Source organism: Thalassotalea agariperforans (assembly GCF_053470345.1).
In genome coordinates this window covers 401,280-458,950 of the sequence record NZ_JBQMWH010000001.1, presented here as the reverse complement: position 1 = coordinate 458,950, position 57,671 = coordinate 401,280, and the positions used below count along the sequence as shown (strand labels likewise).

51 protein-coding genes and 1 riboswitch (2 of these 52 cut by a window edge) are annotated in these 57,671 nt (G+C 38.3%); of the genes, 32 read left to right on the top strand and 19 right to left on the bottom strand.

Annotated features, from left to right (window positions below; all coding sequences use genetic code 11):
* Positions 1–40, top strand: partial view of a type II toxin-antitoxin system Phd/YefM family antitoxin gene (locus ACSLUO_RS02060; protein WP_448245733.1) — the end only. It extends 212 nt beyond the left edge of the window; only the last 40 of its 252 coding nucleotides appear in the window; its start codon lies off the left edge, out of view; it ends in the stop codon at positions 38–40.
* Positions 30–317: a type II toxin-antitoxin system RelE family toxin gene (locus ACSLUO_RS02055; RefSeq protein WP_448245731.1), complete on the top strand. Its 288-nt coding sequence runs from the start codon at positions 30–32 to the stop codon at positions 315–317. The genes ACSLUO_RS02060 and ACSLUO_RS02055 overlap by 11 nt, the downstream gene beginning before the upstream one ends.
* 64 nt (positions 318–381) lie before the next feature.
* On the opposite strand, the gene ACSLUO_RS02050 is transcribed toward ACSLUO_RS02055, so the two are convergent.
* The 5 genes from ACSLUO_RS02050 to ACSLUO_RS02030 all read right to left on the bottom strand — a co-directional run bounded on the left by ACSLUO_RS02050 (position 382) and on the right by ACSLUO_RS02030 (position 7,335).
* Positions 382–1,731 (bottom strand): sensor histidine kinase, encoded by a 1,350-nt coding sequence (locus tag ACSLUO_RS02050; protein ID WP_448245729.1) that lies wholly within the window; start codon positions 1,729–1,731, stop codon positions 382–384.
* Positions 1,710–2,393: a response regulator transcription factor gene (locus ACSLUO_RS02045; RefSeq protein WP_448245727.1), complete on the bottom strand. Its 684-nt coding sequence runs from the start codon at positions 2,391–2,393 to the stop codon at positions 1,710–1,712. The genes ACSLUO_RS02050 and ACSLUO_RS02045 overlap by 22 nt, the downstream gene beginning before the upstream one ends.
* Positions 2,394–2,404: 11 nt before the next feature.
* Complete coding sequence (locus tag ACSLUO_RS02040) at positions 2,405–4,516, bottom strand: TonB-dependent receptor plug domain-containing protein (protein ID WP_448245725.1); 2,112 nt, start codon at positions 4,514–4,516, stop codon at positions 2,405–2,407.
* A gap of 93 nt (positions 4,517–4,609) precedes the next feature.
* The gene (locus ACSLUO_RS02035) at positions 4,610–6,862 is read right to left on the bottom strand and encodes a xanthine dehydrogenase family protein molybdopterin-binding subunit (RefSeq protein WP_448245724.1); all 2,253 of its coding nucleotides are present in this window, start codon (positions 6,860–6,862) and stop codon (positions 4,610–4,612) included.
* Positions 6,862–7,335: a (2Fe-2S)-binding protein gene (locus ACSLUO_RS02030; protein WP_448245722.1), complete on the bottom strand. Its 474-nt coding sequence runs from the start codon at positions 7,333–7,335 to the stop codon at positions 6,862–6,864. The genes ACSLUO_RS02035 and ACSLUO_RS02030 overlap by 1 nt, the downstream gene beginning before the upstream one ends.
* A 392-nt stretch (positions 7,336–7,727) precedes the next feature.
* Here ACSLUO_RS02030 and ACSLUO_RS02025 point away from each other — a divergent pair, with 392 nt between their 5' ends.
* The 3 genes from ACSLUO_RS02025 to ACSLUO_RS02015 are packed head-to-tail and all read left to right on the top strand — an operon-like array spanning position 7,728 to position 10,608.
* The gene (locus ACSLUO_RS02025; protein ID WP_448245720.1) at positions 7,728–8,747 is read left to right on the top strand and encodes a sialic acid TRAP transporter substrate-binding protein SiaP; all 1,020 of its coding nucleotides are present in this window, start codon (positions 7,728–7,730) and stop codon (positions 8,745–8,747) included.
* Positions 8,722–9,318 carry a TRAP transporter small permease gene (locus ACSLUO_RS02020; RefSeq protein ID WP_448245718.1) on the top strand — a complete coding sequence of 199 codons (597 nt, stop codon included), beginning with the start codon at positions 8,722–8,724 and terminating at the stop codon, positions 9,316–9,318. Before ACSLUO_RS02025 ends, ACSLUO_RS02020 begins: the two co-directional genes overlap by 26 nt.
* A 9-nt stretch (positions 9,319–9,327) precedes the next feature.
* Entirely contained in the window at positions 9,328–10,608 is a 1,281-nt protein-coding gene (locus ACSLUO_RS02015; protein ID WP_448245717.1) for a TRAP transporter large permease, read from the top strand.
* A 153-nt stretch (positions 10,609–10,761) separates the two neighbouring features.
* On the opposite strand, the gene ACSLUO_RS02010 is transcribed toward ACSLUO_RS02015, so the two are convergent.
* The 4 genes from ACSLUO_RS02010 to ACSLUO_RS01995 are packed head-to-tail and all read right to left on the bottom strand — an operon-like array spanning position 10,762 to position 13,983.
* On the bottom strand, positions 10,762–11,658 hold the full coding sequence (locus ACSLUO_RS02010) for a mechanosensitive ion channel family protein (protein ID WP_448245715.1): 897 nt from the start codon (positions 11,656–11,658) through the stop codon (positions 10,762–10,764).
* Between the two features lie 12 nt (positions 11,659–11,670).
* The gene (locus ACSLUO_RS02005; RefSeq protein WP_448245714.1) at positions 11,671–12,471 is read right to left on the bottom strand and encodes a DUF432 domain-containing protein; all 801 of its coding nucleotides are present in this window, start codon (positions 12,469–12,471) and stop codon (positions 11,671–11,673) included.
* Between the two features lie 42 nt (positions 12,472–12,513).
* Entirely contained in the window at positions 12,514–12,972 is a 459-nt protein-coding gene (locus ACSLUO_RS02000; protein ID WP_448245712.1) for a hypothetical protein, read from the bottom strand.
* 36 nt (positions 12,973–13,008) lie between these two features.
* Positions 13,009–13,983, bottom strand: a complete 975-nt coding sequence (locus ACSLUO_RS01995) for a magnesium transporter CorA family protein (RefSeq protein WP_448245711.1) — start codon at positions 13,981–13,983, stop codon at positions 13,009–13,011.
* A 181-nt stretch (positions 13,984–14,164) separates the two neighbouring features.
* Here ACSLUO_RS01995 and ACSLUO_RS01990 point away from each other — a divergent pair, with 181 nt between their 5' ends.
* The 7 genes from ACSLUO_RS01990 to ACSLUO_RS01960 all read left to right on the top strand — a co-directional run bounded on the left by ACSLUO_RS01990 (position 14,165) and on the right by ACSLUO_RS01960 (position 26,824).
* Complete coding sequence (locus ACSLUO_RS01990; RefSeq protein WP_448245709.1) at positions 14,165–15,217, top strand: DUF21 domain-containing protein; 1,053 nt, start codon at positions 14,165–14,167, stop codon at positions 15,215–15,217.
* 134 nt (positions 15,218–15,351) lie between these two features.
* A complete protein-coding gene (locus tag ACSLUO_RS01985) occupies positions 15,352–16,845 on the top strand; it encodes an FMN-binding glutamate synthase family protein (protein ID WP_448245707.1) in 1,494 nt (497 codons plus the stop codon).
* Between the two features lie 484 nt (positions 16,846–17,329).
* Positions 17,330–20,662, top strand: coding sequence for a TonB-dependent receptor (locus tag ACSLUO_RS01980; RefSeq protein ID WP_448245705.1), 3,333 nt, complete (start codon positions 17,330–17,332; stop codon positions 20,660–20,662).
* A gap of 186 nt (positions 20,663–20,848) precedes the next feature.
* Complete coding sequence (locus ACSLUO_RS01975) at positions 20,849–22,357, top strand: tryptophan halogenase family protein (RefSeq protein WP_448245703.1); 1,509 nt, start codon at positions 20,849–20,851, stop codon at positions 22,355–22,357.
* A 45-nt stretch (positions 22,358–22,402) separates the two neighbouring features.
* A complete protein-coding gene (locus ACSLUO_RS01970; protein ID WP_448245702.1) occupies positions 22,403–23,908 on the top strand; it encodes a tryptophan halogenase family protein in 1,506 nt (501 codons plus the stop codon).
* Between the two features lie 180 nt (positions 23,909–24,088).
* Positions 24,089–25,558, top strand: a complete 1,470-nt coding sequence (locus ACSLUO_RS01965; protein ID WP_448245701.1) for an endo-1,4-beta-xylanase — start codon at positions 24,089–24,091, stop codon at positions 25,556–25,558.
* 264 nt (positions 25,559–25,822) lie between these two features.
* On the top strand, positions 25,823–26,824 hold the full coding sequence (locus ACSLUO_RS01960; protein WP_448245699.1) for a Gfo/Idh/MocA family protein: 1,002 nt from the start codon (positions 25,823–25,825) through the stop codon (positions 26,822–26,824).
* Positions 26,825–26,962: 138 nt separating this feature from the next.
* Here ACSLUO_RS01960 and ACSLUO_RS01955 read toward each other — a convergent pair whose 3' ends face one another.
* Positions 26,963–28,189: a XylR family transcriptional regulator gene (locus ACSLUO_RS01955; protein ID WP_448245697.1), complete on the bottom strand. Its 1,227-nt coding sequence runs from the start codon at positions 28,187–28,189 to the stop codon at positions 26,963–26,965.
* Between the two features lie 359 nt (positions 28,190–28,548).
* Here ACSLUO_RS01955 and ACSLUO_RS01950 point away from each other — a divergent pair, with 359 nt between their 5' ends.
* The 3 genes from ACSLUO_RS01950 (at position 28,549) to ACSLUO_RS01940 (ending at position 32,446) form a co-directional block, all read left to right on the top strand.
* Positions 28,549–30,063, top strand: a complete 1,515-nt coding sequence (locus ACSLUO_RS01950) for an MFS transporter (RefSeq protein WP_448245695.1) — start codon at positions 28,549–28,551, stop codon at positions 30,061–30,063.
* Between the two features lie 74 nt (positions 30,064–30,137).
* Positions 30,138–31,160 (top strand): glycoside hydrolase family 43 protein, encoded by a 1,023-nt coding sequence (locus ACSLUO_RS01945; RefSeq protein WP_448245693.1) that lies wholly within the window; start codon positions 30,138–30,140, stop codon positions 31,158–31,160.
* A 530-nt stretch (positions 31,161–31,690) separates the two neighbouring features.
* Entirely contained in the window at positions 31,691–32,446 is a 756-nt protein-coding gene (locus tag ACSLUO_RS01940) for a polysaccharide deacetylase family protein (protein ID WP_448245691.1), read from the top strand.
* Positions 32,447–32,575: 129 nt separating this feature from the next.
* On the opposite strand, the gene ACSLUO_RS01935 is transcribed toward ACSLUO_RS01940, so the two are convergent.
* Both ACSLUO_RS01935 and recA read right to left on the bottom strand, forming a co-directional pair.
* Complete coding sequence (locus ACSLUO_RS01935; RefSeq protein ID WP_448245690.1) at positions 32,576–33,178, bottom strand: HAD family hydrolase; 603 nt, start codon at positions 33,176–33,178, stop codon at positions 32,576–32,578.
* 204 nt (positions 33,179–33,382) lie between these two features.
* On the bottom strand, positions 33,383–34,420 hold the full coding sequence (gene recA / locus ACSLUO_RS01930; RefSeq protein WP_448245689.1) for a recombinase RecA: 1,038 nt from the start codon (positions 34,418–34,420) through the stop codon (positions 33,383–33,385).
* A 374-nt stretch (positions 34,421–34,794) separates the two neighbouring features.
* Here recA and ACSLUO_RS01925 point away from each other — a divergent pair, with 374 nt between their 5' ends.
* The 7 genes from ACSLUO_RS01925 to ACSLUO_RS01895 all read left to right on the top strand — a co-directional run bounded on the left by ACSLUO_RS01925 (position 34,795) and on the right by ACSLUO_RS01895 (position 43,823).
* Positions 34,795–37,584, top strand: a complete 2,790-nt coding sequence (locus ACSLUO_RS01925; RefSeq protein WP_448245688.1) for a TonB-dependent receptor — start codon at positions 34,795–34,797, stop codon at positions 37,582–37,584.
* A 101-nt stretch (positions 37,585–37,685) separates the two neighbouring features.
* Positions 37,686–39,011 carry a metallophosphoesterase gene (locus ACSLUO_RS01920; protein WP_448245686.1) on the top strand — a complete coding sequence of 442 codons (1,326 nt, stop codon included), beginning with the start codon at positions 37,686–37,688 and terminating at the stop codon, positions 39,009–39,011.
* A 278-nt stretch (positions 39,012–39,289) separates the two neighbouring features.
* Entirely contained in the window at positions 39,290–39,535 is a 246-nt protein-coding gene (locus ACSLUO_RS01915) for a Rho-binding antiterminator (RefSeq protein WP_448245684.1), read from the top strand.
* 232 nt (positions 39,536–39,767) lie between these two features.
* Positions 39,768–40,196: a DUF2753 family protein gene (locus tag ACSLUO_RS01910; RefSeq protein ID WP_448245682.1), complete on the top strand. Its 429-nt coding sequence runs from the start codon at positions 39,768–39,770 to the stop codon at positions 40,194–40,196.
* Between the two features lie 119 nt (positions 40,197–40,315).
* On the top strand, positions 40,316–40,645 hold the full coding sequence (locus tag ACSLUO_RS01905) for a S24/S26 family peptidase (RefSeq protein WP_448245680.1): 330 nt from the start codon (positions 40,316–40,318) through the stop codon (positions 40,643–40,645).
* A gap of 123 nt (positions 40,646–40,768) precedes the next feature.
* Positions 40,769–43,351, top strand: coding sequence for a DNA mismatch repair protein MutS (gene mutS, locus ACSLUO_RS01900; protein ID WP_448246158.1), 2,583 nt, complete (start codon positions 40,769–40,771; stop codon positions 43,349–43,351).
* A gap of 118 nt (positions 43,352–43,469) precedes the next feature.
* On the top strand, positions 43,470–43,823 hold the full coding sequence (locus ACSLUO_RS01895; RefSeq protein ID WP_448245678.1) for a hypothetical protein: 354 nt from the start codon (positions 43,470–43,472) through the stop codon (positions 43,821–43,823).
* 166 nt (positions 43,824–43,989) lie between these two features.
* Here the strand turns inward: ACSLUO_RS01895 and ACSLUO_RS01890 are convergent, their stop codons facing one another.
* The 6 genes from ACSLUO_RS01890 to glyA form a co-directional block, all read right to left on the bottom strand.
* The gene (locus tag ACSLUO_RS01890; RefSeq protein WP_448245677.1) at positions 43,990–44,868 is read right to left on the bottom strand and encodes a prolyl hydroxylase family protein; all 879 of its coding nucleotides are present in this window, start codon (positions 44,866–44,868) and stop codon (positions 43,990–43,992) included.
* Positions 44,869–45,327: 459 nt separating this feature from the next.
* A complete protein-coding gene (gene ribBA, locus ACSLUO_RS01885) occupies positions 45,328–46,437 on the bottom strand; it encodes a bifunctional 3,4-dihydroxy-2-butanone-4-phosphate synthase/GTP cyclohydrolase II (RefSeq protein WP_448245675.1) in 1,110 nt (369 codons plus the stop codon).
* A 102-nt stretch (positions 46,438–46,539) separates the two neighbouring features.
* Positions 46,540–47,199, bottom strand: a complete 660-nt coding sequence (locus ACSLUO_RS01880) for a riboflavin synthase (protein WP_448245673.1) — start codon at positions 47,197–47,199, stop codon at positions 46,540–46,542.
* Between the two features lie 35 nt (positions 47,200–47,234).
* Positions 47,235–48,356: a bifunctional diaminohydroxyphosphoribosylaminopyrimidine deaminase/5-amino-6-(5-phosphoribosylamino)uracil reductase RibD gene (gene ribD, locus ACSLUO_RS01875; protein WP_448245671.1), complete on the bottom strand. Its 1,122-nt coding sequence runs from the start codon at positions 48,354–48,356 to the stop codon at positions 47,235–47,237.
* A gap of 47 nt (positions 48,357–48,403) precedes the next feature.
* A complete protein-coding gene (gene nrdR / locus ACSLUO_RS01870) occupies positions 48,404–48,859 on the bottom strand; it encodes a transcriptional regulator NrdR (RefSeq protein ID WP_448245670.1) in 456 nt (151 codons plus the stop codon).
* A 155-nt stretch (positions 48,860–49,014) separates the two neighbouring features.
* On the bottom strand, positions 49,015–50,271 hold the full coding sequence (glyA, locus tag ACSLUO_RS01865) for a serine hydroxymethyltransferase (RefSeq protein ID WP_448245668.1): 1,257 nt from the start codon (positions 50,269–50,271) through the stop codon (positions 49,015–49,017).
* Between the two features lie 314 nt (positions 50,272–50,585).
* On the opposite strand from glyA, the gene ACSLUO_RS01860 reads away from it, so the two are divergent.
* Positions 50,586–50,804: an EF-hand domain-containing protein gene (locus ACSLUO_RS01860; RefSeq protein WP_448245667.1), complete on the top strand. Its 219-nt coding sequence runs from the start codon at positions 50,586–50,588 to the stop codon at positions 50,802–50,804.
* A 64-nt stretch (positions 50,805–50,868) separates the two neighbouring features.
* Here ACSLUO_RS01860 and moeA read toward each other — a convergent pair whose 3' ends face one another.
* Entirely contained in the window at positions 50,869–52,104 is a 1,236-nt protein-coding gene (gene moeA, locus ACSLUO_RS01855) for a molybdopterin molybdotransferase MoeA (RefSeq protein WP_448245665.1), read from the bottom strand.
* 200 nt (positions 52,105–52,304) lie between these two features.
* Positions 52,305–52,462: riboswitch (molybdenum cofactor riboswitch) on the top strand.
* Here moeA and moaA point away from each other — a divergent pair.
* From moaA to modC, 9 genes are all read left to right on the top strand, one after another.
* Positions 52,451–53,422: a GTP 3',8-cyclase MoaA gene (gene moaA / locus ACSLUO_RS01850; RefSeq protein WP_448245663.1), complete on the top strand. Its 972-nt coding sequence runs from the start codon at positions 52,451–52,453 to the stop codon at positions 53,420–53,422. It overlaps the preceding riboswitch by 12 nt.
* Positions 53,423–53,425: 3 nt before the next feature.
* Positions 53,426–54,064: a molybdenum cofactor guanylyltransferase gene (gene mobA / locus ACSLUO_RS01845; protein WP_448245661.1), complete on the top strand. Its 639-nt coding sequence runs from the start codon at positions 53,426–53,428 to the stop codon at positions 54,062–54,064.
* A gap of 17 nt (positions 54,065–54,081) precedes the next feature.
* Positions 54,082–54,627, top strand: a complete 546-nt coding sequence (moaB, locus tag ACSLUO_RS01840) for a molybdenum cofactor biosynthesis protein B (RefSeq protein WP_448245659.1) — start codon at positions 54,082–54,084, stop codon at positions 54,625–54,627.
* Complete coding sequence (gene moaC, locus ACSLUO_RS01835; RefSeq protein ID WP_448245658.1) at positions 54,620–55,111, top strand: cyclic pyranopterin monophosphate synthase MoaC; 492 nt, start codon at positions 54,620–54,622, stop codon at positions 55,109–55,111. The genes moaB and moaC overlap by 8 nt, the downstream gene beginning before the upstream one ends.
* A 4-nt stretch (positions 55,112–55,115) precedes the next feature.
* Positions 55,116–55,367, top strand: coding sequence for a molybdopterin converting factor subunit 1 (gene moaD / locus ACSLUO_RS01830; protein ID WP_448245657.1), 252 nt, complete (start codon positions 55,116–55,118; stop codon positions 55,365–55,367).
* A 10-nt stretch (positions 55,368–55,377) separates the two neighbouring features.
* Positions 55,378–55,827 (top strand): molybdopterin synthase catalytic subunit MoaE, encoded by a 450-nt coding sequence (gene moaE, locus ACSLUO_RS01825; protein ID WP_448245655.1) that lies wholly within the window; start codon positions 55,378–55,380, stop codon positions 55,825–55,827.
* Positions 55,828–56,649 (top strand): molybdate ABC transporter substrate-binding protein, encoded by an 822-nt coding sequence (gene modA / locus ACSLUO_RS01820; RefSeq protein WP_448245653.1) that lies wholly within the window; start codon positions 55,828–55,830, stop codon positions 56,647–56,649.
* A gap of 1 nt (position 56,650) precedes the next feature.
* Positions 56,651–57,358: a molybdate ABC transporter permease subunit gene (gene modB / locus ACSLUO_RS01815; protein WP_448245651.1), complete on the top strand. Its 708-nt coding sequence runs from the start codon at positions 56,651–56,653 to the stop codon at positions 57,356–57,358.
* 1 nt (position 57,359) lies between these two features.
* Positions 57,360–57,671, top strand: the beginning of a protein-coding gene (gene modC / locus ACSLUO_RS01810) for a molybdenum ABC transporter ATP-binding protein (protein WP_448245649.1). 822 nt of this gene lie beyond the right edge of the window; only the first 312 of its 1,134 coding nucleotides appear in the window; it begins with the start codon at positions 57,360–57,362; the stop codon falls past the right edge of the window.

Genomic DNA, 57,671 nt, shown 5'->3' with positions numbered 1-57,671 from the left:
TTTATCAAAAGCTATCGAAGTTAATTTAGATGACTTATAAATTAAAGTTTCTCCCCGCAGCTAAAAAAGAATGGGATAAATTAGCCGAGCCACTTAAAAAGCAATTTAAGAATAAGCTAGCAGAAAGACTTGAAAATCCACATGTGTCATCAGCGAAATTAAAAGGCTATGATGCTGTTTATAAGATCAAGTTACGTACGGCAGGTTATAGATTAGTCTACGAGGTATTGGATAATGAAATTGTGATTTATGTATTAGCTGTAGGCAAGCGAGATAAAAATGCTATTTATAAAAAATTAGCGTCTCGCTTTGTATAATCGCGCATAAAATTAAAGCAATGGTAGAAAATAATTTCTAACCAGTAAGCCAAAGGTTATTAAATTAGGCAAAAACTATTGTCATTTTGGTTCCTTTGCCTTTTTCACTTTCAACCAATAATTGCCAACCTAACTTACTGATCACTCTTTGCACTATCGACATACCTAAACCGACGCCGTCAGGCTGTAAGCTGTAAAAAGCCTCCGTAATATTATTTAATTCGTTTGCCGGAATACCTAAGCCGGTATCAATAACCGTTACCGATGTTTCGTCATTAATTATTTTTACACTACCTTGATGGGTATATTGCAGTGCATTTCTTAATAAATTACTTAAAACAATATCCAATAAGCCAGTATTAACTTGAAAATACTGTTCAGGGTTAACCTGATTAATAATTTCTACCGGTTTGTTTTCACTTAAATATGACAGTTTACTGAGCACTTGTGCAACGCAGTAATGCAAATGCACATTTTCTAATTGCGCATGTTCAGGTTTGTTTTTTGCCAACCATAAAAACGTATTAATTAGCTGAGTCATTTCTTTATTTGCTCGTTGCATGCGGGCAAATAGCGTTTTCTGCTGGGCATTTAAGGGGGTTTGCTCGAGTAAATCAAGCGCCATAGTTAAACTTGTAGTTGGCGTACGAAGCTCATGACTCACTTCACGAGAAAAGCGTTTTTCGTGTTGAATATATTCATCAATTTTATTAATAAGTTGATTAAACGTGTCGGCTAACTCCCCCACTTCATCAGGATAAAAGCGCCCAGTTAATGGTTTAGAGAGCTGCTCAAGTTGTACCGAAGTTACTTGCTGTGCCAATCTTGTTAACGGTTTTAAAATGCCTTTGGTTAAAAACATACTCAATAAAAAAGCAAAAAAGGTCAGTAACAGCGCCAGCGGAATTAAAACATATAACACAAATTTATCAGTATAAAAGCTATCTGGGCTTTCTTCTTGCGCAAAGCCAGAAATATCATATACCACATATAATTTTTGGTTTTTCCATGGGCTAACAACAATTTGTAGCTCTAGTTGCGCCGCAGGCAGTTCAGCATCAAAAATAACATGGTCATGCTCATACTTGGCTGTATTAGATACTTCTAAATAGTCGGCAAGCCGCTCTGGTAAATTAGCGTTATCCTTCATACCAAATTGACGATGTAACCTTGCAATCACCTCTCTTTCGGTACCTAAAACCACAAAACGAGTTGGTGTTTCGGTTGGTAAAATTAACGACTGACTTGCCTCTTTATTAATCGACAACGCATACCAATTAAACAGTCTGTCGTCAGAAACATCATAAATAAACCAAGCAAAACAAGAATAAATACAGGCACTAATTAAGGCTAATGAGGTAATAGCTAAAACAATACGAACACGTAAGCTTTTTAAATATCGACGCGTGCGCATAAACGAAAACCTCTTTTAGAAACGGTATGAATAAGTGGTGTATTAAAGGGTTTGTCGAGCTTTTTGCGTAAACTGTATAAATGGCTTCGCAATACGTCGCTATCCGGAACAATATCTTGCCAAACTTCTGTTTCTATTTGTTGGCGGGTAACAAGCTTGGGTGACGACTTAGCCAACAATAATAATATTTGATAAGCAATGGGTGATAATTCGATTAGCTGGTTATTTCGCATAACTTGGCATTGCTCAGTATCAATAACTAAATCAGCAATATTAATCAGTGCGCCGTTATGATTAGTACAGCGTTTTAATAAGGCTTTAACCCGCGCTAATAATTCGGCAAGCTGAAAAGGTTTAACTAAATAGTCATCCCCTCCGGCATCAAAGCCTGCCAATTTATCTTCAATACTATCGCGTGCCGTTAAAAACAATATTGGTGTAGTTGATAACGGGTTTTGCCGTAACAATTTACATAAGCTAATGCCATCCATACCGGGAAGGCCAATATCAAAAATATATAAGTCGAAATGTTGCTGGCTGGCTAAATTTGAAGCGGTTAAACCATCACTGGCAAAATCAACCACATGGCCATGTAACGCTAAAAAGTCACCAATGCTTTCAGCAATATCTTTTTGATCTTCAACAACTAATATACTTGCCACGGCAAATCCCTTTAAAAACGAATTGAAACACCAAATCCTAAGAAGGTTTCATCTGGAAACTCATAATCATCAATTGACGCAGTGTAATCGGCATTCCACTCATCTTCTTGTACTTTTTGATGACCATATAAGTTAAGAATATCAACATATACATTCACAGGGTATTGCGCAATAGCGGTGAAGTAATCTAAGCGCACATCTAACCTATGTCCGGCATCACGACGTTGGCCATTAAAGCCGCCATAAATCGGCTGATAAAATAACGGTGCTTGGCTGCTATCTGGTTGGCCATTAACGAGTGGATAAATGGCATTAGCACCGAGTACTTCCGTGTAACGACGACCACTTTGATATATCCATTTAAAACCAAGGTGCCAACGCTCGTTAAATTGATATTTCGCCACTAAATTAGCGATCACTGGAATATCAAACTCATATTCGAATGACTCATTGGTTAATTTGTTTTTTCGCTCGGTATTGGCATAAGCAAGTGAAAACCAACCATACCAATTTTCAACTAACGACTTATTTATCATAAATTCAGCGCCCCATGCTGTGCCTTCACCGTCATTAGTAAATTGTGCTGTTGAATAGCTGGTAGTGTCTCCTTGAGCATCGCTAATATCAATACGTTGTGCTTGTGGGTTAGCAACAATTAGTTCTTTTAATTGTTTGTAATAAACATCAAATTTCCATTGCCAACTATTCGCTAGCTTTTGATCAAAGCTGATCCCTATCATGTTAGCTTTACTTTGTTCTAGCTCAGGGTTACCAAACACTGGGCTTAAATAATTATAATTTCGAAACCACTGGTGGTATTGCCCTAATGAAAAGTTAATATTGCTTGTGTTATTAAGCGCATAACGTGCAGATAAACGAGGTTCTACCAAGGTTTCGTCGGTAAAATTGTTGTTATTTAATAAGCCGCCAATTTCAATTTGCCAATGTTCATTTAACGTGTGTTGCCAATGGCTAAATAGCGACAAAAACTTTACATCGACTTTAGTTAAGTCTTCCACAATCGGAGCAAAAGAAGTCGGTAAGCAATTAGCAAATTCGCTATTACAGGCTTGTAAACGGCTTTTATTTTTTTGTTCAATGGATTGTTGCTTATATTCTCCACCCCAATGTAAAACACCATTTTCTAAGGGCGTAATGGTGGTTGATTTTAATAAAACTTCATCAAGATCTGACTTACTTTGCTCTGCTATCCCTTCATTGAGGGACAAGCTTGTTGAAAGCATATTAATGGCTGCGGTTGTTTCACCTAAAGCAGAATGATTCTGCCAAATTAGGCCAACATTGTTGTAATCACTTGCAAAACCTTCACCTATGGCTAAGTCAGGATTACGAGCAACTTCGCTTGCGCCGTCGTTATATGCTTGCCTTACTTTATCTTCAGCGCCTGACGCTACTAATTTTAAGGTATTATTGAGGTTGATATCCCAAACAAACTTAGCTTGATAGTCATGATTGCGTGGCGGTTGTGAAAAGGTAAATTCTTCATCTTCAACCATATCATCAACAAAATGATGAATTAATGATTCACGGTAAGATAAATAAAAAGCGCTATTGTCGGTTATCGGTGACTCAAGCAAAACCCCAGAACGGATCATACTTAAATCGAGGAACAGTTGTGCTTGGTCAAAAGCAGGATCGCGCAGCTGTGTGGTAATAACACCACCAATAGCATCATTATATTCACCTGACCAACCGGATGTTTTTAATTCAAAACTTTCAATTAATTCAGGATTAAAGGTACTTAAGCTATCGCGATGAAAAACATAACCAACCGGCAAAAAGTCACTTAAATACTGGTTATCGCGTGGTGAACTCCCCCGTATTGCTGGCTGTGCAATAGGTCCTCCGCTACTTGGTGTTGCCAAAACCACACCGGGTAAAGCATCTAACGCTTTCAGCGGATCACCAAAACCACCGGGCATAGTAACCATTTGCTTTGATGAAATAACAATACCATCGGGCTTGGTAGCGACTACTTCGATAGATTCTATTTCATCATTTTTAGCTGGTTGATTATTTTCTTCTGCATAAAGCGGGGTCCATATCGCAGCGTTTAATAAAGTTACGCACATTATGGGGCTTTTGGTTGACTTGGTGTTCATAGGAATTCCCTCTTAATAAATAACTCACTAAGAGGGATTTTCCATAGCTGTCATCAAGGCAATGACAAATTTATGTGAAAGAAATGTGAAGAGCTAAACAGTTAAGTACTGATTTAACGGTAATTCACGATAACGCTGCCCTGTGGCGGCAAATACCGCATTGGCAATACTTGGCGCAACCGGTGGTACACCAGGCTCACCCACGCCGCTAGGTACGTGGTCTTTTGGATTCACTAAATGAACTATAATTTCAGGCACTTGATTGATACGAGTTATCGGGTAATCATGAAAGTTTGACTGCACAATTGCGCCGTTTTTAATATCAACTTTACCCATTAACGCTATCGACATACCAAAGATCATTGCTCCTTCCATTTGTGATCTCACTCGATCAGGGTTAATCGCTAAACCGCAGTCAATGGCACAATGTATTTCTTTGATAGTTAAATGATTATTGACCACCGCCACTTTGGTAGCAACAGCAACATAACTCACAAAACTTCGGTGAACAGCTATGCCCCAGCCTTGCCCTTTAGGTAAGGTTTCATTTACCGGCACTTTGGCAATTAAAGTTTCTAAAACGTTACGATAGCGAGCCGTTGAATACGGGTGTCGAGTGAGTTCTTCACCATAGTTAGTAAAGTTAAAATCATAATGTGCTTTATGATTAATATCTCGATCTTCACCTAACGCACTCAGCATCACCTGCGCTGTCGGTTTATTGACCGCATGCGCTATTTCATCAAGAAAACTATTTAAGGCAAAAGCGTGCTGAATATTACACACTGAACGCATCCAACCTATGCGCACAGGCGCTTGTGCTTCAGCTTTTTCCATCAGTACATTGTCAAAGTCGTAAGCAAGATCGCCAAAACCTAAACTTAATTCAAAATCTTGTGGCGTATTGTTTTTATGATCAAACGTTGAGGCTATGGTTGGATAAGCGGCCTGCTGCTGCCATGAGGTAATTTTGCCATTTTCATCTAATCCAGCTTTAATGTTTTCCACCGCACCAGCATGGTAATAACCTAATTGAATATCATCTTCTCGACTCCAAACAACTTTAACCGGTTGCTTGGTTTTATCGGCAAGATAAATAGCTTCATTAGCAAAATCTGTTTTTGATTTACGGCCAAAAGCTCCACCCAATAACGTAGGTTGAACAACAAAGGTTTCTTCCGGTAATTTAGTCATTGCTGCCGCTTGAGCCATAACTGCCTGCGGATCTTGCACACAAGCCCATACTTCACAAATACCGTCATGAAACCATGCTGTCGCCATTGGCGGCTCCATGGGTGCATGTACTAAATACGGTGTTTGATATTGCGCTTCTATGATTTGACTTGCGTTAGCAAAACCTTGTTTTACATCACCACGTTTAGCAACTAATTGCGGGGCATTTTTTAAATTATCTTTAAAAGTAGCAAAACCTTTATCTGAATCATGGCTTTGGTTTTTCCCTAAATCCCATTCAATGCTTAACGCTTTCCGTCCTTGTTGCGCAGCCCAAGTATTAGTCGCTAATACCGCAACACCAGAAAGTGGAAAATAAACTACGGTTTCTGGTGTTTTTGGCATTTCAATTACATCAACAACGCCAGGAATTTTCAGTGCCGCCGAAGCATCAAACGACTTTACTTGGCCATGAATAACAGGGCAACGCTCAATAGAAGCAATTAATAAATTAGGTAGGTCAACATCAATACCAAACTCTGTTTGACCGGTAACAATATCTTCTAAATCAACAATAGGTACTGGCTTGCCAATAAAATTAAATTGTTTTGGTGATTTATACGTTAGCGAAGCGATATCTGGCACGGCCTGTTTACTGGCGAGCTCAGCTAAGTCACCATAAGAAAGTGAATTGCCGGTAAGTTTATTAATAATACGATTTTCTTTGGCGTAAACCTGTGCAACCGAAACTTGCCAATAATCGGCACCAGCTTGCTCTAACATAGTTCGAGCTACTGCACCCATTTCGCGTAATTTATCGTAAAATTTACGAATACTGGTTGAGCCATCGGTATTTTGATCACCGTAACGTTTATCACCTAAACCTTGAATTACTTTAACCTGCGACCAATCAGCCTCTAATTCATCAGCGACAACTTGTGGAATGCCGGTTCTAGAACCTTGTCCCATTTCAGAGCGGTGGCTAACAATTTCAACGGTATTATCAGGTTTAATGGCAACAAAAATATTTAACCTATGTGGTGTATTATCAGCCGTTTGCTGAAATTTTGCGACCGGTGATGGCGCTGTTGAGTTACAGCCTAACAACAACCCACTTCCGGTAACACCGCTATAGGTTAAAAAGTCACGACGAGAAAGTTTAAATGTTTTCATTATTTATCTCCCTCGTTTGTTGCTAATACCGCAGCCGCTTGTTTGATCGCTTGTTTAATACGAGGATAAGTACCACATCGACAAATATTACCTGACATGTGATTGTTAATATCTTCATCTGTTGGCGCTTTGTTGTTTTCTAATAACGTTAACGCGCTCATGATCTGGCCTGATTGGCAATAACCACATTGTGGTACATTGTTTTCTTTCCAAGCAATTTGAATAGGATGCTGGCCTTTATCGTCAACACCTTCAATGGTGGTTATTTTGGCATTTTTAGCTACACCAACAGGCGTAATACAGGCTCGCATTGCCTGACCATTCAGATGAATAGTACAAGCGCCACATTGACCAATACCACAACCAAATTTAGTGCCGGTTTTTTTTAATAAATCACGTAACACCCACAACAAAGGCATTTCATCTGGCGCTTCAACTTTATAGGTTTCGTTGTTTATATTAAGTTCTAGCATAAGTATTCTCTTCATCCATTTAAGTAGGTTTTGACTGTTAAGTGATACTAAAATCAACAATTCAAACTGATATATACCCGTTACCACTCAAGATGCGTATTTCAGAGCACTTGAGCGATATCAATTCAAGGCCGTGCTTTGTAATAATGGTCGTTCCCTTATAAAAAGCACTAACGAAGAAGTGATTTTGCTCAAGCGCTTCTCCGATGGGTCTAAAAACAATAACGCTAAGTATTTACCAATATGAATAAGATATTTTATATTCAAACAACAAACAACACTTAGTCAACAATTAACATTAAATAATTACCATTATAACTTGCATTAATAGCCATTTAGTAACAGGATATGACACTAAAATAATAACGACAATTGCAATATGGGGCATTTCAATGTCTGTTTTTAAACTCCACTTACGTAAACAAGACTACGTAAAATTAACCTTATTTAGCATAGTAGTACTCGCGTTAATTTTCTTTAATAAAGCGGCATTAGCGAAAGAAAAAGTAAAACAATTAACATGGGGACATGTTTATGAGCAATCTGAGCCATTACATAAATGGTCGGTATGGGCCGCTAAAGAAATTGAACGTAAAACTAATGGTCGTTATGCCATTGATGTTTTTCCCGTTTCAATTATGGGCAAAGAAGCTGAGCTTAATCAAAGTTTAAGTTTAGGTACTGTTGATATTATTTATACCGGTACTAGCTTTGCAGCCCAAAGTTATCCACCAATGGCATTATCTGAATTACCGTATATTTTTCGCGATTATGAACACTGGCTACATTTTAATGACAGTGATTTGTTTGCTGAATTAATTGAAGGCTATAAAAAAGCGTCAAACGGTAATCGGGTTGTCGGCAATAATTATTATGGTCAACGTCACTTAACCTCAAACAAAGCTATTTTAACACCTGCCGATATGGCAAATTTAAAGTTGCGTGTACCTAACGCCTCTATTTATAAAATGTTCCCATTAGCGGTAGGCGCTAACCCTAGCCCAATTGCTTTTTCTGAAGTGTATTTAGCCTTACAACAAGGTGTTGTTGATGCGCAAGAAAATCCACTACCAACGATAAAAGCAAAAAAATTCTACGAAGTACAAAAATACATTAGCTTAACCGGCCATTTACAAGGCTCGGTATTAACGGTAGCAAGTGATCGTTTATGGGCGTCATTATCTCCAGAAGATGAAAAAATATTCTCTGAAACACTCAAGCAAGCAGCCGCCAATGTTTCGGCTGATACTCGCCAATCGGAGCAAGATTTAATTGCTTGGTTTGAAGCACAAGGTACAGAAGTTTTAACCGTTGATCGCAGCCTGTTCCGCACAGAGGTATTGCCTTCACATCAAGCGGTTAAAGAAACATTAGGAGTCGAATTTTATGACCGATTACAAAACATCAAGTAGTCAGCAAGCCAATAGAGAAGCTGAAACAGCCGCTGAAAATCAGGTCAGTGCTTTTCATATTGAAGAAGACGATAGCTTTTCTTATGCTGATTATAAAATTGAAGATTGGTTAGCGTTTATTCTTTTTTGGTTGTTAGCAATAACGGTATTTTCCCAATTTTTAAGTCGTTATGTTTTTTCATCACCTTTAGGTTGGACAGAAGAACTTGCTCGTTATCAATTAGTTTGTTTGGGTTTTATTGGCAGTTGTATTGGTATTAGAAACAACAGCCATATTTTTGTGATGCTGTTTCATCGCTGGTTGCCACGTCAACTTTCGCACAATATCTACCGTGTTATTGCCTTTGTGAATCTACTATTCCTTGCAACACTAGCTTACTTTGCTTGGCAAATTATTCCATTAATTAGCATTCATCGCATGGCTTCATTACCTGTGCCAGTGAGTGTGTTATACGGCATAGTTTTAGGTTGTTTGTGCATAATGATTTTTCGAAGCAGCCAATATTTATTCAACATTTTATCATCACCAGCCAGTGAAAAAGCTGATGATAATTTAACGTCTTGCGATTAAGGGTTTCTCATGGTTATTGCAATATTATTAATTTCTCTGTTTGTTATGATTATTATTGGCTTCCCCGTCGCTTTTGCGTTAGCGGGTTCTGCCTTATTAGCCATTATTTACCATGGCCAAGTACCTGAATTAGTGGTTTTACACCGCATGGTTGGTGGCATGGACAGCTTCCCATTACTGTCGATACCCTTTTTTGTGTTAGCCGGTGCGTTGATGAATTCAGCGGGAATAACCACCCGTATTTTTGATTTTGCCAATTCATTAGTCGGTTGGATGCGGGGCGGCTTAGGCCATGTTAACGTTAGTGCCTCGATCCTGTTTGCTGGCATGTCAGGTGCTGCCGTTGCTGATGCTGGTGGTTTAGGCGCAATTGAAGTAAAAGCCATGCGCGCGAAAGGCTACGACGCTGGGTTTTCTGTCGGGGTAACCGCCGCTTCATCAACCATTGGCCCAATTATTCCACCTAGTTTACCGATGATCATTTATGGCGTTATGGCGGGGGCATCAATAGGACAATTGTTTGCCGCAGGTTTTATTCCTGGTTTATTAATGGCACTTGCCTTAATGGCGATGGTGGCCTATTACGCTAAAAAACGTAATTACCCAAAAGATGCCAGTTTTAGTATTCCGCGAGTAGCAACCACCTTTAAAGCGGCATTTCTTTCGTTAATGACCCCTGTCATTATTATTGGCGGTATTTTATTTGGCGTTTTTACCGCAACCGAAGCTGCAATCGCCGCAACCGTTTATTCGCTAATTTTAGGTACCTTAGTTTACCGAACATTAAGCATTAAAAAGCTGGTTAAAGTGAGTATGGAAACCATTGAAACTACCAGTATTATTTTATTAATTATTGCCGGTGCTGCGATTTTTTCATGGGTATTAACAACCCAACATGTGACCGAAGACTTTACTCGTTGGATGTTAACCATCACAGACAATAAAACCTATATTTTGTTAATGATGACCTTTATTTTATTTGCGGTTGGCTGTTTTATGGAAACCATTGCTGCCATTACCATTTTAACGCCGGTTTTACTGCCAATTGCCGTAAGTTTAGGTATTGATCCCGTGCATTTTGGTGTGGTTATGGTATTAAACTTAATGATTGGTTTATTAACCCCGCCGGTCGGTATGGTGTTGTATGTACTTTCACGCGTAACCAATGTGCCTTTTGAAGAATGTACTAAAGCGACAATTCCTTTTGTTATTCCGTTAGTGATTGTATTGTTGTTAGTGACGTTTATTCCTCAATTGTCGATGTGGTTACCAACGCTGATATATCGTTAACTACTACGCATTAGGCCTAACAACATATACGATAAAAAACGCCAATGATTTTCATCATTGGCGTTTTTTATCTGTTTGATCTGAAGGCTTTATAAATCATTTACCATGAAATTAGTTCCGCAAAATTTCAGAGGGAATGATTAAGCTTGGCTATTAACTTTTACCCTCTCTATCTTTATCTTCATCAACTTCGTTTCGTTGACTAACCGGTTTATCATCACTTGCTAAGCTTACTGTAAAAGGCTTACTAGCAGCCCCTGCATACAAGCTCATATGAGGGAACGGTATTTCAATATTCAATTGGTCGAAGGTCTTTTTAATTTCTTCATACATGGTATTTTTTAAGGTTAAAAAGTTTTCACGGCGCGACCATACTGAAAACTGAATATCAACTGATGAACTACCAAACCCTAGCAGAATAAATAACGGAGCTGGCTCTTCTAAACATAAATGATTATTTTGCGCGATATCTGCCAAAATGTTACGCACCGTTTCAATATCTTCTTTATAAGCAATGGCAATTTTTAGATCGGCTCGGCGAATAGGAAATTTAGTTAAGGTAGTAACAGGACTTTTGATCATGCTTTCGTTTGGAATACGGACAAATAAGTTATCAAAGGTACGCAGTTTTACCGATAACAAATCAATAGAAATAACTTCGCCGGTAATATCGTTAACCTTGATGACATCCGTAATGGAAAACGGTCGCTCAATCATTAAAAACAAGCCGCTGATCAAGTTTGATGCTGAGGTTTGAGAAGCAAAGCCAAGGGCAACGGTAAAAATACCCGCTGCTCCTAATAAAATACTTAGATCAATACCAATATGCTTTAATGCTGACGCCAATACTAAAATCAAAATTCCGTAAAAAATAGCGCGCTTTAATAATAATTTGCCATGCGCAGACATTTTGTCTTCGATGATATTAACCACGCCTCGGCTGATCAAGCGCGCGACAAAAAAGCCAATAATTAACCACAGAAAAGCTTGCAGTGGCGCATAAAAATACGAGCTTTTTATTAAATCAATAAACTGAATTATTTCTTCCATTACACTCTCATTTTAACCAAATAAACTACTAATATTACGGATTAAGGTATTGTGCTCAGCGGTATCTCTAGCCGCACCAATTAAGGTGGCTGTTAATGCTTCAGCTGGTGCGCCATGATCTAAATTCAGTTCAACATTATTACCTTCATTTTCTCGTTTGATGGTAATCGCCGTTGTCCATAATTGCTGGTGTTGATCAAAAAACAAATTCAACAAGGTAACTGGCACATTGATACGATCAATGGTTAACGCTTTAGTATGATGATTAACAACCGTGATCGGTGTTATCGCACGATGAGAACGTTTTTCAATGTTATCTAACTGTAAACGTGCAGTAGTATATTTGGCATAACATAATTGCCCAGCCATGGTTGACGAACCAAACCAAGAATCAGACGGTCGCCAAAAAGGAACATCCAATAAACGTGTTTTTTTCGGTAAGGTTTCTACACAAAACCAAATGGGCGTACTGACGTATAATCGCGCTTTTTCGCCGGCCAATAAAGTTAACGGTGACGATGGCCGTGCGACAATAGAACGATCCGCTAACAATGGAAACACCTGAATTTTTTCAGCACTGTTTTGTTGTAAATAACGGCCAAATATTTTTTTATCTTCGCTAAGTTCAAGTGCTGGCATAGCGCAATTTTTTTGATGAACAATACTGCCATCAGTTTCTTGCTTGGTTTCTATATTCCAGCTATTCCACTCATTTTTTAAGCGTTTAATGATGATTGCACGATCGCCAATCTGCCAACAATGATGTTGTTGTTCGGCGATGGAAAATTCACCCCACCATACTTTATTTGTCATTTATTACCCATTTCATAAAAAACTAACCATTCCTAAACAGCATTAATAGATAAGGAAAAATAAATCTCCAAAACCCCAAAGTAAGGTTCCGGTCATTAATAACGATACTTCTAAGATACCTAATTGCAAACGTACTGTTTGCATGAGCACAGCAATTTTATCTTCAAACTCGTCTTCAATGGTTTGCACTTCTTTTTCAATATGCTCAGCAGACGCTTTACTTTTTCGCAAACGCCTTTTTAAATGAGCAAGCGAAATTTTATGGCGAACATTTAATTTACCTAAAATTAACCGCTCTTGAATAATACCACCTAAACCTGACCAAACCCCAAGCAGTACAATTAAACAGCCACTACGACTTAGCCACTCTATGCCCAAGAAACCAACCTTTGTTAAATAAACACCGATAACAATTAATAAAAGTGCCATTAACCAAGTTATCCAAGGATAACCTTTAGAAAGTTTGCTGAGTTTTTTTTCTTCTATCTCATCAGTAGTCATTAGCTAATTGCACCCTTAAGTAAAGTTAAATAAGCTTTACAGCCAGCGTTTTTTCTTAAATAACACTAATAACACCACAGTTATAACAAACATCACGCCTAAGAGAATAAAGTAACCATGTTCTGCTTTTAATTCAGGAATGTACTCGAAATTCATTCCGTAAATACCGGCCAAAAAGGTAAGTGGTACAAACAACGCCGTGATCACTGTTAACACTCGCATTGTTGCATTTAGTTGATGCGAGGTAACCGACATATAACCGTTAATTAAATCACCACAAATATCGTAATACATTTGTGACAAACTTAATAACCGATCTAAGCGTTCACGTAAGTCCGTTACATTGTGTGACTCTTTACTATCAATCAAACTGGTGTCTTGATCTTCCACATAAGCTTTTAACGTTTCTCCAATACTAACGTGGTAGTTGAAGGTTCGTCTTATTTTAACCAGTTGTGAACGGTAACTGGTGATTTGACGCATCATTTTATCGTTACCACTGTATAAAAACTTATCTTCAATTTTTTCCAGCTCAGCTTCAAAAGTGAAAAGTTCTTTTAAGTAAAAACCACAACTGCAATGGAATAATCTTATCGCCATATGCGCAGGACCACGTTTTAAATATTTTTCACTGCCAACATTAAATAATGTATTAATAGCTAAAGAGCTTTGTGGATGGCGCGTAATTAAAATACGATGGCCGATAAATAAACTAATTTGTAAATGCTCAAACCGTAAACCGTCATCTTTTGCAACAATACCGCGATAAAGTAGGTAAATATAATCGTCGAATAATTCTATTTTAGGTGGATGGCGTTCACGTTGTGCATCTTCAATTGCTAGCGGATGACAATTAAGCTGTTTTAATAGCGCTTTTTCTTCCACTAAATCAACATTATCAAGATCAAGCCAAAGAGTTGTCTGTTCATCATTTTGCCATTGTTCAATTAATTCAGTGCCACCAACAATTGCTTTGCTGCTTGGACTTATTAACAGGCTTTTAATCATCATATTCTCCTAACAATCTCATTATTTGCGACTATAGCACCTCTCATTAATTTAGTTCATTATTTTGGTATAATTTTCAGCGACTAACTAACAAGTCCATGATAAAGTTCGAGCAAAGTAGCCCTGATAATCTTAACCATGTCATATTTGGTGCTACCACCGTTTATTTTATAGGAACAAACTAATGTCTAGCGATATTATTATTTGGTGTGCCATAGTTTTTTGTATCAGCCAATCCGCTATTTTTTCAGGTTTAAATTTAGCCTTCTTTTCAGTTAGCCGCTTACATTTAGAAGTGGAAGCTAAAAAAGGCAATAAAGCTGCAAAAACGGTTTTAGGCTTAAGAAACGATTCTAACTATTTATTAGCCACCATTTTATGGGGCAATGTCGGCATTAATGTTTTATTAACCATGTTGTCTGATTCAGTTTTAGCGGGTGTTAGCGCGTTTTTATTTTCCACCATTGCCATTACCATTATTGGTGAAATTACCCCACAAGCGTATTTTTCACGTAATGCATTAAAAATGGGCCATATGCTGGCACCTATTATTAAGTTTTATCAATTTATGTTTTTTCCAGTTGCCCGCCCTACAGCTTTTATTTTAGACGCTTGGTTAGGTAAAGAAGGCATCACATATTTTGAAGAAAGCGAATTACGTAGCATTATTCGCCAACACATCACCGCTGAAGAAACTGACTTAAACCACGTTGAAGGCATTGGCGCGCTTAATTTTTTCAGTTTAGATGAAATTAAAGTTACCGAAGAAGGCGAAATTATCGATCCAAAATCCATTATTGTATTACCTACCAAATTGGATTTACCGATCATTCCAACCATTACCAATTCGCCAGATGATCCGTTTTTAAAGCAGCTTAATGAAACCCATTACAGCTGGGTTATTTTAACCAACAAAGAAGGTATTCCTTTGTTAGTTATTGATGCTGATGGTTTTTCACGCGCAGCATTATTTCAGCCAGAAACCTTTGACCCATATAATTATTGTCATCGTCCGGTGGTGATCCTTGATGAAAAAACCTCGTTAAATGAAGCCATTTTGCAAATTAAAGTAAATACCTCTATCGATAAACACTTTGATGGTGTTATTGAGCATGACGTTTTATTAATTTGGGGCGAAGAAAAACGCATTATTACCGGTGCCGATATTTTTGGTCGTTTACTCAAAGGTATGCTGCCGCCCGTTTTACAAACCACTCATGAACACGATAAAAAATAATCGATACTCGCCCACCAACAGCAAGTACTTTAATGCTTGCTGTTGAAATAAATTAAAACAACAAACATTTTATTTATTCTTGAAAAAACAGGTAAACTGCCTGCGTTTTATTTTTGCTTTTTAAGGAACGCTTCATGTCTGAATCTTGGCTTAATCTCACCAAAGTTGTTTTTGAATGGCTAGCATTTATCTTCATCTGTTGTTTAGGCTTGTTAGTTATAACTATTGCCGTTATTTATATAGTTGACCGTTTTCAAACCAAACAAGCAATTCGACGTAACTATCCGGTAGTAGGCCGTTTTCGTTATTTTTTTGAACATTTAGGTGAGTTTTTTCGTCAATACTTTTTTGCCATGGACAGAGAAGAATTACCCTTTAATCGCGCCCAGCGTTCTTGGGTATATAAAGCAGCAAAAAATTTAGGTACCACTATAGCCTTTGGCTCCACTCGGGATATTAAATCTAATGGCTATATTTTCTTTTCAAACTGCCCTTACCCAACTTTAAGTAGTGATTCAGTAACCCCAAAAACCGTCACTGTAGGTGAAAATTGCCCTACCCCTTGGCGAACATCGGCCTTTTTTGGCATTTCAGCAATGAGCTACGGCGCTATTTCAAAACCTGCGGTGCAAGCACTTTCTTATGGCGCAGCAAAAGCTGGCACTTGGTTAAATACCGGTGAAGGTGGGTTATCACCTTATCACCTGCAAGGTGGTGCTGATATTATTTTTCAAATAGGTACCGCCAATTATGGGGTACGTGATAACAAAGGCCATTTAGATGATAAAAAACTGGCTAAAGTAGCTGCTTATCCACAAGTAAAAATGTTCGAAATAAAACTCTCTCAAGGAGCAAAACCTGGCAAAGGTGGCATTTTACCGGGCGATAAAGTGACGGCTGAAATAGCAGAAGTGCGTGGTATTGAAGTAGGTAAAGCGTCAATAAGCCCTAATCGCCATGTTGATATACATGATGATTTATCGCTGTTAACCAAAATTAATCATGTTCGAAAAATTACCGGTAAGCCAGTAGGATTTAAAGTGGTAATGGGCTCACCTGAATGGATTGATACCTTATGCCAAACCATTCAAGATCAAGGTTTAGAACAAGCGCCTGACTTTATCACTTTAGATAGTTGTGATGGTGGCACAGGTGCCGCTCCGATGACCTTGATGGATGATGTTGGCATGAGTATAAAAGAGTCCTTACCTTTATTGATCAACACCCTAAAACGATACGGTTTACGTGAGCGCATTAAAGTATTTGTCGCCGGTAAATTAGTTAATCCGGCTGATGTTGCATGGGCGTTATGTAGCGGGGCTGATTTTTGTAATACCGCCCGCGGCTTTATGTTTTCGTTAGGCTGTATTCAGTCATTACAATGCAATAAAAATACCTGTCCTACCGGTGTTGCTACCCACGATTTAAAATTACAACGCGGCCTAGTAGCGAAAGAAAAATCTGAACGAGTTGCGCATTACGCGCAAAATATGATGAAAGCGGTTGGTATGATCGCACATTCTTGTGGTGTCGAAGATCCACGAGATCTCAATGGCTCTCATGCTCGCATTGTCGTTGAAACAGGAAAATCGATTTCAATAAAAGATTATTATGCTGAGCTTAAGTAATACCAATCCGTATAAGCTTTAAATTACGATAAAAAGTCAAAAACGTAATTTTTTGTTAGCAAATTACGTTTTTTACCGCACTTTCTCTCAATTTTTTTATGGCGCTGAAACCCCACTTTCAAGCGCTATCCCCCTAGCTTATATCAGCACAACACCACCTCTAAAAATAACTAATATAAACAATTAATTAGCAATAAACCTTGTATTAAACAAGTAACCTAAAAACGCCTATGATTTCGTCTTTTCATGCCTTTGTTTCACCTTAGCACTCAAGTAACTTTAATTTTCTTTACCGTTATGTTTTTTGACATCCGCTTTGACTGTTAATCCATTCATCACGCAAGATAAAAGTGAAATAGATATTTGACTGATTGTTTCCTCCCTTAATTGAAATATTCGGGAGAAATATTCAGCGAGTCTTAAAAATTAATAAAAAAAACTACTTATCAACAAAGTAGATAACTATAAAACTTGGAGTAAAACTATGGGACATTTCGAACAAAGCTCGAAAAGTAACAATGCGCAAACACCGGTATTCAAAAAATCACTGCTTGCTATTGCGATGATGGCAGTTGCAGTTGGTGCTATTGCAGAAGAAGCGCCAGCCAATGCAGCAGAAGAAAATATTGAAGTGATTGAAGTGACCAGCGCACGTGGTAATTTATTAAGCGCACAAAACTTAAAACGAGAATCAGCCACCTTTGTTGACTCAATCACCGCTGAAGATATTGGCTCGTTACCTGATCGCAGCGTGTTAGAAGCGATCCAACGTTTACCGGGTGTTTCGATTGAATTATTTGATGGCCCTAATGACCCTGATCATTTTAGTGTTGAAGGCTCTGGCGCGATTATCCGTGGTATGACCCAAACCCGCTCTGAGTTTAATGGCCGTGACTCTTTCAGTGCCGATTCTAGCCGTGGTTTATCATTCCAAGATGTTTCCCCTGAATTAATGGGTGGCGTTGATGTTTATAAAAACCAAACGGCAGATATGATCGAAGGTGGTATTGGCGGTACCATCAGTTTACGTACCCGTAAACCATTTGACTCACAAGAGCGTGTTATGGCTTTTAATGCCGATTATTCTTACGGTAGCCTTGCTGAAAAAGGTAGCCCAACCTTTTCAGGTTTATTCAGTGACCAATGGGAATTAGACAGTGGTGGTCGTTTTGGCTTTTTAGCCAACTTTGCTCGCTCAAAATTATATGGTCAATCACACGGCATTCAATCGGATGCTGCCGTACAATTTAAAGCTTCAGAAATTGCCGGTGCTGAAGCCTTTGTTGGTGAAGATGGTGAAGGTTTAGTTTGGGCACCACAAGCAGGTAATATCCTGAAGAAAACCGATGATCGTACCCGAGAAGGCTTTTCAACAGCGTTACAGTACGCCAATGCTGATGAAACCTTTAGAACCACCTTGCAATACATGCGTTCAGATTCTAATTTAACGTGGCATGAACAAGCAATGAAATACCAAGGGGGTTATTTTGGTATTGATACCCGTAGAACTCGCCCGCTAAGTGGTACCGAATGGACATTTGATGAACGTGGCGTCTTTGAATCAGGAACATTTTCTGACGGTGGTGTTGACGGTTGGCGTGCGGTTGATGGTAACCAAGACCATATCCCAAGAACTTGGGGCGATAATGCCATCCAAGAATTCCCACACAAATTCCAATTTGATAGCCGTATTCAAGACAGCTCTTCCTTAGTGGAAGATACGTCGCTTAACTTTGAGTGGAGTCCAAGTGAGCGCTTAGATTTATCGGCGGATTTTCAATACATAAAAGCCAAAAGCTCAAATGACGATCTTGTTGTGCATAGTGCTACACATGCAACACAAACTTATGATGTCAGTGGCTCTAAACCAACTTTAACGCTAGCAGAGCCGTGGAATGGTTATCGTGATGCTAACCCAGAATTATTTGCGGCTGGCACAGCCCCTATTACCGATAATAACCCGACCGGTATTTACCCTGGTTTTACCGACGACCCTGCTGGTGATAGTAACTATTTCAGTGACTACAATAACTATTTATTACGTAGTGCCATGGATCATTATGAACGCTCAGAAGGTGACTCTATTGCCGTTCGTTTTGATGGTACCTACTATTTAGAAGATGATGGTTTATTTACCTCAGTACAAACCGGCGTTCGTTATGCTAAACGTGATCAAACCGTACGTAGAACTGGTTATAACTGGAATGGTTTAAAACCTGAGTTTTCAACCGATGATGGCTGGTTACCATTACAAGAAAATTACCAAGAAAATTTTGAATTAGTTGACTGGAGTGATTTCCAAGGTGGCGGTGTCTTTAATGTGCCGGGTGATCACACTATTTTACCAACCAAAGAATATGTCCGTTCGATTATTGGCGCTAACCCAGAAAGAGATTTAGGTTGGGATTCATATCCTGTTCAAAATGGTGCCGATGATCCAGAGTTTGGTTTATTTTCGCCTGGAGATGTTAACAACACCGTTGAAAAGAACAAAGCCGTTTATGTCCGATTAAACTTTGAAGGTGATGACGATTTAAGATTCAGTGGTAATATTGGTTTACGTTATGTCACGTTAAACCGCAGCTCAAGTGGTTATATTAACTTCCCTGACATTCACCCTGATTTTGCCGTGCCGGCAGGTGTTCCTGAGCAATTAACGACCGACTATGTTCGTGATTATATTACCCAGCAAGTCAACGATGGTCATTATGCCGACTCGAAAGCCTTTTTTGAGGACGACGCCAATAAATGGGTTGGCGATAGAGTTAACTATTTATCGTTAGCAGATAGAGAATGGGGTAATAATCATTCTGAGGTATTAGAGTCAGAAGCTGATTTTAACTTATTATTACCAAGCTTTAATATTAAAGTAGAGCTAACAGATTCATTAGTGGCGCGTTTTGCTTTATCAAAAGCGGCGGCATTTCCTGATTTGCAAGATGTTCGTAACCAAACCAGCCTAGGCGCGAATATTTTAGCGATCAGACCTGACATTGATGAAACGGCCGATCCAGATACGCTTGATCCACTCGATTATTTAATTCAAGAAGCTTTTATAACATCTCGTGACGGAGATGGCGGCTATACCGCCTTAAAACCAATGGAGTCGGTACAGTATGATGTTGCTTTAGAGTGGTATTTTGCTGATGTTGGTCAATTAAGTATGACTATTTTTCATAAAGACTTAGAAAACTACTTTATTAAAGGCGCAGCCCCTCAAACCCATACTAACCCATCGACTGGCCGTACTGAAACCTCATTAGTGTCATCAACAGTCAATGGCGCTGAAGGTAAAATGGACGGTGTCGAAATCTCGTACCAGCAGTTCTTTGATGACTTTATTCCAGGTTTTGGTATTCAATCAACGTTTACCTATATTGATGCCAGTGGTACCCCGAATAATGAAAAAGAGGTTGATCAAGAAACTTGGGCGAACGACGAATATGAAGATACCGGTATCCGCGTAAACTTTGATTCTGTGCCATTACAAGGTCAGTCAAAAGAAACCTTTAACTTTGTTGCCATGTATGAAAAAGACGCAATTAACGCGCGTATTGCTTATAACTGGCGTTCAAAGTACTTGTTAACCACCCGTGATGTAATCAGTAAAGCACCTTTGTGGAATGATGACCGTGGCCAAGTAGATGCCTCATTTTTCTACAACTTTGATAACTTCACCGTAGGTTTACAAGGTACTAACTTAACCAACTCGGTTTCTAAAACGTCGATGATTTTAAATGATGAATTATTAGCAACAGGCCGTTCATGGTTTGAGTCAGATCGCAGAATTGCTTTTGTGGTTCGTGCTAATTTTTAAGCTTAAATTGAACATTATTTAAGATTTAAAAGTATTAAAAATGTGTTTCGTTAAGCGAAACACATTTTTTCTTTTCTAGCATGTTAAGCTTTTCTTATTGTTTTATTTTGTTTTATTGTTGTAACTTCATAAAAACTACAAACAAGCTAAACAACCACTCCATTATCACGAGGCTTCATCACAATTATGACAAAAGTGAAAAAAATAAAAAAAATACTCATTCTTGGCGGTGGTTCGTCAGGCTGGATGACTGCCGCAGCGTTAAGTAAAACCTTTAAAAACACCGATTACCAAATTCAATTAATCGAGTCAGATCAAATAGGTATTGTTGGTGTCGGGGAAGCCACCATACCGCCAGTACAAATTTTCAATCAGTTGATTGGCTTAGATGAAAATGAGTTTATCAAAGAAACCCAAGCAACCTTTAAACTTGGTATTAAGTTTGTTAATTGGGATAAAATTGGCCATGAATATCACCATGCTTTTGGTGATACCGGTAAAGATTTTGGCGGGTTACGTTTTTATCAATACTGGTTAAAAATGCAAGCATTAAACAAAGCTAACAAATACGAAGATTACAGTTTAAATGCCCTTGCCAGTGAAGAAAAACGGTTTATGCGCTCAATTGATGCTGGCAACTCACCGTTATCCAATATTGCCTATGCTTTTCATTTTGATGCCACCTTGTATGCTAAATATTTACGCAAACTCTCTGAAGAAAATGGTGTTATCCGCACCGAAGGTAAAGTAACGCAAGTTAAGCAACATGAAAATGGTTTTATCAAATCATTAGTATTAGCTGACGGCAGCGAACACGACGCAGATTTTTTTATTGATTGCTCAGGCTTTCGCGCTTTATTAATTGGAGAAACGTTAAAGAGCGAATTTGAAGATTGGGGTCATTGGTTACCTTGTGATCGCGCGGTTACTGTTGCCAGTGAAACAACAGAAGCGCCTTGGCCTTATACCCAAGCTACCGCCCATAAAGCAGGTTGGCAATGGCGTATTCCCTTGCAGCATAGAGTGGGTAATGGTCATGTTTATAGCAGTAAATTTATGACTGATGACGAAGCGAAAGACATTCTGTTAGCTAATATTAGTGGTAAACCATTAGCTGAGCCTAAAATCATTCATTTTAAAACAGGCCACCGTAAACAGTGCTGGCAAAAAAACTGCTTAGCCATAGGCTTATCTTCAGGCTTTTTAGAGCCACTTGAATCCACCAGTTTGCATTTAATTCAACTCGCGATTGAGCAATTATTTAAATTCTTTCCAACCATGGATTTTAACCAAGGTGACATTGATGAATACAACCGTCAAGCCAACTTTGACTTTGAACGCATTCGTGACTTTTTAATTCTGCATTATCATGTCACTGAACGTGACGATAGTGACTTTTGGCGTTATTGTCGCACTATGGCGATTCCTGACAGCATTAGTGAAAAGATCGAACTGTTCAAAAAACACGGTCGTATTTTCAGAAAAGATAATGAGATGTTCGACGTACCAAGCTGGTTTCAAGTGATGAATGGCCAAGGTTTAAAACCTGAAGCGTATGAACCCTTTGTTGATGTTTTCAGCGAGCAAGCATTAACCGAGAAAATGACTAATATTTTATCGGTGATCCGTAAATCCGTCGATTATATGCCCAGCCATCACGACTATATAAAAGCTAATTGCCCTGCTAATCGATAAGTATGAACAAATAAGCGCTAACCAATAAACATCAATGGAGCAGTTATGTTGGATAATAAAATAAAAAAAATCATCATTCTCGGTGGCGGCTCTGCTGGCTGGATGACAGCCGCAGCATTAGGAAAAATTAGTAAAGCAACCAATCTTAACATTCAACTTATTGAATCGGCAGACATTGGTACCATTGGTGTTGGTGAAGCCACCTTAACCGCGCTTAGACAATTTAACAGTCTGTTAGGTATCGACGAAAATGAATTTATTAAAGCGACCAAAGGCACCTTTAAACTAGGAATTAAATTTGTAAACTGGGGTAAAGTTGGCAGCGAATATCATCATGCCTTTGGTCAATCGGGTACCCGTATTGGCGATGCTAAGTTTTATCAATATTGGTTAAAACTTAACGCCTTAGGCAAAGCCGAAAAATATGACAATTACACCTTAAACGCATTAGCGGCCGAACAAAAACGTTTTATGCGCGCCTTTGATGCCGGTAATTCCCCCCTTTCGGGATTAGATCATGGTTTTCATATTGACGCTAGTTTATACGCTCAATATTTAAGGACATTAGCAGAAAATTGGGGGGTAGTGCGCACCGAAGGTAAAGTTGAACAAGTTACCCAACACGATAATGGCTTTATCAAGTCGCTAATCTTAGCGGATGGTAGTGAACACCATGCTGATTTTTTTATTGATTGCTCAGGTTTTCGCGCCCTGTTAATTGGTGAAACTTTAAAGACCGAATTTGAAGACTGGAGCCATTGGTTACCTTGTGATCGCGCTATTACAGTAGCAACTAAAAAAGTTAAAGAACCATGGCCATATACTCAATCAACCGCTCACAGTGCCGGTTGGCAATGGCGTATTCCTTTACAACATAGAGTGGGTAATGGTCATGTTTATTCAAGTAAATATATGTCGGATGAACAAGCGAAAAAAATTCTGTTAGAAAACGTTGAGGGTGAGCTGTTATCTGAACCAACATTAATTAAATTTAAAGCCGGTTACCGGAAACAGTCATGGCATAAAAACTGTTTAGCTATTGGCTTATCGTCAGGTTTTATTGAGCCACTAGAATCAACCAGTTTGCATTTTGTGCAATCAGCCATTGAACAATTATTTAAATTTTTTCCAACCATGGCGTTTGAGCAAGAAGATATTAACGAGTACAACCAACAAACTAATTACAAAATTGAAAGTGTTCGTAATTTATTAATTACTCATTACCATGTGACCTCTCGTGACGACTCTGATTTTTGGCGTTACTGCCGTACTATGGCGGTGCCACCGGAAGTTAGCCAAAAAATTAACCAGTTTAGCTACAATGGTCGCATTATTCGTTTTAACGACAATATGTATGAAAACACCAGTTGGTTTCAAATAATGAATGGCCAAGGATTAACACCGAAAACTTATGATCCGTTAGTCGATTTATTACCCGAAGCAGTGATTGAAAGGCAAATGAATAACGTGCTTGATGTGGTCAAAAAATCTGCCGCTTATATGCCAACACATCAAGGTTTTATTGAAGAAAATTGTCTCGCTAACAAATAATCTCACGATTAAACTCAAACGCTTTAAATTTAAGGCTATTGCTTAGGTAATAGCCTTTTTTTCTACTAAAAAGTTATGATAAAAAACATAAGTTAAAGACCAGCTAACGCAATAGTTTTATCAACCTAAATAGAGGAAATTACCATCACTTAATAACAAAAATAAGAGCTTTAAAACGTTATGAAAAAAACAGCAAGAATCCAATTTTTCCTTTTCCTCGGTTTATTAAGCACTCTAATAAACATCAGCGCCTTGGCAGCGGGTTTAGCTAAACCCGATGGTAAATTCTTAGGTAATATCTATAGTACTTCTCAAATACAAGACTTTACTCATTATTGGGACCAAGTTACACCTGAAAATGGTGGCAAATGGGGCAGTGTTGAAGCAGTACGTGATGTGATGAATTGGACTGATTTAGATGCCGCCTATAACTTAGCGAAAGATAATAATTTACCTTTTAAAATGCACGTGATGATCTGGGGTAGCCAACAACCTAGCTGGATTGATGCCTTATCTGACGCTGAAAAATTAGCAGAAATTGAACAGTGGTTTACTTTAGTGTCAGCACGTTACAGCGATATTGATTTTGTTGAAGTGGTAAATGAAGCGATCCATGCGCCACCAAACGGTGAAAACATGGCCTACAGCACAACACCGGCCGCAGATTATGCTGATGCGCTTGGAGGGAACGGTGCGACTGGTTACGACTGGATCATTAAATCATTTGAGCTCGCACGGTTTTATTTTCCAAACAGTCAATTAATGATCAATGACTATGGCATTATCAATTCACCGGATAATACCAACACCTATTTAACCATCATTAATTTATTAAAAGAGCGAGAGCTTATTGATGCAGTAGGCTTTCAAGCACATGCTTTTAGTACCAAAGGTGATGCCGTGATTATGCAAGCTAATTTAGCGAAACTAGCTGCCACGGATTTGGATATTTATGTAACAGAATTGGATATTGATGGTCTTGATGATGCCGTGCAATTAGCTGAATATAAAAGAGTATTCCCTATTTTCTGGGATCACAGTTCGGTAAAAGGCATAACCTTATGGGGATGGCGTCGTGGTTTATGGCGCGATGCCGAAGGCGCTTATTTAATTGACAATGCCGGTAACGAACGCCCTGCGCTTGTTTGGCTAAAAGATTATATCAATGATGATGCAACCCTATCTGTACCCGTGATCACTGCTAATCAAGTATTTACCGCAAGTGAAGATATTGCTGCATTAACCACTGTCGGTACCGTAATAGCTGCAGCAGCGGACAATAATATTGATGCTTTTGAGTTTGTTGGTGATGCCGCGCCATTTGTTATTGATGGACAAGGGGTGATTAGTTTAGCTGCTGGTGAGTATTTAGATTTTGAAACAACATCAAGTTATCAACTGGCTGTTGTCGCCAAAAATGAGCATGGTCAAAGTAGTGCTGTCAGCATTGTTATTAATGTTAGCGATGTGCCTGATTCTACTCCTGAGCCGATGCCTGAACCTGAGCCCGTACCAACACCTAAGCCAACACCCACTACCGAGAAAAGCTCAGGAAGTTCAGGCGGCTCAATGCAGTTGTTTTGTTTATTACTAATATTATTGACTGTTGCTAGACGGAGGCTGACTCCTAACATTTACGGCTGTAAATAACCAGAATTCGGAATAATACCATTCCGTATAAATAGTTCATTGCTTTCGTTTTTTATAAAATGAAAACGAAAGCAATACCGCAACGATAACATCGGCTAAGCCAGTGTCAGACTAGTCTATTGCTGACTTAGCTTCATGGATTACTTGACTGATTCAAACAAATCATAACCGTATGGTTTTACAAAACAATTTTTACCAAGCAAAATCATAGTATTTTATTATCACTTAGCCAAACTTACATCAAATCCAAAGCAAGGATAAATCATGTCTAACCATCAAAAATTACGTTGGGGTATCATCAGCACGGCTAAAATTGCCCATGAGAAAATGATCCCCGCATTACAAGCATCAAACCATAATGAGGTTTATGCTATTGCTTCGCGTAGCCAAGAGCAAGCGAATGCTTTTGCTAAAAAAACAAATATTCCACATGCTTATGGTGATTACGAACAGTTACTAAATGATCCTAATATTGATGTTATTTACAATCCACTGCCTAATCATTTGCATGTGCCATGGACAATGAAAGCCATGGCAGCGGGTAAACATGTGTTATGTGAAAAACCTATCGGGCTTGATGTTAGCGAAGTGGAAAAATTAATCGCCGCAACGAAACTATACCCCAACCTTAAAGTGATGGAAGCGTTTATGTATCGCTTTCATCCTCAATGGGCATTAGCTAAACAACTGATTGACGATGGTGAAATTGGCAAAATAACCACCATTGATGCTGTGTTTACTTTCCATAATGTCGATGCAAACAACGTTCGCAATCAGCCAGGTATTGGTGGTGGCGGTTTAATGGATGTTGGCTGTTATGGTATTTCAGCCGCGCGCTATTTATTAAATAAAGAGCCCTTACAAGTCATGGCTAAATTAACCATGGATGACAACTTTGACGTTGATAAACACGCTAATGGTTTACTGGATTTTGGTGATGTTAAAGCCTCTATTTATTGTTCAATGCAAAGTGAACCGGCACAGCGAGTTTATATTATGGGTGAAAAAGGCAGCTTAACTATAGAATTTCCGTTTTATCAATCCGATAACTGTGAAACCCGTATCGTGGTAAAGCATGATCAAGTCGCTGAAGTACATCACGTAGCAAGTTGTGATCACTACATTAAACAAGCCGATGCTTTAGCAAGTGCAATTAATAATAATACCCAAATACCAACGCCATTAACCGATGCTTTAGCAAACATGAAAGTTATCGACGCTATGTTTAAAAGCCACCAAGATAATTGTTGGATAAGTCTGAGTTAAGTAAAGTTAACGAACGCCTAAAACTCGCGATAACCATGCGTTAGTTTTAGGCATTGAAGCTAAGTTATTTCCCCCCAACTCATCAATAGCGGCTTAACTTCCCGCACCAAGCTTAAAGCCTCAAGCCTAAGCAAATTGCTATTCATCCTCATCTAAATGAATATCCTCGGTATTTAAGTTGTTTGCTTCTGGGCTGACTCCTTTGGCTTCATCCCGATATTCTCGTGGGGTTTTATCAAAATGCTTTTTAAAAACCGCATACATATATTGCAGTGAGGGGTAGCCACAAACATTGGCAATTTCCGTGGTTGATTGCTCAGTATTTTTTAACATACTGCACGCTTTTCTAAGTTTTTCATGATGAATTTCATTATGAATACTATGGCCGCGCTCTTCTTTAAAACGTTGTTCTAAATTGGAGCGAGAAACGCCTACATAATCTAATACTTGCTCCACTTTAATACCGCGACAGGCTTTTTGACGAATAAAGTGCATGGCTTGCATCACGTGAGTATCTTTAATCGCTTTAAAATCAGTAGATTGTCGTTCAATTACTTTATCCGGCGGTACTAAATAGGGTTTATTAGAAACTTTTTGACCACTGAGTAAACGGTGTAATTTTTTCGCCGCTTGAAAGCCAATATCAAAACAGCCTTGGCTTACTGAACTTAAACTCACTCGATTAAGAAAGCGGGCAATTTCATCATCATCAATACCAATAATGGAGACTTTATCAGGTACCAAAATATCATGATGATCACACACTTGCAGCAAGTGTCTAGCACGAGCATCGGTTACCGCAATAATGCCAATAGGTGTTGGTAATGACTTTAGCCAATCAGCAAGACGAGCGATCGACATTTTCCACGTTTCTGCTTTAATGTAATGACCATGATAAACTTGGCAATTATAACCTTCCGCATGAATAATACTTAGTGCCGCTTTTTCGCGTTCTTGTGACCAACGCTCGTGTGCCTCCATCGGCGCACCATAAAAAGCAAAACGCTCAATGCCTTTTTGCCTTAAATGCTGATAAGCTGCATCCACCAAAGCATAATTATCGGTAGCAACATAAGGAACATCAGGATAGTCTTTTGGATCACTATAAGAGCCTCCCAACCCTACTACTGGGATATTTGTACCTTTTAACGCTTTTTGAATTTCAGGGTTGTCAAAGTCAGCAATAATGCCATCCCCCCCCCATTCATCTACATTATCAAAACGTTCGAGAAAGTTTTCTTCTAAATATAAATCCCAATCAGCCTTTGATGTTTGTAAATAGTGACCTATGCCTTCAATAACTTTTCTATCAAAGACATTACTGCCATTCATTAACAGCGTAATACTGTGTTTGTTTTCAAACATGTCGCCCCCTAAGCTTGATAATTATTAGTGCAGAAAGCTCCTTTTCGGTCACTAATTTTCATAACTTTTATTTATGTTATTTGTTCTATGAGCAAAATATACCCTATTTAATGAAGCAGTCATAGCTATACAGTTAGCTGTTCTGCACATTGATAGGTAAATAAAATTTAATAATAAAAACAAATTGTTAATTCAATCATTTTAAGATAATGCAAGTGGAAACTCCCTAATTCCATCTCGCTACAAGTCAATAATTACGCCATTTTGTTACATAAAATAATAGCAAAAACTAAATTCACAATGTTTAAACTAAGTAGAATACTTAAAATGAACATAACTAAAATAAGAAAAGATTCCTTATGACAATAACAACTGATACCGATGCGATTATGAACAATATAAAGCCAAACGCTGCCACTGAAAAATTATCTATCGTGGAAAAAGTGGGTTATAGCTTAGGCGATTTATCTGCTAATTTAATTTTTCAAACCTTTGTTACTTTTATCGCTTTTTTTTATACCGACGTTTATAAAATTCCCGCATCAACGGCTACTTTTATTATCTTTTTTGGTGGTATGGCTGGTGCCTGTTTTAGCCCTGTTATGGGGATGATTGCTGATCGTACAAATACCCGTTGGGGAAAATTTAGACCTTGGATTTTATGGACGGCAATCCCGTTTGGGGTGTTAGCCATAGCCGCGTTTACCACGCCAGACATTAGCCTAGAAGGTAAAGTTGCTTACGCTTTTATCACTTACCTGTTGTTAGTTATTATTTATTCGGCTAACAACTTACCTTATTCAGCCTTGAGTGGCGTATTAACCGGCAGCATGAAAGAGCGTAACAGCTTATCTTCATATCGTTTTGTTGCTGTAATGATCGCTCAATTTATCATCCAAGTTTTATTATTACCGATTGTGCTAATTATGGGTGATGGTGATAAAGCGGTTGGCTTTGAAAAAACTATGATCATGTTTTCTATCATAGGTACGGTATTTTTCTTAATTACCTTTTATACCACCAAAGAACGCGTTATCCCTAAGCCGGAGCAAAAATCGACCATCAAAGAAGATTTTGTTGATTTATTCAAAAACAAACCTTGGGTGATCATGTTAATCACCACTATTTTAGTATTTATCACTTTGGCACTTAAAGGTGGTATGTACATTTATTACTTCCAAAACTATGTTAGCCAAGCTGATTTAACGCAGTTTCAACAAAACATTGGCTTTAATGATTTTATTCTCGGTTTAAATCATACATTAACTAACCTTGGCTTAACCGAATTTCATTGGCCAGAAGACGTCGCCATTTCAGGCAATAGTATCTTTAATGGCTGCGGTATTATTTTTATGATCATCGGGATTTGTTTTTCTAAATCGCTGGCCGATAAATTTGGTAAACGCAATGTTTTTGCTAGCTCTTTGTTTGTTTCCACGCTGTTCATTTTATTCTTTTATTTTTACGCGCCAGATTCTGTTGCTTTGATGTTTATTTCGCAAATATTGCATGGCTTATTTTATGGTATTTCAACCCCTATTTTATGGGCGATGATTGCCGATGTTGCCGACTATTCAGAATGGAAAAATAATCGCCGCGCTACTGCCATTATCTTTTCAGCGATGTTATTTGGCTTAAAAGCCGGCTTAAGTATTGGTGGTTCATTAGTTGCCGGCATTTTAGCTTATTACGGTTATAACGCAGACTTAACCACACAAACACCTAATACGGTAGAAGGTATTAAGTTTGCCGTAAGTGTTTATGCATCACTGCCATTTTTACTCGCCTGTGCAGGTTTATTCTTTTATGAAATAAACAAAAAAATGGAATTACAAATAGAAGCCGATCTTGGCGAACGTCGTACAGCGCCCTAAATTCACTTTACATAGCCAGATGATGGTGTAACTGAACACCATCATGCGTTATTACTTAATCAGAAGAGTTAACTATGCCTGAAGATACTATTGAACACATTGATTTTAATGAACTAAACAACAAAGCGATTTCGTCACCACTGATCAGCCATATTTACACCGCGGATCCTTCAGCTCATGTGTTTGACGGAAAAATATATATTTATCCATCACATGATATTGAAGCCGGTATTGCCTTTAATGATAATGGTGATCACTTTGCTATGGCTGATTACCATGTTATTTCAATGGATAGTGTTAATAGCCCTGCTGTTGATCACGGTGTTGCGTTACATGTTGATGATGTGCCATGGGCTGAACGCCAGATGTGGGCACCCGATGCTGCCAAAAAAGGTGATAAATATTACTTATATTTTCCTGCTAAAAAACCTGATGGCATTTTTCAAATTGGCGTTGCTGTGAGTGATTCACCGGTAGGACCTTTTATTGCTGAACCTGAGCCAATTAAAGAAAGTTACACCATAGATCCTGCTGTGTTTGAAGACGATGACGGCCAATATTATATGTATTTTGGTGGCATTTGGGGCGGACAATTACAACATTATCGTAATAATACTTACGATGAAACAACACAAGAACCGAGCGATAACGAACCAGCATTAGGGCCTATTGTTGCTCGTTTGAGTGATAACATGCTTGAATTTGCTGAAACACCAAAAGAGGCGCTGATCATCGATGAAAATGGTGAGCCTATATTAGCAGGAGATCATGACCGTCGCTTCTTCGAAGCATCATGGATGCATAAATATAACGGCAAATATTACTTTTCCTACTCAACTGGTGATAGCCATTTAATTTGTTATGGTATTGGCGACAATCCTTATGGCCCGTTTACCTATCAAGGGCCTATTTTAACGCCAGTAGTTGGTTGGACAACCCATCACTCCATTTGTCAGGTTGATGGTAAGTGGTACTTGTTTTATCACGACTCAAGCTTGTCGAAAGGTGTAACTCACTTACGTTCAATTAAAATGGCTGAAATTACTTACAATAATGACGGTACTATTGTTACCCTTGACCCATATGCTGAAAGCTAAATGCTAAATGCTGGATGCTGGATGCTGGATGCTGGATGCTGGATGCTGGATGCTGGATGCTGGATGCTGGATGCTGGATGCTGGATGCTGGTAATAATACTGCCGAAATTACGTTAATAAAGTACTTTCAACAGCTTATTTTTCTCTAAGAACCTAGAGCGTTTTGACCTTTCGAGTATAATTTTTGTTCTAACTGAGCGCTTTCAGAACAAGACGCGAACGATGTAATATAGCTATTCTCTATAAAAAGTGAGTGACGCAGTGCTGGAAGCGCTCAGGACGAACCCAAAGGGCAACATCTGTATGGCCTTTCTAGTACGTTATCGCTCATTTATGTAGAAAAACTACACATTAATCGTTCTGCCTTGTATAAAACCCATACAGGCTGTTGCAAAAATATACAGCAAAGATCAACACGCTCTAATATAATTTTCCAATTGAAAATAGTTTCAGCCATAATATTTAATAACTGAGTAAAACGCATGAATATGATAAAAAAACTTCTAAAGTTTCTCCCTTTCGCTCTATTAATGCTTAGCATTAAACAAGCTTTGGCCGATGATTTTACTTGGCCTGGGCAGGCGAAAGCGGCAATAGTATTAACTTATGACGACACCCTCAATTCTCATTTAGATCATGCTATTCCCCAGCTAAATAAACAGCAATTAACTGGTACTTTCTATATTAGTGGTGCAAGAGACGAATTAGCTAGCCGCATGGCAGAATGGCAGCAAGCAGCTAACGAAGGGCATGAACTTGCTAATCATACTTTGTTCCACCCATGCCAAAAGTCAAAACCTGGCCGAGATTGGGTTATCCCAGATCGTAATATGGACGCCTATAGCGTAAACCAATTTATCAGAGAATTAAAAGTTGCCAATACCCTGTTACAAGCACTCGACGGTGAAACTCAACGAACTTTTGCTTATACCTGTGGCGATACTGAAATTAACGGCACTAGCATAGTCAATCAACTTAAACCTTTATTTTTAGGTGCAAGGGCAATAACAGAAGATGGGTTAAATAACCCCAAAGACATGGATTTTTATCGAATTCGTTCACAATCATCTGATAATAAAACCGGTCAACAATTAATTGCTATGGCACAAGCAGCGCAGCAAAAAAATCAACTGATGGTATTCTTATTTCATGGTGTTGGTGATGATTATTTAATAACAGACAATAAAGCCCATCAAACACTATTATCTTATTTAAAACAGCATAAATCTGAGTATTGGGTTACCACGATGAAAGAAGCGTTAAATTTTGTGCAATCACAACAATAACTTATCAAGTTTTAATAAAGAAATAATTAAATAATTATCTGCTAATAAAAAAACTCGGTTATTTATATAAGTTAAACAAGCATATATAATCGAGTTTTTATTTAATAAGTTATCTAACGTCTGTTAAATTTAAGAAAGAAAATAATCATTTTCAATTTGTAGTTCATGTAAAACATCAACAACAAACATACCAGCATCCTTAGCCGCTTGAATTCCCGCTTCAGCATCTTCAAAAACAATACATTTTTCAGGCGCTACCCCCATCAATTCAGCGCAACGTAAAAAGGTATCTGGTGCCGGTTTTGGTTGCTTTACTTGGTCAGCTCCCACGACATGGTCTAATAAATCAATCACACCACATAAGGTTAAAATACTTTTTGCTTCCTGAGTATAAGCGCCAGTACCAACCGCCATAGGGCGTTTACTTTGATTCGCTTTAGCAAACTCGGCAAGTTTAGTGGGTTTCACATAATCTTGAAACGTAGCAGCTACAATACCTTCCTTATAATCATTCATTTCTGTTAACGGAATTGATGTATTCACTGAAAAACGTTCAATTAATATCGCTAAGGTATCAATAGTTGGTACGCCTGCCAATGAACGCATTAATGCTGGCTCAATCGGGATACCGTATTTTTCTAAGGTTAGTGTCCAAGCATGTTGATGTAACTGACCGCTATCAATTAAGGTACCGTCCATATCAAAAATAATAGCGTCAAATTGTTCGTACATAATAACCCCTAATAAATGACTGCTCACTTTTTGTAAGTCTTTCTATTCTACGATACCAAGATGGCAATGACATTAAAAAAGGCCAGAGCATTAATAATATGCTCTGGCCTTAACTAAATAATTTAATTTAACAATTTGAACTTACATACTTACTTATTCAGTATTTAAGCTTGTCTTGAAAAACTCTGCTGTGCGATTAATTTATTATTCAGCAACCGCTTCTTTTTTATCGGCAACTTCAGGTTCTGCAACGTTTTTAGATAATAACATTTGACGTAATTTAGTATCTAAGCCTTTTGCCATTTCAGGATGCTCTTTTAAGTATTTAATTGAATTTGCTTTACCTTGGCCAATACGCTCACCATTACAGCTATACCAAGCACCCGCTTTTTCAACTAATTTATGAGCTACACCTAAGTCAATTAACTCACCTAAACTATTGATGCCTTCACCGTACATAATTTGGAATTCAACTTGTTTAAATGGCGGTGCAATTTTGTTTTTAACCACTTTAACACGGGTTTCGTTACCAACAATTTCATCACCATCTTTTACCGCACCAATTCGGCGAATATCTAAACGAACAGAGGCGTAGAATTTAAGAGCGTTACCACCAGTGGTAGTTTCTGGGCTACCAAACATAACACCAATTTTCATACGAATTTGGTTAATGAAAATTAACATGGTATTTGATTGTTTTAAGTTACCGGTTAATTTACGCATTGCTTGCGATAACATACGCGCTTGAAGACCCATATGAGAATCACCCATGTCGCCTTCAATTTCAGCTTTCGGCGTAAGCGCAGCAACCGAGTCAACCACAATCACATCAACAGCACCAGAGCGAGTTAACATGTCACAAATTTCTAATGCTTGCTCACCAGTATCTGGTTGTGATACTAATAAATCATCAATGTTAACACCAAGTTTAGCGGCATAAATTGGATCAAGTGCATGCTCAGCATCAACAAAGGCACATATTTTACCGTTACGTTGTGCTTCTGCGATAACTTCTAATGTTAACGTTGTTTTACCACTTGATTCTGGACCATAAATCTCAACAACACGGCCAAGCGGTAAACCACCTGCTCCTAAAGCAACATCTAAACCTAATGAACCAGTTGAAATTGTTTCAACATCCATGCTGCGGTTTTCACCTAACTTCATGATAGAACCTTTACCAAATTGACGCTCAATCTGGCTAAGGGCGGCTGATAATGCTTTTTCTTTGTTTTGATCCATGGTTAGCTCCGTATTCATTAGTGGCTAAATATTCTTAATTGGGCTCAGTATACTGTATGGTCGTACAGTATCAAGTTTTTTTATGATGATTTTTTAATTTTTTAACTAACACATTGTTTTTAATAACTATAAATAAAACAAAAAATATTCACCGTCATTTATACAGTGTCAACATACAGTGCTTTTGGGCTTAGCTATTAAATATCTCTTTATGGTGATTTGGTCGGCAAGCTAGTTCAAACTTTGCCATATTGCCAAACATAAATATTAAGTTTAGATGAACTTTTTATGGAGCCACATAATTGTCATCTTTCTACCGTAGCGTACTCGTCATAAAAACAAATTACATCCACTAAAATATTAAATGGAAAAACATGAAACTCTCAAACGCTACATTTAAATTAACACCACTGGCTTTAGCTTTTGCTGGCTGTATGGCATTAACCTCTGGCAATGTTGCTGCAAATAATATTGAAGGCCGTATTACCGATTCACAAAACAAAGTATATTTTGAAGGTGCCCAAGTAAAAATTGCAGAACTTAACCGTACCGCAGTTACCGCTCGTGATGGTTCATTTCATTTTACCGACCTACCTGAAGGTAAATATACATTAGTTATTAACTACATTGGCTCAGCTGAAATAAAAGAGTCGATTAACGTCGTTAACGGTAAAATTATTAAGAAAAATTTTGTTATTGGCGGCCAACATGCTGGCATGGATAACATTATTGTTTATGGCCAACGTTCAGGCCAAGCAGGTGCTTATAATCGCCAAAAAACAGCCGATAATTTATTGTCAGTAGTAAGTAGTGATGCAATTGGCCAATTACCCGATCAAAATGCCGCTGAAGCATTACAACGTTTACCTGGTATGTTTATTCAACGTGACCAAGGTGAAGGTCGCTTTGTTGGTATTCGTGGTATTGATCCAAACCTTAATAACGTTTCAATTAATGGCTTAAACGTACCATCGCCAGAAGCAGGCATTCGTAGTGTTGCTATGGATGTTATCCCTAGCGAGTTAATTTCAAGTTTAGAAGTAAGTAAAACCGTTACCCCAGATATGGACGCCAGCGCTATTGGCGGTTCAATTGAAGTGAAAAGCTTAAGCGCTTTTGATCGTGAAAATGAAAGCTACAGCTTTACCGCACAAACGTCTTATAACGCATTAGTAGAAGAAAACAGCCCTAAATTTTCAGGTAGTTACACCAATGTTTATCAACTTGAAGGCAATACACAACTAGGGGTTGCCGGTGCTGTGTCTTGGTTTCAACGTAAATTTGGCTCAGACAACATGGAAACTGATGGCGGTTGGGGTGACATTGAAGTTGAAGACTCACAGACTGGCGAAGACGTTGAAATTTTTGGCGCAGAAGAAATTGAACAACGTGATTATGTTATTGAACGTGAGCGTTTAGGTTTTGCGTTAAACTTTGATTTACATACTTCAGCAACCGATAAATATTACTTACGTACCTTATACAGTGAATTTTCAGATGATGAATTCCGTTTACGTAAAGAATATAAGTTTGAAAAAGGTGAATTAGTTGCCAATAACTCAACGACTTCCAGCGCCCAGTTTATTAATGCTGAAATGGATCGTGACACCAAAGACCGCTACGAAACCCAAGAAATTTTATCCTTAGTTTTAGGTGGTGAAAATCAAATAAACCATTGGTTAGTGGAATACAATTTAGGTTATTCACAATCAACAGAAAAAGAGCCAAATCGTATAGATGCTGATTTTGCCGGTGAAGATCTTAGTATTGGTTATACTGCGGGTGAATACCCTGTTTTAAGCCAATCTGCTGAAGCACAAGATTTATCAAATTTTGAATTAGATGAAATTGTTTATGCTAATAATTTATCTGAAGACGAAGAAGTTAGCGTAAAACTTGATCTAACCAAAGATTTTGTTTGGAACAATCATAATGCACAATTCAAATTTGGTGGTAAATACCGTAGCCGTGAAAAATTCAATGATGTTGATACCACAATTTATGATGGCGGCTTTGGTGGTATTAACGCACAACAATTTAATAACGGCGCAGTAGAGTATAACTTAGGTGAGTTTGGCTCGGGCTTGTCTGAATCAGCCATTAAAAAATACTTTTTTGCTAACCAAGCTAACTTTGACATTAATCAAAACGAAACTGATATTGAAAACAAAGGTAATTCTTACACCAGTAACGAAGATATTTTTGCTGCTTACGCTATGTTAACGCTAGATATTGATAACTGGCACATAGTTACGGGTTTACGTTATGAAAAAACCAATTTTGAAACTTCAGGTAACAAAGTAGGTTTAGTGATTAATGACGTTAACGACAACGAAACCGTAAACATTGACACTTGGCATGTAGAAAAAGATTACGACTATTTATTGCCAAGCTTGAATGTAAAATACACAGTTAACGAGCAATTAATTACACGCTTTGCTTTCACGCAAACCATTGCCCGACCAACCTTTGGCGACTCTGCCGCATTTCAATTAATTGAAACGGAAATTACCGAAGATAACAACGTTACCGAAACTGAGCGTAAAGCAGAGGTTGGTAACCCGGAATTAGACCCGTATGAGTCAAATAATTTTGATATTTCAGTAGAATACTATCCTGAACAAATTGGTGTTATTTCTGCCGGTCTATTCTATAAAGATATCGACAACTTTATTGTACAACAAGAAGTTCAAGATAATGGTCAATGGGATGGTTTTGACGAAGTTGTTCAGTTTGTTAATGGTGGTTCAGCTTCATTAACTGGTGTTGAATTAGCATGGAATAAAACCTTCGATTCAGGTTTATTACTTGGTGCCAATGGAACTTTTATTGATGCTGATGAACAATTACCAAATCAAGCGGATACCGTTGGTAACTTAATGATAGGTTACGAAAACAATAAGTTGAGTGTGCGTTTAAGTGCAAGTTATAAAAGTGAAAGCTTTCAATTTAACGACGGTGACTTTGCCGTTGAAGAAGACACGCACATGCAGCTAGATTTTGGCGGTAAATATTATATGAATGAAAATATCCAAGTATATTTTAATGCCATCAACCTAACTGACGAGGCTTATTATCTTTACCACGGTAGCCGCAATTACAACTACCAATATGAAGAATACGGCCGTAGTTTTGAATTGGGTATGACATTTAGTTCATTTTAATTCAACCTTGTTTTAGGTTTTATTGCCTTTTTGCTGACAATTGTTAGTAAAAAGGCGGTAAAACTTTTTTACGTTCATTTATTAGCAAAAAAGGCTGTATTATGCGCCCTTACTTAAATACTCTGACTAAACGATTTTCTCGTTCTGTATTAACTAGTTTATCTATTGTTATCATCACGGGTTGTGCTGGAGAAGTAGCAAAAAATTCAACTAGTCAGTCAACAGCAACAAGCTCTTTTTTAGCGTTTGGTGATGGCGGTTATCACGTTGATTACCCAAAAAAGAAACATATTGAAAACCCAAAAAACAAAGAGCAATTCATTGCTAGTGAATTAGCTGACTGGTTAGAAGATTATCGCCCGCGTGAAGAATTTGATCATGCACCAATTTACATCTATCCAAATACCAATATTGCTACTGAGTTAGGCGGTGCCCAACAAGTTGGTCAAGCAATGGCAACATTATGTAAAACTAAAGCATGCGACTTTGCTATTCAGTTAGGCGACAACATCTACCCAGATGGTGCTGATGCGGATGATGGCAAAGATGATCAAAAACGCATGAACGATCTTATATTAGCGCCATTAAAGCCGCTATTAGCCGAAAAACCTGAGCTAATGATTTATTCGGCTTTAGGTAATCATGATTGGAAAACCTCAAGAAAAGGTGTTGCCTTACAACTAGAATGGATGGCAAAACAAAAGAACTTTTACCAAGATCCAAACGGTTATTATCGCTACACCATAGGTGAACCAGGTAACGACATGGAATTTTTTGTCCTCGACACTAACATGTTACTGTCAGGACAAACCTTTTATGAAATTCCCCTAAACCCAGACGGCAGCGAAGCTGATTTAGCCGAAGCGCTAGCTAACAACAAAGCTGAATTAGAAGACTTTGAAAAACACGAAACGCCCATTAATGGTGAAGACAAAAAACAATTGGCCTGGCTTGAAAAAGGTTTAGCGGAATCAACCGCCAAATGGAAATTTGTTTATGGCCATCATATTTTATGGTCAATTGGTGGCACTAAATATAGCGAAGGCCATGTTTTACGGAAATTAATTTTACCTACGCTGTGCCAATATGCTGATGCTTACATTGCCGGTCATGAACACGATTTAGAATTATTAACCGACGACTGTAGCCAATTTGACGTTGCTAAAAATAAACCACCATTACCTTTAATTATTAGTGGTGCTGCTTCTAAAATGCGTGGTAAACATACCCCATTTGCTGAGCAGCAAGAAAAGCGTTATCCCGAATATGAGCTATTATGGTCAAAAAGTTTTATTTGGGGCTTTGCCCATATTGAAGTTAACCACGACAGTGAAGACTTTACGGTTGGCTATTACACCACCCCACGAGATAACTCTGGTGATTTAATTGCTGAGCAAGCGTTTACTTTTAAACGCCGTAGCCAGTAATTAATATCACACAGCATTAACAACGCGTTAAGGCGAAATTTACGTGACAAGTTACGTGACAAGTTACGTGACAAGTTACGTAACTAAGTGTTATTGCTTAATAACACTTAGTCACGCTGATAAATAACCTTATATTCAGTTTATTCAAGCTACCTTCAACTAAAGTAAATCGATAAATTCCTCAATAATTAAACTTAAAATATCGTGCCGTATTATTGGGTATTCTAAGTTCATCAGGTAAAGTAACACTCTCGTAAACATAACAAAGGAGCGCTATCATGATCACCTGTGAGCACCATGATTATATTGAAATAGTATGTACGTTTAACTATCCAATTAAACTGACAATGAAATCAGGGGTAATGATTGAATGTATTGCCTTAGATACCAAGCTTAATCACAACAAAGTTGAATGTATAAAAGTAGCGCACCAAGAATGTGAAAAATTAATTATTTTAGATGAAATTGCTACATTAGAAGTTTGTATTGCTAATCCACATTTTCACAGTATTGCTTTCACCTAACGCTATCACTTTCACCGCATTAATAATTGCACCTCCCAGAGCCTGCTGGCTTTGACTTAATTTTCATTCCTTTTATCCCCGTAACACTAGCAAATTAACTTTTACAATTTTTCACTTCTTTCAGACATCAAAACCACAAATACAAATGATAACAATTCTTATTTACATATAGTGGATTGTATTGTACCTTTAATAAACATTAACAACCGCATGTTATTTAAAAGGAAGAAAAATGCAGCAATGGCAAAGTTTATTAATCAATGGTAATGACTTTTTTAAACAACAAAACTGGCTTAAAGCACAAAGTCATTATCAAAAAGCAGAAACATTATTGGATGACGCATGGCATAACGACTCAAGCAACCTAGATTTGTTAATGGCGTGGATTTGCGCTAACCATAATTTAGCCGCGTTATACGAAAAACAAGCTGAATATACTGTAGCGCTGCAATATTTAGTACAAGCTCATCAACGTTTAGCCGCTTTAATACAAGCGGATTATTTACCTAATAAGCTTAAATTAACAGTTATCAAAATGTTAAAAATTACTTGGTCACCTATTATTGAATTTAAGAAAAGCCATCCTATTTCTGATAACTGTATGGCCGCTTTAAGCCGCGCAAGTAAGCAAGATAATAAACAGACAACACAATTACACTAACTCACATTTATGATTGTAAAGGAGCTGATATGTTATTTAATGTTTTAACTAAAATTGACGAGCTATTTCCATTTAATACCATTAAAGGTGAATAGGTTAGAAAGTGAAGGAGTAACAACATGACCATTTTAGGGTTTAAAATTTGGAAAGTAACTGATGAAAGCATGGCACCTAGCATTCCTGTCGGGAGCTATATTTTAGTCAATCATTGGTTTCACTTGTTAACATTAAACGTTAACAGTGTGGTGCTTATCCATCATCACTTCTATGGTTATATTTTGAAAAAAGTCACCGTTATCGACAAATATGGGTTTATTTGGAGCCGAGCTGAAAATGATGCTTATGATGCCCTCACCTCAGTTGAAAAAGTTGGCCCTGTGAATAAAAAACAAGTAATAGGTAAAGTTTTTATGATTTTTAAAAGGCCAATGAAAACCAATATCGCTTAATAGAGACAAGGTGCGTTAATCAATCGCAAATCACAGAATCTCCCTTTGCTTTGTTTTTTATTAGGTAAGTTATGGCATAATGCGAGTTATTCATTTATCTCAATAAAAATCCGTAAAACACCTATGAATGCAGCTATTCCCGATTTAAGCTCCCATACCCCTATGATGCGCCAGTACTTAACCATTAAAGCGGAATTTCCGAATATTATGGTGTTTTATCGTATGGGGGATTTTTACGAATTATTTTTTGATGATGCCAAACGTGCCGCTGATCTTTTAGATATTTCTTTAACCGCACGCGGTAAAACCGGAGGCAACGCCATTCCTATGGCTGGCGTACCTTATCATGCGGTAGAAAACTATTTAGCTAAGCTTGTGCAATTAGGTGAATCAGTTGCTATTTGCGAGCAAATTGGCGATCCCGCCACCAGTAAAGGCCCAGTTGAACGTAAAGTTGTTCGTATTGTTACCCCTGGAACCGTTAGCGATGAAGCGCTATTAAATGATCGTCAAGATAACCTCATTGTGGCTTTGTTTGAACATAAAAACAAAGCCAGCCAATTTCAATTTGGCATTGCTTATTTAGACATGACCAGTGGCCGTTTTGTACTATCAGAGCCGGCAACTGTTGAGCAGGTACAAGCAGAATTACAACGTTTAAATCCGGCGGAATTACTCTATAGCGAAAACTTAGTTAATACTGATTTAGTGCAAGGTCGTAAAGGCCTACGGCGCCGTTCTGAATGGGAATTCGATCTTGATACTGCTTACAATTTATTAAACAAACAATTTGGTACGAATGACTTAACCGGTTTTGGCGTGCAAGACCAACATTTTGGTTTAGCGGCCGCTGGTTGTTTATTTCAATACGTAAAAGACAGCCAACGCACGGCACTGCCTCATATTCGCAATATTATTGGTGAGTCGTCAGCGAAAGGGGTTATTTTAGATGCGGCAACTCGCCGTAACTTAGAGCTCACGCAAAATTTAGCCGGTGGTACCGATAACACACTCGCCGCCATTTTAGATAAAACCGCCACCCCAATGGGCTCACGTTTATTAAAACGTTGGTTGCATTTCCCATTAAGAGATTTAACCACATTAACTTGTCGTCAAAGTGTTATTTGCGAAATTATTGCGCTTGAATTAAATGCCCCATTGCATGATTTGTTAAAACAGGTCGGTGATGTTGAACGTATTGTTGCACGCATTGCTTTACGCTCTGCCCGTCCGCGTGATTTTGCTCGCTTAAGAAATTCATTACAGCAATTGCCTGAACTACAAAGTTTATTAGCGGAATCAAGCAATTCACAATTACAAAAATTAGTACAAGACACACAGCCCTTACCAAGTATTCAACACTTACTTGAACATGCGATTATTGAAAACCCGCCTGTGTTAATTCGTGACGGTGGCGTGATCGCACCGGGATATCATGAAGAATTAGATGTTTTGCGTGATTTGAGCCAAGGGGCAAGTAACTTTTTAACCGAAATAGAGCAACGCGAAAAAGCGCGAACTGGCATTCAATCATTAAAAGTAGGTTACAACAAAGTACATGGTTTTTTTATTGAAATTAGCCGAGCACAAGCTGCTGAAGTACCTAGTGATTATATTCGCCGCCAAACGTTAAAAAATAACGAACGCTTTATTACCGAAGAATTAAAATCGCACGAAGAAAAAGTACTGACGGCACAAAGCCGATTTTTAGCGTTAGAAAAGCGTTTGTACGACGAATTATTCGACCAAATTTTACCTGAACTAGTAACCTTACAAACCTTAGCTGACGCCTTAGCTGAATTAGATGTCTTAAATAACTTTGCCGAGCGTGCTGAAACCTTAAATTATGTTAAACCAAGCTTAAGTGAACAAGCTGGCATCAACATTGAAGCAGGTCGTCATCCTGTGGTTGAACAAATGACCAAAGACGCTTTTATTGCCAATCCTGTGGTATTAGATGACAGCCGTAAAATGTTGATCATTACAGGCCCTAATATGGGGGGTAAATCCACCTATATGCGCCAAACCGCGTTGATCACCTTATTGGCGCACATTGGCTGTTATGTGCCAGCACAAGCAGCAAACATAGGTTTAGTTGACCGAATATTTACCCGTATTGGCGCCTCTGACGATTTAGCGTCGGGTCGTTCAACCTTTATGGTTGAAATGACAGAAACCGCCAATATTCTTCATAATGCAACGGCTCGAAGTTTAGTGTTATTAGATGAAATTGGCCGTGGCACCAGTACTTATGACGGTTTATCGTTAGCTTGGGCTTGTGCTGAAATGTTAGCAATAAAAACCCAGGCGTATACGCTATTTGCTAGCCATTATTTTGAATTAACCTTATTAGCCGAGCAAATTGATACACTTGCCAATGTGCATTTAGATGCCATGGAACACGGCGACGATATTATATTTATGCACGCAGTACAAGAAGGTGCCGCCAGCAAAAGTTTTGGTTTGCAAGTAGCACAATTAGCCGGTATTCCAAAGCCAGTAGTGACTCGCGCCAAACAACGTTTAGCTGAGTTAGAGCGACAACAAGCCCCGTCAATTTCACCACAGGCACCACAAGCTTTTGAACAATTAAACTTGATGGATACTAGCCATCCCGTGGTTGAACAATTAGCTGCGCTTGATGTCAATGATCTTAGCCCTAAGCAGGCGTTAGATTTATTGTTTGAGCTAAAAGAAAAAGTCTAAAACATAACTCAAATTTTATTAAGCCTAACTTGTATGTACGCTTATGCCAAGATACAATCATGCTAGATTTTAGTATTTAATGTGTAAAATAAAAAACTAGATTATTAATGGAGAAAATATGAAAAAATCATTCGCTATTGCAGGAATATTAGCAGCCACATTATTGAGTACAGGTTGTTCATCTATTAAGGGCACAGTATATAAACAAACTGACGGCTCTTATAAAGCAACTTATGCCTCTAGTACAGAAAGAGATGTTAGAAAAGTAATTCACTCTGATGCTGCGATTACTTGCAAAAAGAAAACAGACGATGAAAACTTTTTAGTATTAAAAGAAGAAGTTGTTAAAACAGAGGATGATAGTAAAAAAGAAGGTTTTGCTGCAGTAGCCGATAGTGCTGTGTCTCTTGTTGGTAAATATATGGGTGCTGAAAGCGTACGTGGTTCATTAGTTTTTAACTGCGGTGCTTAACCCTTAAAATACTAATTTAGACTCTATTTATTAAGAAGATATTCAATAATAATGATTGAATATCTTCTTTTCGTTCAGGCACAATATTTAATATACTTATCATACTAACCGTTTAATACTTTGAATAGATTAAAACGCATCCATTTAAATAACAAATCAGCAAGATCTACGAGCTTTTATCTACACGAAACCACTTAGTGATCACAGCTTTATGACCTTTAATTATCGGCTTAGCAAAGTGCATACTGTCGATATTGGTTGAGCCATCTGGGTGAAGGTTATTCCAAATAACCGCCATGCCTTGTTGTGGTTTAAACTCAATACCAAGGTTAACAAATTCGGTTTCACCGCCAGCTTCAACCTCATTTAAGTAGATCATTAACGTATAAGTGCGTTGTCCCATTTGACCGCCATACTGACCAATTTCATGAGCTTCAAAATAATCGGTATGGGCTTTAAACTGCTGACCTATTTGATAATATTGCCCTTGGACGACTTCTGAATAAGCCGCATCTATTCCAATAAGTTGACAGATCCTATCATCAATATCTTGCATGAAAGGATCATTTAATGTGCCTAAGTCACATGTTCTGCTGGTACGAAAACTGCTATCGGCTTCAACACTACTTAAGCCTGACGGTCTTAATTTTGAGGTGATCAGGCTGATAATTTTTTCACATTCTTGGGGGCTTAAAAAGTTTTCTAAGGTGTATAGTTCTAAGCGCTTAGTTGGCAATTTTTTAGCTTTATCACGAAACAACTTATTCGGTGTTATAGACAGGGGTGGCCTTTTTCTTGCTGAGCTTAATTGTGCAGCTCCCTGCTGTACCGAGCTTAGTTGTACCGAGCTTAGCTTTGCTGCAGCATGAAATGGATTAACTAATTGCTCAAGCGGAACACTCGGCAGATAATTCATTTCTTTAACAATAGTATTAAATTCAAAACCTTCATCTAATAAAATTTTAAATAAACCATCACGATTTTGGCCATTATTGATATTAGTTGTGAGCCAATCTTTCCAAGCTTGATCAAAGTGTGTTTTCATGAGTAATTTCCTCTAAATTTTACCTAGCTTGGTAGAATTCTCTTAGTAGTTTGCTCTGTTAATCTTGACCCTACTAAAATCAAAAACGGACATATATTAAAATATATGTCCGTTTTAAATTCTGCATCCTACAAGTATTCATCCCTATTATTGAAAATAACCTTGTTATTGTTTGTTATCACATAGTCAATAATTGAAACTAATTTTATGCTGCCGGTTAAAAAGAAAAGGCGATGCCTAAACTTAAAACAACAAAAATAACTAAACAACAATCAAGAATACGATCTTTAGAACGTTTCATAAAAGCACCTGATTAAAGCTATCTATAACAACATGGGTTCGCAATTCATTCATTGCATAAACCAAAATATATATACCAAAATAAATCAGGTGATTCTAGTTTTTATTAAGCTAACCTTATGTTTTTTAAGTAGTATGTAAACATAATGTTAACAAAACTTATTCACTAATATATTCAACAACTTCTAAACCAAAACCAGATAATGAATGATATTTAGTTTGTGCACTTAACAAGCGCATTTTACCAACGCCTAAGTTTGCTAATATTTGTGAGCCAACCCCGACATTACGTGAACCAATATGGCGCTTAGGCTCTTTTACGGTTTCACCTGCATCAATTTTAGCGTATTTTTTCACTTGCTCGATTAAGGTTTGTGCCGACTCATGTTTGCCTAATAACACTAATACGCCACCTTCATTGGCAATTTTTTCGATGGCATTACTGATCGGCCATGTCGCAACGCTTTCACGCTGGCTAAGTAATAAGTCTCTAAAAGTATTCTCTAAATGCACACGTACTAAGGTTGGTTTTTCTGGTGAAATTTCACCTTTAGTTAGAGCAAAATGCGCTTGGCCATCGATAGTATCTTTAAATACGGTGAGATCAAACTCACCAAAAGCAGTTGGCAATTTACATTGTGATACACGTTCTATCGTGGTTTCAGTGGCATTGCGATATTCAATTAAATCAGCAATAGTGCCTATTTTAATATCAAACTTTTTAGCAATTACTTCTAAGTCAGGACGACGCGCCATAGTGCCATCTTCGTTTAGTATTTCAACGATAACAGATGCCGGTTCAAAACCCGCCATACGCGCAAGATCAACGCCCGCTTCAGTGTGGCCTGCTCTATTTAACACACCACCATCTTTAGCAATTAACGGGAATATATGCCCTGGCTGGACAATAGAGTGTTCGTTAGCACCTTTACTACAAGCGGCTAAAACCGTAGTTGCCCGATCTGCCGCCGAAATACCTGTGGTAACGCCACTGGCTGCTTCAATTGAAACGGTAAAATTAGTAGAAAATTGGGCATCATTTTTATCGACCATTAAAGGCAGCTTTAATTCGGCACATTTTTCACGGCTCATTGGCATACAGATCAAACCACGGCCATGTGTGGCCATAAAGTTAATCGCCGCTGGCGTGATTTTTTCAGCCGCCATGATAAAGTCGCCTTCGTTTTCACGATCTTCGTCATCCATTAAGATGATCATCTTGCCCTGTTTGATATCTTCGATGATTTCTTGCGGGGTATTTAATTGCATGGCAACCTCTTTAAACATTGTCAGCATGCTGACTATAAATTTGAATTTTAACAGTTAGTTTTTGCAACTCACGTTATTCAGAACAATTATTCTACTCTGTAACTATTTGATAAAGCCACTTTTTGCTAATAAATCATGAGTTACACCACTGACGGGTTTAGCCGAAGGTGTATTTTTTGTTAATAAACGCTCGATATAACGCGCCATCACATCCACTTCCACATTCACTTTCGTGCCTGCTTGATAACTGGCAATAATGGTTTCTTCAGCTGTATGTGGCACTATTGTTAAACGAAATTTATCTTGCGTTAAACCATTAACCGTTAAACTGACACCATCAATGGTAATAGAGCCTTTTTCAGCAATATAAGGCGCAATGTCGTCTGACATAGATAGCCAATAATCACAGCTATTACCTTTATTTTCAATGGCGGTAATTTCTGCCACAGCATCAACATGGCCCGAGACAATATGACCACCAAAACGTGTGGTTGGTAACATGGCTTTTTCAAGGTTGACCTTTTGCCCTACCTGATAATTAGCAAAGCCAGTACGTTGTAGTGTTTCGGTTGAAACATCAGCGCTATAACTTGTGCTATCAAAAGCAACTACAGTCAAACAAATACCATTGGTGGCAATTGAGTCGCCTAACTTAACATCATCCATGGCTAACTTACCCACCGCCACGGTGATCCTAGCACCTTCACCATTAATATTAATGGCTTTAATTTGACCTATCGCTTCAATAATTCCAGTAAACATTCTCTATTCTCATTCTGGCAAAATTAATCTTTTACCTAGTTAAAAGTCGCCGTTATTTTTAAATCGTTACCCAGCATAGTAACGTTTTTAAAACGTAATGTTTTTGCTTGTGCTAACTGACTGATCGCTGGCATAGCAAGCAAACTTTTGCTGTCAGCACCTAATAATTTCGGCGCTTGATATAAGATCAACTCATCAACTAAATTTTGTTCGATAAAAGCGCCAGCTAAACGATTACCTGATTCAACAAGGATATCATTAAAACCACGCTCAGCTAATAAAGATAATAACTTAGCTAATGCAATATAACGCTGATTATTTTGCAAAACCGTCGGCACAGTAACTTGTTCAACAAAACTTGGCCATTGCTGACTATCGTCAATTTTCTCTCGAATAATTAATATTGGTGAGGCAATTTGAAAAATAGCCAGATCAGGCGTTAATCTGTTTTTAGAATCAATAATTACTCGAACCGGTTGACGTAAGTCCGCTTCAATAAAATTCGGATCAGTTAATTGTGAATAACGCACATTCATTTTAGCATTATCGGTTATTACCGAATCAGCGCCAGTAATAATAGCGCAACTTTGGGCGCGTAATGCTTGCACATCGGCTCTGGCTTTATCACCAGTGATCCACTGGCTTTCACCTGATGCCATCGCGGTTTTACCATCAATACTCGCAGCTAATTTACAGCGAACATAAGGTAAACCTGTTTCCATTAATTTAATAAAGCCTAAATTTAACGCTTTAGCATCGGCTTCTAATAATGGTGCTGCGGTTTCAATACCTGCATCTGCTAGCATTTTTAAACCACGACCAGAAACTTGCGGGTTAGGATCAACCATGGCAGCAATTACTTTTGTAACACCGGCATTAATTAACCCTTGGGCACATGGTGGTGTTCTACCGTAATGCGAGCAAGGCTCTAAAGTAACATAGGCTGTCGCGCCTTTAGCTAATTCACCGGCTTGTGCTAAGGCATTCACTTCCGCATGACCAGCCCCAGCTTTAAGATGAAAACCTTCACCAACAATTTTTTCATCTTTCACTAAAACACAGCCAACGCTAGGATTGGGTGACGTTGTACAACGTCCTTTTTGTGCAAGTTTTATCGCGCGTGCCATATATTGATGATCAGCAAGACTAAAGCTCATAATATACGGCTCCATAAAATCGACAGGTATACTCAATATTTAATCGTTTAATCATCATCACCTAAGCGCGCAATTTCTTCACCAAATTCACGAATATCTTCAAAGGAACGATAAACCGAGGCAAAACGAACATAAGCAACTTTGTCTATTTTTTTCAACGCTTCCATGATCAAGTTACCTAACATTTCACTCGATACTTCACGTTCGCCAGTGGCACGAATTTCTGATTTTAAACGGTTAATCGCCTTTTCAGTTAACTCAACACTAACCGGACGTTTCTCTAATGCCCTGACTAAGCCATTACGCAATTTATCTTCATTAAAAGGTTCACGAGAACCATCACGTTTAATGATACGAGGCATCACAAGCTCTGCAATTTCAAAGGTTGTAAAACGTTCACGACAAGCTGAACATTCGCGTCGACGACGAATTTGATGACCATCGGCAACGAGGCGAGAGTCAATTACTTTCGTTTCTGTTTCTGAACAAAATGGGCAGTACATTGCAGCTCCTGATGTGAGGCAACTTAAGTATGAGTATCAATATATAAATTTACGGCAAAAAAATAGCCGCAATCAATGCGGCCATTTTAAACTATTTATTCAGGAAATATCACTGCTAAGCATAAAAAATTAACCGCAGTGTTAGTTCTCAAATATTAAGCGTATACAGGTAAACGAGCACAAATTTCTTTTACGTTTTCACGTACTTTTGCTTGTACTGATTCATCAGTAATATCGTCTAAAATATCACAGATCCAAGACGTTAATAGCTTAGTATCTTCAACTTTAAAACCACGACGCGTGATCGCTGGTGTACCTAAACGTAAACCTGAAGTAACAAACGGTGAACGTGGGTCATTTGGTACTGAGTTTTTGTTTACAGTAATGTGTGCATTACCTAAAGCAGCATCAGCATCTTTACCGGTAATATCTTTGTCGATTAAGTCTAATAACAATAAGTGGTTTTGGGTGCCGTTAGAAACAACTTTGTAACCACGTTCTTGTAATACTGCTACCATCGCTTTAGCGTTATCTAACACTTGTTGTTGGTATACTTTAAATTCTGGTTGTAATGCTTCTTTGAAAGCAACTGCTTTAGCAGCAATTACGTGCATTAAAGGACCACCTTGGCCACCAGGGAAAACAGCTGAGTTTAATTTTTTATAAACCGCTTCGTCATCACAACCTGAAATAATTAAACCGCCACGTGGACCAGCTAATGTTTTATGCGTTGTGGTAGTAACAACGTGCGCATGTGGTACTGGGTTAGGGTAAAGACCCGCAGCAACAAGACCGGCAACGTGTGCCATATCAACCATAAAGTAAGCACCAACTTGGTCAGCAATTTTACGCATACGTGCCCAGTCAACAATACCAGAGAAAGCAGAAAAACCGCCGATGATCATTTCTGGTTTATGCTCTAATGCTAAACGCTCAATTTCAGCGTAATCAATGTCGCCTGTTTCAGGGTCTAAACCGTATTGGATCGCTTCGTAAGATTTACCTGAAAAGCTAACACTAGCACCATGTGTTAAGTGACCACCATGAGCAAGGCTCATACCTAGTACTTTTCCACCTGGTGAAACTAACGCTTGGAAAACAGCAGCATTGGCTTGTGAACCAGCATGTGGTTGAACGTTAGCATAAGTAGCACCAAATAATTCTTTTGCACGTTCAATAGCTAAAGCTTCTGCTTTATCAACATACTCACAACCACCATAATAACGCTTGCCCGGATAACCTTCTGCGTATTTGTTAGTTAATTGTGAACCTTGGGCTTCAAGAACACGAGTACTACAGTAGTTTTCAGAAGCAATTAATTCGATGTGCTCTTCTTGACGTGTCACTTCATCAGAGATCGCTTGATAAAGTTCAGCATCAAAATCTGCAATATTCATATCACGAGTTAGCATGGGTTATCCTCTTAAGGGTGGTTACCTATATCAAAAAATAGGAGACTAAATTGACAAATTTTAAGGTCGCTTATTTTGCCTGAATCCGTTGCTTATGTATATGCTTAAAATGATAACTTTTAATGAATTTGTAGACCTTTTACTTATATTAAATGAACAATTTAAAACCAGATGAATGATTAGTAATCACACAAAGTGTTATCTAAACCATGATCTAGGTAAATATTTTACAAAAAAAACAAATTAACGTTTCCCATTTAACAAAAATAAAGATACAGTTTTATAAATATTTTCGGCCTAGGATAAGAGAGATTATGGAACTAAATCAATGGGTAGACGAATTGTTCGAAGTGTTTGATGCCGATAAAGACGGCGTTATCAACCGTAGCGAGTTTGTTGAATTAATTGATGTTTTGTTACAAGACAAAGGTATTCGCATGTGCGAAACGATTTTCCACCGTTTTGATAAGAACCACAGTAACTCAATCTCAAAAGACGAGTTACGCGAAATGGTTATTGAGTTAGCACTTTAATCTTTCCCTACGTATTAATCATTTTTTAAGCCAAGCATTTGTCTTGGCTTTTTTAATATTCCAACTACACAATTAAGTCATCAAATAACTCAACCGTTACCAATTCACCTGCAGCCACTTTTCCTTGCATTTGCGGTAAAATAATAAAACAGTTTGCTTTAGCAATACTCGATAAAATACCTGAACCTTGTGCGCCAGTAGACTTTACTGATAACTGACCATGTGTATTTACCGACAAAATACCCCGTTGAAAATCTTGTCGCCCCGGTGATTTACGAATATCGGTTTCCGTTACCACTTGGAAGGTTTTACGTTTTAGCGGCAACGCATTTTGTAATTTAACTAAACCCGGCACGGCTAGTTGGTACATGGTGACTAACGCCGAAACCGGATTACCCGGCAAACCAAAAAACAAACTATTGCTTAGTTTACCAAACGCAAAAGGCTTACCTGGTTTCATCGCCAGCTTCCAAAAAGCAATATCACCTAAGCTATCTAATACGTCTTTGGTAAAGTCCGCTTCACCAACCGACACCCCGCCAGATGAAATCACCACATCAGCTTGTTGATCTGCTTGTTCGAATGCCTGTTTAATGGCATTAAAGTCATCTTCTATCACACCAAAGTCAATCACTTGTGCATTTAATTTAGTTAACATGGCTGACAAAAAGTAACGGTTACTTTCATAAATATCGCCCTCTGCTAATGCTTGCCCTGGTGTTTTTAATTCATCGCCGGTGGCAATAAGGGCAACTTTTATCGGCTGATAAACCTCAACGTCGGCAATGCCTAATGAAGCTAACAAAGCAATATCGACAGAGCTTAACCGTTGGCCCCGTTTTAAAACAAGTTCACCTTGCGTAATGTCCTCGCCTGCTTTTCGAACGTTTTGCCCTAGTTTCTTATCCGCCGTAAAAACAATATTATCGCCTTCAACAAGGCAATTTTCTTGCATTTCTACCGTGTCACAACCACGAGGTAGTTTGCCGCCAGTCATAATACGAATACACTCACCCGCTTGGCAGACACCATCAAAAGGCGCGCCGGCTAATACTTTACCGGCAAGCTTAAGTTTGTTACCTGCCAATAAACTTTTTTGAGCAAAAGCATAGCCATCCATCGCTGAGTTATCATGCGGTGGAATATTCATTGGGCTTTCAACATTTTGTGCTAAAACAAAATTTAACGCTTGTTCAATTGGTAAAATTAAAGTTTTAGTGGTTGGCGTAATATTGTTTAACAACAAAGTAAGGGCGTCATTGAAAGGTAATAAACCAAGAGCAGAGCAACAATCAGACATAATAATTTCTATTTTTAACAACAAGTATTTATTGGGCTTAGCTTATTTTAATACACTTTTACCACTGATGAGTAAAATTAATTTTCGCATAAACAGGCAATAACTTGTTCTAAAACAAAAAACTAAGCTTTGATCCGTTTTATTGTTCTGTTAACAAAAACGCTAGATTGTACTTTTACTAAAAAAGCGTAAAATGGTGATTACTTTAAATTCGCCGAAGCTTAACTGGCTACCCCTATGAGTTATTTAATAAAGTAACAATAGGTAAGTTGATTAAGCCGTGGTTTTATACCACCAGGGTTAACAAGGAAACGCGTTAGCCTCCCCCTATTTGGAAAGGTGATCAATGTTATCTGACAACTTTGGCCGTAAGTTTTATTACTTGCGCCTATCAATTACTGACGTTTGTAATTTTAAATGTAATTACTGCCTACCTGACGGTTATCAATGTGATACCGACAGAGACTTTTTGTCGCTACCAGAAATTAAACGCATTGCTAAAGCGTTTGCCGAACTAGGTACCGAGAAAATTCGTATTACTGGTGGCGAGCCATCACTACGGAAAGATTTACCCGATATTATTAGAGCGCTAAAACAAACTCCCGGCATTAAACATGTTGCTATAACCACCAATGGTTATAAATTACCTGAGCATTTACCTGCTTGGTTAGATGCCGGTATCGACTCTATTAATATCAGTATTGACAGTTTTGACCCACGCCAATTTCACTCCATTACTGGCCACAACAAACTTGAACATATTTTAAAAGGTATTGATTCAGCCATGTTGGATGGTCGGGCAACGTTAAAAGTTAATACCGTATTAATGCGTGAATTTAACGCTTTTGAACTAAATAACTTTCAGCAATGGGTGAAAGACAAACCGGTATCTTTACGTTTTATTGAATTAATGGAAACTGGTGACAACAAAGACTTTTTCAATAAACAGCATGTCTCTGGTGAAAGCATCAAACAGCGTTTAGTCAGCCAAGGCTGGCTACCGGCCATTCGTGATAAAGCCGCAGGCCCAGCTCAAGAGTTTTTCCACCCAGATTCATTAGGAAAAATAGGTTTGATCATGCCTTACAGCAAAGATTTTTGCGCCAGCTGTAACCGCTTGCGTATTAGCTCTTTAGGTAAGTTACATTTATGTTTATTTGGTGAGCAAGGTTTACCGTTAAAAGACTATTTACAGTCTGATGATCTAACGCCATTAAAGCAGCAAGTTGTCGCCTTATTAGCGGATAAAAAAGAAACCCATTATTTGCAAGAAAACCTTACCGGTGCAACTAAGCACCTTGCTATGTTAGGAGGTTAGGTTATGCAATTCCGTCCTAATGAACCGTTAAATATGCAAGCGAATAACCAATGTTTAGGTGTGGTCTTAGCCGGTGGTTTGTCTAGCCGTATGGGAGAAAACAAAGCCCATTTAAATCATTTTTCAGCTAAACAGCAAGACATGCTTAATTTTAGCCGTCAGTTATTACACAACGCCGGTATTCAAGACACTTTGATCAGTGGTGATAATTATCAAGTAGCTGACGAATTTAAACAGCTTGGCCCTTTGGCAGGAATTTACAGTGTCATAAAAAAATACCAACCTAAAGCAGTATTAGTTATTCCTGTTGATTTACCCTTATTAACTCAAGACATTTTAACTAACTTAAAACTAAAAGGTGAATTATCCGGCCAAGCATGTTTTTATCAGGATCATTATTTACCCCTGTACTTACCTAATAATGCTTATAGTGAATTATTTTTTAATCAGGCTTTTACTGCCAACAAAAATGATAATGAACAAGCGCTTAGTCAAATGAGTAATAAACGCGGTCCATCTATGCGTAAGTTTTTAACCAGTATTCCGCATCAAGTATTACCGTTAAAAAATTCGCAAGCTTTGTTTAACTGCAACACACCTGAGCAGTGGCAACAAGCACAGCAACTTTATTCTAAAATATAATTTATCAAGGATTTATCATGGCTAAAAAACCACGTCCGCCATTTCAAGCATTAAATATTGCCGTATTAACGGTTTCAGACACCCGTGATGAAAGTAATGATACTTCAGGACAAGCCTTAGTTGAGCGCCTAACTGAAGCTGGCCACAACCTAGTTGAAAAAGCGATAGTTAAAGATGATGTTTACCAACTACGTGCCATTGTTTCACGTTGGATCGCCTCAGATAACGTGCAAGTGGTATTAAGCACTGGTGGTACAGGCTTTACCGCCAGAGATAATACGCCAGAAGCGTTAGAGATTTTGTTCGATAAAAAAGTAGAAGGTTTTGGTGAAGTTTTTCGCGCTATTTCATTAACAGAAATTGGCACCTCAACGATTCAATCTCGTGCTTTTGCGGGCATGGCAAATGGCACCGTTATTTTTTGTGTGCCTGGTTCAACTAACGCTTGTAAAACTGCTTGGGATAAATTAATTGCCGAACAAATTGATGCCAGCCACGGCCCTTGTAATTTTGTTCAACATTTAAAAGACGGTAGTGAAGCCTGTGGGAGCCGAGATGCCTAACTCAAACCAGCAATTAACGCACCTTAATCAACAAGGTGAAGCTAACATGGTTGATGTTACCGAAAAAGCGATAACCGCGAGAACGGCTCGTGCGCAAGGTTTTATTAAAATGAATGACCTTGCCTTTTCGCTAATTACAAAAGGTGAGCACAAAAAAGGTGACGTATTTGCTGTTGCTCGTATTGCCGGTATTCAAGCCGCTAAACAATGTAGTAACTTAATTCCTCTTTGCCACCCGTTAATGTTAAGTAAAGTACAAATTGATTTTGAAATAGATCATCAGCACCAACAAATTAAAGTACTGAGCTTATGTAAACTAAGCGGCCAAACAGGTGTTGAGATGGAAGCATTAACGGCGGTTTCAGTTGCTTGCTTAACCTTGTTTGATATGTGCAAAGCGGTTGATCCCGCCATGGAAATTCACGATATTAAAGTATTAACTAAAACCGGTGGTAAATCAGGCCACTGGCAATCAGAAGACTAAATTTATGATCAAGGTATTATTTTTTGCTCGTTTAAGAGAGCAACTTAACTGTGAACAGCTTGACCTTGAACTAGCTAATGACAGCTTAACAATCGCGGATGTTAAACAGCAACTCGTAACATTACATCCTGATTGGCAAAGTTATTTACAAGACAACGCCTTATTAAATGCGGTTAATCAGCAAATGGCTGACAACAACACCAGCATCTCAAGTGGTGATGAAGTTGCCTTTTTTCCACCCGTTACTGGCGGCTAACGAGGTCGTTATGATCAGTATTCAAACGCAAGACTTTGACATCAGCACCGAAACACAATTATTAGAACACGATAATCATGCCGATGGCGCCTTAGTTACGTTTACCGGACGCGTTCGTAATAAAAACTTAGGTGATCAAGTAACGGCGCTTCATCTAGAGCATTACCCTGGCATGACAGAAAAGTCGTTAGCTAAGATTATTGAGCAAGCACAATCTCGTTGGCCAATTAATCGGGTTAAAGTTATCCATCGCATTGGTACCTTAACAGTTGGCGAAAAAATTGTGTTTGTTGGTGTAACGAGCCCACATCGAAAAGCGGCATTTGCAGCATGCGAATTTATTATGGATTATTTAAAAGTCGACGCGCCCTTTTGGAAAAAAGAAGTAACCGCCGATGGCGAACGCTGGTTAGATGCTAAAGATAGCGATAAAAGTAAAGCACAAGATTGGCAGAACTAAATGCACAGCTTGGTTTTAAAAATAATTCTGGTTAGTTTTTTCTGCTTTTATTTCGTTATTTTTCCTCAGCAAGTTAAAGCAGAAACAGCGCCATTGCGTATTGCTGTAGCAGCAAATTTTTATCCGGTACTAGAACAGCTTTTACCTGAATTTCAAAAGGTTGCCAAATTAACCGCGGCACCAAATATTCAATTAATTAGCGCCGCTAGTGGCACCTTGTACCAACAAATAAGTCATGGTGCGCCCTTTGACGTTTTTCTCTCAGCAGATGCGATTCGCCCCCAGCAATTAATAGTTCGGCAATTAGCCGATGCCAGCTCATTAAAAACGTATGCCATTGGGCAGTTGTCATTATGGTCTGCCAACCAAGCGGTTGACTCATTAGCCGTTCTTTCAGCCAAGCCGAGTGAGCAAAATAAATTAGCCATTGCTAACCCTAATATTGCTCCTTATGGTATTGCCGCAAAAGAAGTACTAACCAAGCTAAATTTATGGCAAAGCTACAAACATAAGTTAATTACGGGTATTAACATTAACCAAACCTTTCAACAGGTACACAGTGGCGCTGTTAACTTAGGCATTGTCGCTAAAAGCCAGTTGGTATTAAATAATTTACAAGGTTTCGATATTCCAGAGCATTTGTATACACCAATCGCGCAACAATTAGTGATCATTAATAACACCAAACAAGCTGAATTAGCGCAGCAGTTTTGTGCCTTTATATTATCCGCTCCCATACAACAAAAATTAGCCCTTTATGGTTATCATTCACCATTGTTTTATAATCAAAAAGTAGCTGAATTAATTACGGCAGAGCAATAACATGAATGGCTTACATCCAGACATTATCGCTTTAATTACCACGTTAGAGTTAGCGCTATTTACCACCGTATTATTGCTGGTGATCGGTACGCCTTGTGCTTGGTATTTAGCTAAAATGCAGTCAAGATGGAAAGTACTTTTTGAAGCGTTTATTGCGCTACCACTCATTTTACCGCCAACTGTGGTCGGCTTTTATTTATTAATCGCTTTTTCACCAACTGCCCTACCTGGGCAAATCTGGCAAAGTGTTACCGGCACCCAATTAGCTTTTAGCTTTAGCGCTTTAGTGATCGGTTCATTTTTTTATTCGTTACCCTTTGTTGTTCAACCCTTACAAAAAGCTTTTGAACAGCTTGGCAATAACCTCATTGAAGCAAGCCAAGTATTAGGCGCTAAACCGCTTGATAGCTTTTTTACTGTGGTAATGCCAATGACTAAAGCCAGTTTTATTACCGCCGCTAGCTTAGGTTTTGCTCACACTATTGGTGAGTTTGGTATTGTATTAATGATTGGTGGCAACATTCCTGGAGAAACACGGGTATTATCAATTGCTTTATTTGATCATGTTGAAGCATTTAATTATGGTCAAGCGCATATTTTAGCGGCCGGTTTATTAGTTGGCTCCTTTATCTTTTTAGCCTTGATCGCACTATTAAATAAAGCTAATAAGCATACTGCAACTACTATAAATACAGACGTTGGGAGCTAAAATGGCAGACCTAACGCTTAATATTCAATTACCGCTAAAACATTTTACCCTCTCGGTAAATACCGCCTTACCAGTATCAGGTATTACCGCTATTTTTGGCGCGTCAGGTGCAGGGAAAACCTCGCTATTACGTGCTATTTCAGGCTTAGAAAAATCGACACAAGGTTTGATTTCATTTAATGATAAAACCTGGCTAAATACCGCAAACAACACCAATATTAAGGTGTACCAACGTAACCTTGGTTTAGTGTTTCAAGACAACCGCTTATTTGACCATTTAACCGTTGAAAAAAACTTACAATACGCCTTAAGT

Bases quoted from the DNA above. Each gene is read 5' to 3' on its own strand.
- ACSLUO_RS02055 (WP_448245731.1), top strand. From the start codon at position 30: ATGACTTATAAATTAAAGTTTCTCCCCGCAGCTAAAAAAGAATGGGAT.
- ACSLUO_RS02050 (WP_448245729.1), bottom strand. From the start codon at position 1,731: ATGCGCACGCGTCGATATTTAAAAAGCTTACGTGTTCGTATTGTTTTA.
- ACSLUO_RS02040 (WP_448245725.1), bottom strand. From the start codon at position 4,516: ATGAACACCAAGTCAACCAAAAGCCCCATAATGTGCGTAACTTTATTA.
- ACSLUO_RS02035 (WP_448245724.1), bottom strand. From the start codon at position 6,862: ATGAAAACATTTAAACTTTCTCGTCGTGACTTTTTAACCTATAGCGGT.
- ACSLUO_RS02030 (WP_448245722.1), bottom strand. From the start codon at position 7,335: ATGCTAGAACTTAATATAAACAACGAAACCTATAAAGTTGAAGCGCCA.
- ACSLUO_RS02025 (WP_448245720.1), top strand. From the start codon at position 7,728: ATGTCTGTTTTTAAACTCCACTTACGTAAACAAGACTACGTAAAATTA.
- ACSLUO_RS02020 (WP_448245718.1), top strand. From the start codon at position 8,722: ATGACCGATTACAAAACATCAAGTAGTCAGCAAGCCAATAGAGAAGCT.
- ACSLUO_RS02015 (WP_448245717.1), top strand. From the start codon at position 9,328: ATGGTTATTGCAATATTATTAATTTCTCTGTTTGTTATGATTATTATT.
- ACSLUO_RS02010 (WP_448245715.1), bottom strand. From the start codon at position 11,658: ATGGAAGAAATAATTCAGTTTATTGATTTAATAAAAAGCTCGTATTTT.
- ACSLUO_RS02005 (WP_448245714.1), bottom strand. From the start codon at position 12,471: ATGACAAATAAAGTATGGTGGGGTGAATTTTCCATCGCCGAACAACAA.
- ACSLUO_RS02000 (WP_448245712.1), bottom strand. From the start codon at position 12,972: ATGACTACTGATGAGATAGAAGAAAAAAAACTCAGCAAACTTTCTAAA.
- ACSLUO_RS01995 (WP_448245711.1), bottom strand. From the start codon at position 13,983: ATGATGATTAAAAGCCTGTTAATAAGTCCAAGCAGCAAAGCAATTGTT.
- ACSLUO_RS01990 (WP_448245709.1), top strand. From the start codon at position 14,165: ATGTCTAGCGATATTATTATTTGGTGTGCCATAGTTTTTTGTATCAGC.
- ACSLUO_RS01985 (WP_448245707.1), top strand. From the start codon at position 15,352: ATGTCTGAATCTTGGCTTAATCTCACCAAAGTTGTTTTTGAATGGCTA.
- ACSLUO_RS01980 (WP_448245705.1), top strand. From the start codon at position 17,330: ATGGGACATTTCGAACAAAGCTCGAAAAGTAACAATGCGCAAACACCG.
- ACSLUO_RS01975 (WP_448245703.1), top strand. From the start codon at position 20,849: ATGACAAAAGTGAAAAAAATAAAAAAAATACTCATTCTTGGCGGTGGT.
- ACSLUO_RS01970 (WP_448245702.1), top strand. From the start codon at position 22,403: ATGTTGGATAATAAAATAAAAAAAATCATCATTCTCGGTGGCGGCTCT.
- ACSLUO_RS01965 (WP_448245701.1), top strand. From the start codon at position 24,089: ATGAAAAAAACAGCAAGAATCCAATTTTTCCTTTTCCTCGGTTTATTA.
- ACSLUO_RS01960 (WP_448245699.1), top strand. From the start codon at position 25,823: ATGTCTAACCATCAAAAATTACGTTGGGGTATCATCAGCACGGCTAAA.
- ACSLUO_RS01955 (WP_448245697.1), bottom strand. From the start codon at position 28,189: ATGTTTGAAAACAAACACAGTATTACGCTGTTAATGAATGGCAGTAAT.
- ACSLUO_RS01950 (WP_448245695.1), top strand. From the start codon at position 28,549: ATGACAATAACAACTGATACCGATGCGATTATGAACAATATAAAGCCA.
- ACSLUO_RS01945 (WP_448245693.1), top strand. From the start codon at position 30,138: ATGCCTGAAGATACTATTGAACACATTGATTTTAATGAACTAAACAAC.
- ACSLUO_RS01940 (WP_448245691.1), top strand. From the start codon at position 31,691: ATGCTTAGCATTAAACAAGCTTTGGCCGATGATTTTACTTGGCCTGGG.
- ACSLUO_RS01935 (WP_448245690.1), bottom strand. From the start codon at position 33,178: ATGTACGAACAATTTGACGCTATTATTTTTGATATGGACGGTACCTTA.
- recA (WP_448245689.1), bottom strand. From the start codon at position 34,420: ATGGATCAAAACAAAGAAAAAGCATTATCAGCCGCCCTTAGCCAGATT.
- ACSLUO_RS01925 (WP_448245688.1), top strand. From the start codon at position 34,795: ATGAAACTCTCAAACGCTACATTTAAATTAACACCACTGGCTTTAGCT.
- ACSLUO_RS01920 (WP_448245686.1), top strand. From the start codon at position 37,686: ATGCGCCCTTACTTAAATACTCTGACTAAACGATTTTCTCGTTCTGTA.
- ACSLUO_RS01915 (WP_448245684.1), top strand. From the start codon at position 39,290: ATGATCACCTGTGAGCACCATGATTATATTGAAATAGTATGTACGTTT.
- ACSLUO_RS01910 (WP_448245682.1), top strand. From the start codon at position 39,768: ATGCAGCAATGGCAAAGTTTATTAATCAATGGTAATGACTTTTTTAAA.
- ACSLUO_RS01905 (WP_448245680.1), top strand. From the start codon at position 40,316: ATGACCATTTTAGGGTTTAAAATTTGGAAAGTAACTGATGAAAGCATG.
- mutS (WP_448246158.1), top strand. From the start codon at position 40,769: ATGAATGCAGCTATTCCCGATTTAAGCTCCCATACCCCTATGATGCGC.
- ACSLUO_RS01895 (WP_448245678.1), top strand. From the start codon at position 43,470: ATGAAAAAATCATTCGCTATTGCAGGAATATTAGCAGCCACATTATTG.
- ACSLUO_RS01890 (WP_448245677.1), bottom strand. From the start codon at position 44,868: ATGAAAACACACTTTGATCAAGCTTGGAAAGATTGGCTCACAACTAAT.
- ribBA (WP_448245675.1), bottom strand. From the start codon at position 46,437: ATGCAATTAAATACCCCGCAAGAAATCATCGAAGATATCAAACAGGGC.
- ACSLUO_RS01880 (WP_448245673.1), bottom strand. From the start codon at position 47,199: ATGTTTACTGGAATTATTGAAGCGATAGGTCAAATTAAAGCCATTAAT.
- ribD (WP_448245671.1), bottom strand. From the start codon at position 48,356: ATGAGCTTTAGTCTTGCTGATCATCAATATATGGCACGCGCGATAAAA.
- nrdR (WP_448245670.1), bottom strand. From the start codon at position 48,859: ATGTACTGCCCATTTTGTTCAGAAACAGAAACGAAAGTAATTGACTCT.
- glyA (WP_448245668.1), bottom strand. From the start codon at position 50,271: ATGCTAACTCGTGATATGAATATTGCAGATTTTGATGCTGAACTTTAT.
- ACSLUO_RS01860 (WP_448245667.1), top strand. From the start codon at position 50,586: ATGGAACTAAATCAATGGGTAGACGAATTGTTCGAAGTGTTTGATGCC.
- moeA (WP_448245665.1), bottom strand. From the start codon at position 52,104: ATGTCTGATTGTTGCTCTGCTCTTGGTTTATTACCTTTCAATGACGCC.
- moaA (WP_448245663.1), top strand. From the start codon at position 52,451: ATGTTATCTGACAACTTTGGCCGTAAGTTTTATTACTTGCGCCTATCA.
- mobA (WP_448245661.1), top strand. From the start codon at position 53,426: ATGCAATTCCGTCCTAATGAACCGTTAAATATGCAAGCGAATAACCAA.
- moaB (WP_448245659.1), top strand. From the start codon at position 54,082: ATGGCTAAAAAACCACGTCCGCCATTTCAAGCATTAAATATTGCCGTA.
- moaC (WP_448245658.1), top strand. From the start codon at position 54,620: ATGCCTAACTCAAACCAGCAATTAACGCACCTTAATCAACAAGGTGAA.
- moaD (WP_448245657.1), top strand. From the start codon at position 55,116: ATGATCAAGGTATTATTTTTTGCTCGTTTAAGAGAGCAACTTAACTGT.
- moaE (WP_448245655.1), top strand. From the start codon at position 55,378: ATGATCAGTATTCAAACGCAAGACTTTGACATCAGCACCGAAACACAA.
- modA (WP_448245653.1), top strand. From the start codon at position 55,828: ATGCACAGCTTGGTTTTAAAAATAATTCTGGTTAGTTTTTTCTGCTTT.
- modB (WP_448245651.1), top strand. From the start codon at position 56,651: ATGAATGGCTTACATCCAGACATTATCGCTTTAATTACCACGTTAGAG.